The organism is Cellulomonas sp. P22, assembly GCF_044392165.1.
In genome coordinates this window covers 1-50,284 of record NZ_JBISBW010000017.1, presented here as the reverse complement: position 1 = coordinate 50,284, position 50,284 = coordinate 1, and the positions used below count along the sequence as shown (strand labels likewise).

At 71.4% G+C, this 50,284-nt stretch carries 41 protein-coding genes and 2 tRNA genes; 31 read left to right on the top strand and 12 right to left on the bottom strand.

Annotation, left to right across the window (positions count from 1 at the left end; genetic code table 11):
• The 7 genes from ACGIF2_RS16340 to ACGIF2_RS16310 all read left to right on the top strand — a co-directional run.
• Positions 1-2,383, top strand: a 2,383-nt coding sequence (locus ACGIF2_RS16340) for a DMSO/selenate family reductase complex A subunit (RefSeq protein ID WP_396048141.1), incomplete at its 5' end; no start/stop codon positions are given.
• Between the two features lie 2 nt (positions 2,384-2,385).
• On the top strand, positions 2,386-3,003 hold the full coding sequence (locus ACGIF2_RS16335) for a DMSO/selenate family reductase complex B subunit (RefSeq protein ID WP_396048139.1): 618 nt from the start codon (positions 2,386-2,388) through the stop codon (positions 3,001-3,003).
• Positions 3,004-3,005: 2 nt separating this feature from the next.
• On the top strand, positions 3,006-3,920 hold the full coding sequence (locus ACGIF2_RS16330) for a dimethyl sulfoxide reductase anchor subunit family protein (RefSeq protein ID WP_396048137.1): 915 nt from the start codon (positions 3,006-3,008) through the stop codon (positions 3,918-3,920).
• 82 nt (positions 3,921-4,002) lie between these two features.
• Positions 4,003-4,677: a molecular chaperone gene (locus ACGIF2_RS16325; protein ID WP_396048135.1), complete on the top strand. Its 675-nt coding sequence runs from the start codon at positions 4,003-4,005 to the stop codon at positions 4,675-4,677.
• A complete protein-coding gene (locus ACGIF2_RS16320; RefSeq protein WP_396048133.1) occupies positions 4,674-5,687 on the top strand; it encodes a 4Fe-4S dicluster domain-containing protein in 1,014 nt (337 codons plus the stop codon). The genes ACGIF2_RS16325 and ACGIF2_RS16320 overlap by 4 nt, the downstream gene beginning before the upstream one ends.
• The gene (locus ACGIF2_RS16315) at positions 5,684-7,030 is read left to right on the top strand and encodes an MFS transporter (protein WP_396048131.1); all 1,347 of its coding nucleotides are present in this window, start codon (positions 5,684-5,686) and stop codon (positions 7,028-7,030) included. The genes ACGIF2_RS16320 and ACGIF2_RS16315 overlap by 4 nt, the downstream gene beginning before the upstream one ends.
• Positions 7,031-7,094: 64 nt before the next feature.
• Positions 7,095-9,305 carry a SpoIIE family protein phosphatase gene (locus ACGIF2_RS16310; RefSeq protein WP_396048129.1) on the top strand — a complete coding sequence of 737 codons (2,211 nt, stop codon included), beginning with the start codon at positions 7,095-7,097 and terminating at the stop codon, positions 9,303-9,305.
• On the opposite strand, the gene ACGIF2_RS16305 is transcribed toward ACGIF2_RS16310, so the two are convergent.
• Positions 9,277-10,752, bottom strand: coding sequence for a CCA tRNA nucleotidyltransferase (locus ACGIF2_RS16305; protein ID WP_396048127.1), 1,476 nt, complete (start codon positions 10,750-10,752; stop codon positions 9,277-9,279). The genes ACGIF2_RS16310 and ACGIF2_RS16305 overlap by 29 nt on opposite strands.
• Positions 10,753-10,820: 68 nt before the next feature.
• Here ACGIF2_RS16305 and ACGIF2_RS16300 point away from each other — a divergent pair, with 68 nt between their 5' ends.
• The 8 genes from ACGIF2_RS16300 to ACGIF2_RS16265 all read left to right on the top strand — a co-directional run bounded on the left by ACGIF2_RS16300 (position 10,821) and on the right by ACGIF2_RS16265 (position 21,456).
• A complete protein-coding gene (locus tag ACGIF2_RS16300; protein ID WP_396048125.1) occupies positions 10,821-11,375 on the top strand; it encodes an NUDIX hydrolase in 555 nt (184 codons plus the stop codon).
• On the top strand, positions 11,372-13,663 hold the full coding sequence (locus ACGIF2_RS16295; protein WP_396048123.1) for a DUF6049 family protein: 2,292 nt from the start codon (positions 11,372-11,374) through the stop codon (positions 13,661-13,663). Before ACGIF2_RS16300 ends, ACGIF2_RS16295 begins: the two co-directional genes overlap by 4 nt.
• Complete coding sequence (murJ, locus tag ACGIF2_RS16290; protein WP_396048121.1) at positions 13,660-15,501, top strand: murein biosynthesis integral membrane protein MurJ; 1,842 nt, start codon at positions 13,660-13,662, stop codon at positions 15,499-15,501. Before ACGIF2_RS16295 ends, murJ begins: the two co-directional genes overlap by 4 nt.
• A 59-nt stretch (positions 15,502-15,560) precedes the next feature.
• Positions 15,561-17,543 carry a hypothetical protein gene (locus ACGIF2_RS16285; RefSeq protein WP_396048119.1) on the top strand — a complete coding sequence of 661 codons (1,983 nt, stop codon included), beginning with the start codon at positions 15,561-15,563 and terminating at the stop codon, positions 17,541-17,543.
• An 82-nt stretch (positions 17,544-17,625) separates the two neighbouring features.
• The gene (gene trxB / locus ACGIF2_RS16280; RefSeq protein ID WP_396048117.1) at positions 17,626-18,630 is read left to right on the top strand and encodes a thioredoxin-disulfide reductase; all 1,005 of its coding nucleotides are present in this window, start codon (positions 17,626-17,628) and stop codon (positions 18,628-18,630) included.
• Positions 18,627-18,971, top strand: coding sequence for a thioredoxin (trxA, locus tag ACGIF2_RS16275; protein ID WP_396048115.1), 345 nt, complete (start codon positions 18,627-18,629; stop codon positions 18,969-18,971). Before trxB ends, trxA begins: the two co-directional genes overlap by 4 nt.
• 106 nt (positions 18,972-19,077) lie before the next feature.
• The gene (locus ACGIF2_RS16270; RefSeq protein WP_396048113.1) at positions 19,078-20,424 is read left to right on the top strand and encodes a PLP-dependent aminotransferase family protein; all 1,347 of its coding nucleotides are present in this window, start codon (positions 19,078-19,080) and stop codon (positions 20,422-20,424) included.
• A gap of 72 nt (positions 20,425-20,496) precedes the next feature.
• Positions 20,497-21,456, top strand: a complete 960-nt coding sequence (locus tag ACGIF2_RS16265; RefSeq protein WP_396048111.1) for a D-alanine--D-alanine ligase — start codon at positions 20,497-20,499, stop codon at positions 21,454-21,456.
• A gap of 206 nt (positions 21,457-21,662) precedes the next feature.
• On the opposite strand, the gene ACGIF2_RS16260 is transcribed toward ACGIF2_RS16265, so the two are convergent.
• The 8 genes from ACGIF2_RS16260 to rpmH form a co-directional block, all read right to left on the bottom strand.
• Positions 21,663-22,919: a ParB/RepB/Spo0J family partition protein gene (locus tag ACGIF2_RS16260; protein WP_396048109.1), complete on the bottom strand. Its 1,257-nt coding sequence runs from the start codon at positions 22,917-22,919 to the stop codon at positions 21,663-21,665.
• Positions 22,916-23,950 carry a ParA family protein gene (locus ACGIF2_RS16255; RefSeq protein WP_396048107.1) on the bottom strand — a complete coding sequence of 345 codons (1,035 nt, stop codon included), beginning with the start codon at positions 23,948-23,950 and terminating at the stop codon, positions 22,916-22,918. Before ACGIF2_RS16255 ends, ACGIF2_RS16260 begins: the two co-directional genes overlap by 4 nt.
• 1,210 nt (positions 23,951-25,160) lie before the next feature.
• Positions 25,161-25,841: a 16S rRNA (guanine(527)-N(7))-methyltransferase RsmG gene (gene rsmG / locus ACGIF2_RS16250; protein ID WP_396048105.1), complete on the bottom strand. Its 681-nt coding sequence runs from the start codon at positions 25,839-25,841 to the stop codon at positions 25,161-25,163.
• A 716-nt stretch (positions 25,842-26,557) separates the two neighbouring features.
• Positions 26,558-27,076 carry a protein jag gene (locus tag ACGIF2_RS16245; RefSeq protein WP_396048103.1) on the bottom strand — a complete coding sequence of 173 codons (519 nt, stop codon included), beginning with the start codon at positions 27,074-27,076 and terminating at the stop codon, positions 26,558-26,560.
• A gap of 38 nt (positions 27,077-27,114) precedes the next feature.
• Positions 27,115-28,212 carry a membrane protein insertase YidC gene (gene yidC / locus ACGIF2_RS16240; protein ID WP_396048101.1) on the bottom strand — a complete coding sequence of 366 codons (1,098 nt, stop codon included), beginning with the start codon at positions 28,210-28,212 and terminating at the stop codon, positions 27,115-27,117.
• A 24-nt stretch (positions 28,213-28,236) separates the two neighbouring features.
• Entirely contained in the window at positions 28,237-28,548 is a 312-nt protein-coding gene (gene yidD / locus ACGIF2_RS16235) for a membrane protein insertion efficiency factor YidD (RefSeq protein WP_396048099.1), read from the bottom strand.
• 7 nt (positions 28,549-28,555) lie between these two features.
• Positions 28,556-28,918: a ribonuclease P protein component gene (rnpA, locus tag ACGIF2_RS16230; RefSeq protein WP_396048097.1), complete on the bottom strand. Its 363-nt coding sequence runs from the start codon at positions 28,916-28,918 to the stop codon at positions 28,556-28,558.
• Positions 28,919-28,926: 8 nt separating this feature from the next.
• Positions 28,927-29,064 carry a 50S ribosomal protein L34 gene (gene rpmH, locus ACGIF2_RS16225; protein ID WP_034225701.1) on the bottom strand — a complete coding sequence of 46 codons (138 nt, stop codon included), beginning with the start codon at positions 29,062-29,064 and terminating at the stop codon, positions 28,927-28,929.
• Between the two features lie 631 nt (positions 29,065-29,695).
• Between rpmH and dnaA the strand changes: the two genes are divergently transcribed.
• From dnaA to ACGIF2_RS16170, 11 genes are all read left to right on the top strand, one after another.
• Positions 29,696-31,081, top strand: coding sequence for a chromosomal replication initiator protein DnaA (gene dnaA, locus ACGIF2_RS16220; protein ID WP_396048095.1), 1,386 nt, complete (start codon positions 29,696-29,698; stop codon positions 31,079-31,081).
• A 574-nt stretch (positions 31,082-31,655) separates the two neighbouring features.
• On the top strand, positions 31,656-32,786 hold the full coding sequence (gene dnaN / locus ACGIF2_RS16215; RefSeq protein ID WP_396048093.1) for a DNA polymerase III subunit beta: 1,131 nt from the start codon (positions 31,656-31,658) through the stop codon (positions 32,784-32,786).
• 88 nt (positions 32,787-32,874) lie between these two features.
• On the top strand, positions 32,875-33,819 hold the full coding sequence (gnd, locus tag ACGIF2_RS16210; protein ID WP_396048091.1) for a phosphogluconate dehydrogenase (NAD(+)-dependent, decarboxylating): 945 nt from the start codon (positions 32,875-32,877) through the stop codon (positions 33,817-33,819).
• 9 nt (positions 33,820-33,828) lie between these two features.
• Positions 33,829-35,103: a DNA replication/repair protein RecF gene (recF, locus tag ACGIF2_RS16205; protein ID WP_396048089.1), complete on the top strand. Its 1,275-nt coding sequence runs from the start codon at positions 33,829-33,831 to the stop codon at positions 35,101-35,103.
• Entirely contained in the window at positions 35,093-35,707 is a 615-nt protein-coding gene (locus tag ACGIF2_RS16200) for a DUF721 domain-containing protein (RefSeq protein WP_396048087.1), read from the top strand. The genes recF and ACGIF2_RS16200 overlap by 11 nt, the downstream gene beginning before the upstream one ends.
• A 172-nt stretch (positions 35,708-35,879) precedes the next feature.
• A complete protein-coding gene (gene gyrB / locus ACGIF2_RS16195) occupies positions 35,880-37,901 on the top strand; it encodes a DNA topoisomerase (ATP-hydrolyzing) subunit B (protein WP_396048143.1) in 2,022 nt (673 codons plus the stop codon).
• 43 nt (positions 37,902-37,944) lie between these two features.
• On the top strand, positions 37,945-40,557 hold the full coding sequence (gene gyrA / locus ACGIF2_RS16190; RefSeq protein ID WP_396048085.1) for a DNA gyrase subunit A: 2,613 nt from the start codon (positions 37,945-37,947) through the stop codon (positions 40,555-40,557).
• A complete protein-coding gene (locus tag ACGIF2_RS16185; RefSeq protein WP_396048083.1) occupies positions 40,554-41,543 on the top strand; it encodes a DUF3566 domain-containing protein in 990 nt (329 codons plus the stop codon). The genes gyrA and ACGIF2_RS16185 overlap by 4 nt, the downstream gene beginning before the upstream one ends.
• A 76-nt stretch (positions 41,544-41,619) precedes the next feature.
• Positions 41,620-41,693 (top strand) — tRNA-Ile (locus ACGIF2_RS16180).
• Positions 41,694-41,716: 23 nt separating this feature from the next.
• Positions 41,717-41,836 carry a DLW-39 family protein gene (locus ACGIF2_RS16175; protein WP_396048081.1) on the top strand — a complete coding sequence of 40 codons (120 nt, stop codon included), beginning with the start codon at positions 41,717-41,719 and terminating at the stop codon, positions 41,834-41,836.
• Positions 41,837-41,878: 42 nt separating this feature from the next.
• Positions 41,879-41,954: transfer RNA gene (locus ACGIF2_RS16170), tRNA-Ala, on the top strand.
• Positions 41,955-42,118: 164 nt separating this feature from the next.
• Here ACGIF2_RS16170 and ACGIF2_RS16165 read toward each other — a convergent pair.
• Positions 42,119-44,563, bottom strand: coding sequence for a glycoside hydrolase family 9 protein (locus ACGIF2_RS16165; RefSeq protein WP_396048079.1), 2,445 nt, complete (start codon positions 44,561-44,563; stop codon positions 42,119-42,121).
• A 228-nt stretch (positions 44,564-44,791) separates the two neighbouring features.
• Positions 44,792-45,742, bottom strand: coding sequence for a hypothetical protein (locus ACGIF2_RS16160; protein ID WP_396048077.1), 951 nt, complete (start codon positions 45,740-45,742; stop codon positions 44,792-44,794).
• Between the two features lie 121 nt (positions 45,743-45,863).
• Between ACGIF2_RS16160 and ACGIF2_RS16155 the strand changes: the two genes are divergently transcribed.
• Positions 45,864-46,403, top strand: a complete 540-nt coding sequence (locus ACGIF2_RS16155; RefSeq protein ID WP_396048075.1) for a peptidylprolyl isomerase — start codon at positions 45,864-45,866, stop codon at positions 46,401-46,403.
• A gap of 20 nt (positions 46,404-46,423) precedes the next feature.
• Positions 46,424-47,266: a rhomboid family intramembrane serine protease gene (locus tag ACGIF2_RS16150; RefSeq protein WP_396048073.1), complete on the top strand. Its 843-nt coding sequence runs from the start codon at positions 46,424-46,426 to the stop codon at positions 47,264-47,266.
• Positions 47,267-47,524: 258 nt separating this feature from the next.
• Here the strand turns inward: ACGIF2_RS16150 and ACGIF2_RS16145 are convergent, their stop codons facing one another.
• The gene (locus tag ACGIF2_RS16145; protein WP_396048071.1) at positions 47,525-47,773 is read right to left on the bottom strand and encodes a cell division protein CrgA; all 249 of its coding nucleotides are present in this window, start codon (positions 47,771-47,773) and stop codon (positions 47,525-47,527) included.
• Between the two features lie 102 nt (positions 47,774-47,875).
• Here ACGIF2_RS16145 and ACGIF2_RS16140 point away from each other — a divergent pair, with 102 nt between their 5' ends.
• From ACGIF2_RS16140 to ACGIF2_RS16130, 3 genes are all read left to right on the top strand, one after another.
• Positions 47,876-48,691, top strand: a complete 816-nt coding sequence (locus tag ACGIF2_RS16140; RefSeq protein ID WP_396048069.1) for a DUF881 domain-containing protein — start codon at positions 47,876-47,878, stop codon at positions 48,689-48,691.
• On the top strand, positions 48,688-49,467 hold the full coding sequence (locus ACGIF2_RS16135; protein ID WP_396048067.1) for a class E sortase: 780 nt from the start codon (positions 48,688-48,690) through the stop codon (positions 49,465-49,467). Before ACGIF2_RS16140 ends, ACGIF2_RS16135 begins: the two co-directional genes overlap by 4 nt.
• A 159-nt stretch (positions 49,468-49,626) precedes the next feature.
• Positions 49,627-50,262, top strand: a complete 636-nt coding sequence (locus ACGIF2_RS16130) for an aminodeoxychorismate/anthranilate synthase component II (RefSeq protein WP_396048065.1) — start codon at positions 49,627-49,629, stop codon at positions 50,260-50,262.
• Positions 50,263-50,284 lie beyond the last annotated feature (22 nt).

Here is a 50,284-nt window from a genome sequence, read left to right as displayed (position 1 = left end):
CTCGTTCATGAAGTGGAGCGCTGCCGCCGGTGGCACCGCTGCCGCCGTGGGCGTCGGCGCCCACTACGGGCTGCTCCCCCTCGCCTCGGCCTCGGCCGAGCCCGCCGCGTCCTCGACCGAGGAGACGACGGTCTGGAACTCGTGCAACGTCAACTGCGGATCGCGCTGCCCGCTGCTCATGACCGTCGTCGACGGCCAGATCACCCGGATCGACCCGGACCCCACGGGTGACGACGAGCTCGGCACCCAACAGGTGCGTGCGTGCGTCCGTGGCCGTTCGATCCGCCAGCGCATCTACAACCCGGACCGCCTCAAGCACCCGATGAAGCGGGTCGGCAAGCGTGGTGCGGGCGAGTTCGAGAAGATCACCTGGGAAGAGGCTTTCGACACGATCGCCGACTCCCTGAAGAAGACCCTGGACGACTACGGCAACGAGGCCGTGTACGTCCACTACGGCTCGGGCACCACGGGCGCGAACGCCTCGGGCGGCACGTCGGTCACGCGACTGATGAACCTGCTCGGCGGCAGCCTCGGGTACTACGGCACGTACTCGACGTCGCAGATCAACGCCGCCACGCCGTACACCTACGGCGTCGAGCGCGAGACGAACAACTCGTTCAACGACGCGGTCAACACCAAGCTGCTCGTGCTGTGGGGCAACAACCCGCACGAGACCCGCATGAGCGGTGGTGGCGAGCTCTACATCGCGCAGCAGGCCAAGGAGATCGGCGGCGCCAGGGTCATCGTGATCGACCCGCGCCAGTCCGACACCGCCGTCACGATGGCCGACGAGTGGGTGCCGCTGCGTCCGGGTACCGACGGCGCTCTCGTGGCCGGCATGGCGCACGTCATGGTGTCCGAGGAGCTGCACGACCAGGCGTTCCTCGACACGTACTGCCTCGGCTTCGACGAGGAGCACCTGCCCGAGAGCGCGAAGCCGGGCAGCTCCTACAAGGCCTACCTGCTGGGAGACGGTCCCGACGGCGTCGCGAAGACGCCCGAGTGGGCCGCGCCGATCACCGGCGTCCCGGCGGCGGCGATCCGTCGACTTGCCCGCGAGATCGCCCAGGCCAAGCCGTGCGCGATCGTGCAGGGCTGGGGCCCGCAGCGTCACGCGAACGGCGAGGCGACCGTCCGGGCCATCTACGCGCTGGCGGCGATGACCGGCAACGTCGGCCTGTCCGGCGGCGGTCTCGGTGCCCGTGAAGGCAACTACGCGATGGCCACCGCGCGCTTCCCCGGCGGCACGAACCCGATCACCACGAAGATCTCCTGCTTCAAGTGGACCGACGCGATCGAGCGCGGCGCCGAGCTGACCAAGCTCGCCGACGGCGTGCGTGGCAAGGACAAGCTCGACGTCCCCATCAAGTTCCTCTGGAACCACGCGAGCAACACCCTGATCAACCAGCACTCGGACATCAACCGCACGGTCAAGCTGCTCGAGGACGACTCGCTGTGCGAGATGATCGTCGTGATCGACAACCAGCTGTGCGCGTCGGCCAAGTTCGCCGACATCCTGCTCCCCGACGTCTCGAACGCCGAGCTGACCGACCTCATCCCGAGCGGCTACTCGGGTGACATGGCGTACGCGATCCTCGCGCAGAAGGCCATCGAGCCTCTGTTCGAGTGCCGCTCGACGTACGACATGTGCACCGAGATCGCCGACCGCATGGGCATCAAGGCCGAGTTCACCGAGGGCAAGACGCTCGACGAGTGGGTCGAGCAGCTCGTGGCCGACAGCCAGAAGGCGGTCGAGGGCTTCCCGAGCTACGACGAGCTCGCCGAGATGGGGATCTGGCGAAAGTCCAACCCCGCAGGCTTCACGGTCGGGCTCAAGAAGTTCCGTGACGACCCGGTGGCGAACCCGCTGAAGACGCCGTCCGGGAAGATCGAGATCTACTCCGAGCGCCTGCAGGAGATCGCCGACACCTGGGAGGGCGTCGAGGGTGAGATCCCCGCGATCCCCGCCTACGTCCCGTCCTGGGAAGGTCACGACGACGAGCTGACGTCGACGTTCCCGCTGCAGATGATCGGCCACCACTACAAGTCGCGCACGCACTCGAGCTACGGGAATGTCGCGTGGCTCAAGGAGGCGCATCCGCAGGTGGTGTGGATCAACACCCTCGACGCGCAGGCCCGCGGCATCGAGAACGACGACGTCGTGCACGTCTTCAACGACCGCGGCCGGATCGAGCTGGTCGCGAAGGTCACGGCCCGTATCGCCCCCGGTGTCACGTCTGTCCCGCAGGGCGCCTGGTACACCCCGGACAAGGACGGTCTGGACAAGGGCGGGTGCACGAACACCCTGACCTCCTGGCGCCCCTCGCCCCTGGCCAAGGGCAACCCGCAGCACACCAACCTCGTGCAGATTGAGAAGGCCTGACCATGGCGAAGCAGCTGGGCTTCTATTTCGACCAGACCCTGTGCACCGGGTGCAAGGCCTGCCAGATCGCATGCAAGGACAAGAACGACCTGCCCGTGGGCGTGTCCTGGCGGCGCGTGGCCGAGTACTCCGGCGGCACCTGGACGCAGAAGGACGACACGTTCACCCCGAACGTGTTCACCTACTACACCTCCATCTCGTGCAACCACTGCGACGACCCCCAGTGCGTCAAGGTCTGCCCCACGACCGCCATGCACAAGGACGAGCACGGCATCGTGCTCGTCGACGCCGACAAGTGCGTGGGCTGCCGCTACTGCGAATGGGCCTGCCCCTACGGCGCACCCCAGTACGACGCCGACGCCGGCGTCATGACCAAGTGCAACCTGTGCATCGACCGCGTCAACGCCGGCGAGCAGCCCGCCTGCGTCGCCGCCTGCCCCTCCCGGGCCCTGGAGTTCGGCGAGATCGACGAGCTGCGCGCCAAGTACGGCGACAACGCCGCGATCGAACCCCTGCCCGACCCCGAGATGACCCGACCCAACCTCGTCATCACCCCCCACCGCGACAGCCAGCCCACCGGGCACGGCACCGGCACCGTGGGCAACCCCGAGGAGATCTGAGCATGAACACCCACGAGCTGCCCCTGGTGGCCTTCACGATCCTCGCCCAGATGTCCGTCGGATCCTTCGTCATCCTCGGCCTGGTCCAGCTCTCCCTGGTCCGCAAGCACGGCCAGGAAGCCGTCGACAAGCTCTCCACCCCGGCCCTCTACGCCATCGGCCCCGCGATCGTCCTCGGGCTCATCGCCTCGATGCTCCACCTCGGCAACCCGATCAACGCCCTGAACTCGATCAACCACCTCGGGTCCAGCTGGCTCAGCCGCGAGATCTTCTCCGGGTCCGCGTTCGCCGGACTCGGCGCCATCTTCGCCGTCGTCCAGTGGCGCCGCTGGCTCACCCCGCTGCTGCGCCAGATCCTCGCCGGGATCACCGCCCTGGTCGGCCTCGTCCTGGTCTGGTGCATGTCGATGGTCTACATGCTGCCCACCGTCCCGGCCTGGAACCACTGGGCCACCCCGGTCAGCTTCTTCACCACCACGTTCCTGCTCGGCGCGCTCGCCATCGGCGCCGCCTTCGTCATCGTCTACACCGTGCGCAAGCCCAACAACGACGAGACCGAAGCCACCACCGCACTCCTGCGCACCTCCCTGCGCCGGATCGCGGCCTCCTCCATCGTGCTGCTGGGCGTCGAGTTCGTCGTCCTGCCCACCTACTTCCTCGACCTCGCCAACGGCGGACCCCAGGCCCACGCCTCCGCCGCGATCCTCATGACCGGCGGCGGCGCCATCCTCCTGACCCGCCTCATCCTGGTCTTCCTCGGCGCCGGACTCCTCGGCTTCTTCCTCTACCGCTTCGCAGCCAAGGGCACCGAACGCCACCTCACCTACCTCGCCACCGGCGCCTTCGCCCTCGTCCTGATCGCCGAGACCATCGGACGCGTCATGTTCTACTCCTCCTTCGACCGCATCGGCCTCTGACCCACCGACCGGGCCGCGCGGGCAACGATCCCGTCCGCGCGGCCCACCTCCCCCCTCACCCACTTCTGCAAGGCGGCACGCCATGACCCCGACCTCCACCGGTGACCAGCTGATCGGCACCCGGCTCGACAGCTTCGCGGCGGCGTACGCCTTCCTCTCCCGGCTCCTCCTCGCCCCGGCCGACGCCGAGCTGTGCGCACGCGTCGCCGCCCCCGGGCTGCTCGACGAGTGGCCCCTCGAGCACGACGCGCCCACGGCGCATGGGCTGCAGCTGCTCGGACGCTCCGTCGGCGTGGTCGACGGCGTCGACGCCGAGGACCTCGCCACCGTCCAGCGCGACTACCAGGCCCTGTTCGTGGGCCCCGGCCACCTGCTCGCGGCACCGTACGAGTCGGTGCACCGCACCCAGGACCGGCTGCTCTTCGACGAGCCCACGCTGAAGGTGCGCGCGGCGTACCGGGCGTTCGGCCTCGAGGCCCCCCGGCTGCACCGCGAGCCCGACGACCACCTGGGCCTCGAGCTCCACTTCCTGAGCGTGCTGTGCGAACGCGCGCTCGACGCGCTGGCCCAGGGTGACGAGCCGCTGCTGGACTCGCTCTTCGCCGCCCACTCCGCCTTCCTCACGGACCATGTGCTCGCGTGGGCCCCCGAGGTGCTCGACCTGGTGACCGAGAACGCCACCACCGACTTCTACCGTGCCACCGCGGCGCTGACGCAGGGCGCGCTCGAGCAGGCGAAGGCGTGCTTCGTGGGATGAACGACCCCGTGGAACGCGCGTCCGACGAGATCGGGCCGCTGCTGCGGTGGGTGACCCGCCTGCCGGAGCCGGTCCACCTCGAGCTGGTCTGCGCCGAGCACACGGACGGCCCGCTGGCGCTGGAGCCCGACGTGGTGGCCGTGCGCCTCGGTGGGTGCCTCGGGGAACTGCCCGCGTCAGCGCTGCTCGAGCTCGTCGCGTCGGGCGTCCGCCAGGTCGTCCTGCGGGCCGACGCGTGTGACCGGCCCGCGACGGTCGAGGCGGTGGCGGCCCACGCGGACGACCTGCTGGCGGCCTGCGTGCGAACCGAACGCATGGTGGTGCGCGCCACGGCGCCCGACGAGCGCGCCCGTCCGGTGCTCGACGCCCGGTCGCTGCCGCTCGCCCGCCGGGCGCTGGTGTCGTTCTCGTCGGCCGCGGCGTCGTCGGGCACGTCGTCGGGCGCCGGGGCCCGCCGAGGGGAGACCGAGCGCGAGCGCATGCTCGACGTCCTCCGCGTCCTCTCCACGCCGCCGCCGCGCCCCGTGGCGGCGCCCGGCGCCCCGCGCCCGCCCCGACCCCCGCGCGACGCGCTGGACCGGCAGCTGGCCCCGAGCGCGATGCTGACCGCGACCGGCTGCACGGGCTGCGGCACGTGCGTGCGCACCTGCCCGGTCGACGCGCTGCGCCTCGCCGGGGTGCCGACGGACGACGGCCGGACGAGCCTGACGCTGCGCCACGTGCCGGCGGCGTGCACCGGCTGCGGGCTGTGCGTCGAGGCGTGCCCGCAGCACGCACTGGCCTCGGCGGGTCAGCACACGTGGGCAGACCTCCTCACCTACGTGCCCCGATTCCTGGCGACCGCTGTGCTGCGCGGGTGCTCCCGCTGCGGTGTGCTGCTGCCCCCCGACGAGTCGGTGTCGCTGTGCGAGGTGTGCGCGTTCCGGCGGGCCAACCCCTTCGGTGCGCGGCTCCCTCCGGGGATGACGGGGTCGGAGACGCTCCCCGGGGTCGATAGCCTGAGCGGATGACCGTGATCCGGGAGCTCCGGCAGCTGCTCCACCTGCCGGGCTTCCGTCGGCTCTTCGCCGTCCGGCTGACCAGCCAGGCCGGCGACGGGATGTTCCAGGTCGGCCTCGCGACGCTGTTCTTCTTCAGCCCCGAGCGCCAGTCGACCGCGGGCGACGTCGCCGTCGCGTTCGCTGTGCTGCTGCTGCCGTTCACCATCGTCGGGCCGTGGGCCGGGGTGCTGCTCGACCGGTGGCGCCGACGCCAGGTGCTCCTGGTCGGCAACCTGGTGCGCGCCGCGGTCGTCCTGGTGGTCGCCGCGGTGATGGCGGGCGCGGGGGTGGGCCCGGTCGTCTACGTGCTCGCGCTGGTCGCCCTGTCGGTCAACCGGTTCCTGCTGTCGGCGCTGTCGGCGTCGTTGCCGCGCGTCGTCGACGGTCCCCTGCTGATCACAGCGAACTCCCTGACGCCCACGCTCGGTGCCGGCGCGGCAGGCGTCGGGGGCGCGGTGGGCCTCGGGCTGGGTCTGCTGCTGCCCGACGGCCCGGCCGGCGACGTCACAGTCCTCGTGCTCGGTGCCGCCGTCTACGCGGGTGCGGCGCTGCTCGCGCTGCGCATCGGACGCGACGAGCTGGGCCCCGAGGTCGTCGCCGACACCTCGCAGGTGCTCGCCAAGGTCCGGTCGATCGCGCACGACCTCGCGGAGGGGGCCAGGTACCTGGTGCGGCGCCGCACGCCCGCGTACGCCCTCGGGCTCATGGCGGCCTCGCGCTTCCTGTACGGCGTCGCGTTCATCGCGAGCATCCTGATCAGCCGGAACCTGCTCGCCGAACCGCTCGACGCGGGTGCGGGGCTCCAGGTGTTCTCGCTGGTCCTGGGGGCGTCGGGGGTCGGGTTCGTGCTCGCTGCGGTGCTCACGCCGGTACTGAGCCCCCGCACGGGCCCGCACACGTGGATCGCGCTGTGCATGGGGCTGGCCGCCGCGACCCAGCTCGTGCTCGCGGTGAGCGTCGAACGGGTGGTGCTGCTCGGGTGCGCGGCCGCGCTCGGGCTCGCTGCGCAGGGCGCCAAGATCGCCGTGGACACGATCGTGCAGCGCGACACCGCGGACGAGTTCCGCGGCCGGGCGTTCGCGTTGTACGACGTGCTCTACAACGCCGCGTTCGTCGGTGCCGCGGCCCTCGCGGCCGTCGCGCTGCCCGACACCGGCTGGTCGCGCCCGGTCTTCGTGGCCCTCGCCGTCGGGTACGCGCTGGCCGCGCTGGTGTACCGGGTCGTCGTCGCACGGACCCTCGCGACCCGTGCCGTCCGGCCCACCGGGACCCTGCCCGCGAACCCGACCACGCGCGGCGCCGAGGGCGGCTGACCCCTCGCCGGACGAACCGCCCGCAGGGGCGCGCTCCCGGACATTCGTGCGTAGTCTCGCTGGGGTGAGCGATCTCTCCTCGGGCGTGCTGGGCGCGGGGATGCGTGGGGTCCCTGACCCCGACGAGGCCGCGCTGCTCCAGGTCGTGCACGGGCGTTCGACCGCGAGCCTGCTGGTCGATCTCGCGACCGGGACCGTGCTGTACGCGAACCCGTTCGCGCAGGTCCTCGCCCCGGGTCTGGCGACACCCGTGCCGCTCACCGCGTGGTCCCGCGGCGCGGGTCTGCGCACCGTGGAGGGGCTGCTGCTCGAGGACAGCCCGACCCCGCTGGTCCAGGTCGTCGACGGTGCGCCCCTGCACGGGGTCCAGGTCCGCTCTGCCAGCACCGACGTCCCGCTCGGCGCCGACCCGACGTCGCTGCTCGTCGTCGGGGTCCCGCTCGCCGACGCGCCCGGCGACCTCGCGGGCCGGGCCCTGATCCTGCTGCTCCCGGTGCACCAGGAGGCCACCGCACGGCTGCTGCGCGGCCTCGGTGGCGACCTGCACGCGCGGGCGGCCGTCGCGAGCGGGCTGTCCTTCACCATCTCCGACCCGAACCGGACCGACGACCCGTTGATCTGGGTCAACCCGGCGTTCGAGCGCCTCACGGGGTACGTCGCGGACGACGTGATCGGGCGCAACTGCCGCATGCTCCAGGGCGCCCGCACCGACCGCACGGTCGTCGGCCGGATCCGCACCGCCCTGGACGCGGGGCACACGGTCGCCGACACGATCCTCAACTACCGCAAGGACGGCACACCGTTCTGGAACCAGGTGGTGATCAGCCCGGTCTTCGACGCCGACGGCCACCTCACGCACCACGTGGGCATCCAGGCCGACGTCACCGCGCGGGTCGAGTCGGAGCGGGCACGGGACGCCGCGCTCGGCGTGGCCCAGGCCGCACGGGCCCGCTCGCACCTGCTCGCCCAGGTGAGCGAGGAGCTCGCGCGACGCCTCGACTACGACGACGCCCTGGTCGCCCTCGCCGAGATCGCCGTCTCCCGCCTCGCGACCTGGGGGTTCGTGGTCGTCACGAACGAGCGCGGACGGCTCGAGCGCATCCACGTCGCGGCACGGCACCCGGTGCGCGCCCAGGACGCGCAGGACCTCGAGCGTGGCGACCCGTCGTGGCTCATGCGTTCGACGGCGTTCGAGCTGGCCCGCACCGACGACAGCCGCTTCGACGCGCGGCCGTTCTCCGTGGACGTCGACGCCCTCGCCGCCACCGCGCCCGCCGCGCAGCTCGAGGTGCTGCGCCGGCTCGGGCTCGGCTCGGCCCTCGCGGTGCCGCTGCGCGCCCGCGACCACTTCCTCGGGGCGCTGTGCCTGCTCAACGACGACGTCGACGGGTTCACGGCCGAGGACGTCGTGACCGCGGGGCACCTGGGTCAACGGGCCGGGATGGCCCTCGACAACGTGCGCCTCTACCTGCGCGAACGCTCGGCCGCGCTCACGCTGCAGCACAGCCTGCTGCCTGACGTGCCGACCGTGCCCGGCCTCGACATCGCGGCCTCGTACCTGCCTGCGCTGCACCGCGCCGAGGTGGGCGGCGACTGGTTCGACGTGCTGCCGCTGCCCGACGGCGCGATCGGGCTCGCGGTCGGCGACGTCGTGGGCCACGACCTGCAGGCCGCCGCGTCGATGGGCCAGCTGCGTTCGGTGCTGCGCTCGCACGCGTGGAGCGGGGCGCGCGCCGGACGGGTCATCGCGCACCTCGACGAGCTCGTGCGGGGGCTGGGCATGGCCGACGTCGCGACGTGCGTCTACCTGCGCCTCGAGCTGCCCTCCGGGCCGCCGGGACCACGCGCCGACGGCGCCCGCCCTGCCGACCGGCTCACGTACTCACGTGCGGGTCACCCGCCGCCGCTCATCCGGCTCCCCGGCGGGGAGGTCCGTTCGCTCGACGGTGCGCTCACCACACCTGTGGGGGTCGTGAACCTGCGCTCGCCCGATCCGCAGGCCGAGGTCGAGCTGCCGTTCGGCGCGATCCTCGTGGTCTACACCGACGGGCTGCTCGAACGCCGGGACCGGTCGCTGCGGGACGGCATCGCCGAGCTCGAGTGCACGCTGCGCGCCCTGCCGGACGACGTGTCGGCGGCCGACGTGCGCGACCGGCTCGTGGCGCGCTTCGTGGGCTCCGAGCAGGAGGACGACGTGTGCGTGCTCGTCGTCCGCCGCCCCGCCGCACCCGCCGGCGCCCCCGACGTCAGCCCTGGCGGTCCTGCCACCACGTGAGCAGCGCGGCACGTGCCGCGTCCTCGCCGAGCGGCCCGCGCTCCATGCGCAGCTCGAGCAGGTACCGGTAGGCCTCGCCGACCTCGCGACCGGGCCCGATGCCGAGCGCGTCCATGATCTGCTGGCCGTCCAGGTCGGGGCGGATCGCCGCGAGCTCCTCCTGCTCGCGCAGCGCGGCGATGCGCAGCTCGAGGTCGTCGTAGGCGCCCGAGAGGCGGTCGGCCTTGCGCCGGTTGCGCGTGGTGCAGTCCGAGCGGGTGAGCCGGTGCAGCCGCTCGAGCAGCGGGCCCGCGTCGGTCACGTAGCGGCGCACGGCGGAGTCGGTCCAGGCGCCGTCGCCGTACCCGTGGAACCGCAGGTGCAGCTCGGTCAGCCGGGACACCGCCTGCACCGTCGCCTTGTCGAAGCGCAGCGCCTTGAGCCGGCGCGCCACGAGCTTCGCGCCGACCACCTCGTGGTGGTGGAAGCTCACGCCGCCACCCTCCTCGAACCGTCGCGTCGCGGGCTTGCCGATGTCGTGCAGCAGCGCGGCCAGGCGCAGCACCAGGTCGGGGCCGGGCACGGCACCGTCCGGGCCGGTCTCGAGCGCGATGGCCTGCTCGAGCACTGTGAGCGAGTGCTGGTAGACGTCCTTGTGCCGGTGGTGCTCGTCGATCTCGAGCCGCAGCGCGGGGAGCTCGGGCAGCACGTGGTCGGCGAGCCCGGTGTCCACGAGCGTCTCCAGCCCGGGGCGCGGCACCGGCGCGAGCAGCAGCTTCGTGAGCTCGTCACGCACCCGCTCGGCCGAGACGATGGTGATCCGCTCGGCCATCTCCCGGATCGCGTCGAGCGCCTCGGGGTCCACCGTGAAGCCGAGCTGGGCCGCGAAGCGCGCCGCGCGCATCATGCGCAGCGGGTCGTCGTCGAACGACTGCCGGGCCGCCACGGGGGTGCGCAGCCGCTGCGCCGCGAGGTCCGCGAGGCCGTCGAACGGGTCCACGAACGTGAGGTCGGGCAGCCGCACCGCCATCGAGTTGACCGTGAAGTCACGGCGCGACAGGTCGCCCTCGAGCGTGTCGCCGAACACGACCTCGGGCTTGCGCGACGTCGGGTCGTACGCGTCGGTGCGGTAGGTCGTGACCTCGACCACCACGTCCTCGCCACCGTGCCGGCGACCGTGCCGCCGTGCACCGATCGTCCCGAACGCCCGGCCGATGTCCCAGTGCGCGTCGCCCCACGCGGCGAGCAGCGCCTCGGTCTCGTCGGGGGTCGCCGACGTCGTGAAGTCGAGGTCGGCGCTGACCCGGCCGAGGAACGCGTCGCGCACCGGACCGCCGACGAGCGCGAGCTCGTGGCCCGCGGCTCGGAAGACCTCACCGAGCTCGATCGCGGCGGGGGCGAGGTCGGCGAGCGTGGTGAGGGCTCGCCGCTGCAGGGCGTGGAGGGCGGACTGGTCGGTGGGCGGCACGACATCCAAGCCTGCCAGACGCGGGCGGCGGTGGCTGACGGATGCGGAGGAGTCGTTACAGTGGCGACATGTCGAGCCCAGCGCATCCCGCGCGCCCGGGGGGCGTTCCTGCGCCGCCGGGGGGGCACGCGCTCCGGATCGACCCGGAGCAGGTGTCCGCGCGCGTGCCGCCGAACGCACTGCCGGTCGTGGACGAGACGTCCGCCGGCGGCCTCGTCGTGCTCACGGTCGACGGGGTGCACCACGCGGCAGTGATCGCGCGCCGCAACCGGGCCGGCCGGCTCGAGTGGTGCCTGCCCAAGGGGCACCTCGAGGGCGTCGAGACGCCCGAGGAGGCCGCTGTGCGCGAGATCGCCGAGGAGACGGGCATCACGGGCCGCATCGTCCGGCGCCTGGGCGTCATCGACTACTGGTTCACGGGTGACGACCGTCGCGTGCACAAGGTGGTGCACCACTTCCTGCTCGGTGCCGTGGGTGGCGAGCTGACCGTCGAGGGCGACCCGGACGGCGAGGCCGAGGACGTCGAGTGGGTCGCGATCGTCGACCTGCCCGCACGGCTCGCGTACCCGAACGAACGACGACTTGCCGAGGCCGCCCTCGCGGTGCTCGTCGGCGAGGCATGAACCGCTCCCCCCGCACCGGCCTGACGACCCACCGCGGACGTCGTGGTGCGCTCGGGCTCCTGGTCGGCCTGCTGACGCTGCTCGGGGTCCTGGGACCGGTGCTGCCGGGCGACGCCGGTGCGGCCGTCGCCGCACCCGCAGCCCCGACGACGTCGACCCTCCCCACCGACGTGTCGGTCACGTCCGTCTCGCCCCAGGTGCTCGCGCCGGACGTCGACCTCACCGTCACGGCCGTGGTCCGCAACACGAGCGACACCACGATCGAGAACCCGAACGCCGTGCTGCGGATCAGCCGTTACCGCCTGGCGAGCGCCGATCGGCTCGCCGCGTGGACCGAGGCCGACGCGACCGCCGACGCGGGGTCGAAGGCGCAGACCGTGGCGCTCGGGGCACCCCTCGAGCCGGGCGCGAGCGCCGAGGTCGTCCTGACCGTGCCGGCGGCCTCGGTCGGCCTGCTGCGCAGCGCCGACGCGTGGGGGCCCCGGGGGATCGCGGTCGAGCTCACCGACGGTTCACGCCGCGCCGGCATCGCGCGGACGTTCTTGCTGTGGGCCCCGTCGCAGGACGTCTCCCCGGTGGGTGTCGGCGTGCTCGTCCCGGTCGTCGGGCCCCACCTGACGATGCAGGACGCGGGGGCCTCGCCTGCTGATGGCACGACCGCCACGGCACCCCTCGACGGCTCGCAGGACGACCCCGCGGACGTGGCCGTCGACACGGGAGCGATCACCCAGATCACCGACCCGACGCTCGAGGCCCTGACGTCGACCGGCGGTCGCCTGCGGCTGCTGCTCGACGCGACGACACCCAGCTCCGCGGTGTCCTGGGCGGTCGACCCCTCGCTCGTCGAGCGGGCGGCGGCCGGCGGCCCGATGTCGACCGCCTGGCTCGAGGACCTCACGTCCGGGACCCAGGGGCGCGACGTGCTCGCGCTGCCGTGGGCCGATCCCGATCTCGCGGCCGTCGCGCACGGTCGGCGCCCCGACCTGCTCGACCTCGCGCTCAGCACCTCGACGGACGCGTCGGCGGAGGTTCTCGGCCCCGACCCGACCCAGCTCCTGTGGGCGGCCGACGACGTCCCGGACCAGGTCACCGCCGCGCTCGCTGCGGGCTCGGACGCCGCGGGCCTCGTCGTCGGCGCGGACGCACTGGCCCCCGAGGGGCGCACGGTGCCGTCGCCGGCCGCGCGGGCCAGCGTGACCACCGCGCAGGGACGGCTCGAGGCCCTGGTGCCCGACGCGACCCTCAGCGCGCTCCTCGCCGCTCCCACGACCGTCGAGCCGGGCGCCACAGCGGCGACCGTCGCCCAGCGGGTGCTGGCCGAGACGGCCGTCGCCGCCCGCACGCGCTCCGACCAGCAGATCCTCATCGCAGCCCCGCGCGACTGGGAGCCGGACGGCACGCTCGTCGCGGCCCAGCTGCAAGCCCTGTCCGACGCGCCGTGGGTCGACCTGACCTCCGTGTCGGACCTGCTCCGCACCCGTGCCGACACGACCGAGCGCGCGACGCTCCCCACCTCGTCCGCGAGCAGCACCGAGCTGTCGCCCGCGCACATCAACGCGCTCGCCGAGGCCCGCTCGCTCGTCGCCACGTTCGCCCAGGTGGTCCCCGACCCGCAGGCCCTCCTGGTGGGTCTGGACCGCGAGATCCTGGCCCCGATGTCCGTCGCGTGGCGGGGCGACCCCACGGGGCGCAAGGCCCTCGTCGACACCGTGCTCGACGGGGCGACCGAGCGGCGCAACGGCCTGTCCGTGCTGCTCAACGAGCAGGTCACGGTTGCCGCGAGCTCGAGCCAGATCCGCATGGTCGTGCGCAACACCCTCGACCAGGACGCCACCGTGCGGGTCGAGATGCGCCCCCGGCAGTCGTGCCTGCGCGCCGTGGACTCCCCCACGGTGACGGTGCCCGCGGACTCGGAGTCGACGGTCGTGGTCGACGTCCGCGCGACGTCGTCGTGCGACGTGACCGTCGAGGTGCTGCTCCTGGCCCAGGACGGCACCGTCGTCGCGGCCCCCGCGTCGTTCAGCGCCCGGGTGACCCCCACGATCGAGGACGTCGGCATGACGGTCGTGGGCATCCTGCTCACGATCGGGCTCGTCGCCGGCATCGTGCGCACGGTCCGTCGCGGGCAGACGGCTCACCGTGGCGCCCGGGTCGCGGCCCAGGTGCGGGCCGAGGAGGAAGCCGCCCGGGAGGCCGAGGCCGCGAGCGGACCACCACCCCAGGACCCGCAGCCCGGCCCGTCCAGCAGCGCTGACCCACGAAGCACCCCCCAGGAGGACATGCGGTGACCACCCCCTCAGGCCCCACCCCGCCAGCCCACGGCGAGGACCGGCCGACCGGGCAGGGGTCGGCCGCGGACCGCGCGCGGTCGGCGACGTGGCCCCCCGTGGTCGAGCCTCCCGTCGACGCCGAGGCCGAGGCGACGATCGGCCCGGACCTCGGGGGTGGCACCGGCGCGGTGCCGCCGCCCGCCCGCCCGAACGTGGTCGACGTCACCCCCGGTGACGCGACCGGCATGGGTCGTTCGACCGCGCTCATGGCCTCGGGCACGCTCGTCTCCCGCATCCTGGGCGTGGCCAGGGCGATCATGCTCGTCTGGGCCGTGGGCGTCACGGGAAACGCCGCCAACGCGTTCGACGCAGCGAACAAGCTGCCCAACATCCTGTACCTGCTGGTCGCGGGCGGCGTGCTCAACGCTGTGCTCGTGCCGCAGGTCGTGCGGGCCTACCGCCGTGCCGACGGCCAGCAGTACGTCGACCGGCTGCTCACTCTCGGCGCGATCATGCTGGTCGGGCTCACCCTCCTGCTCGCGACGGCCGCCCCGCTGCTCGTCGCGGCCTATACCGACTTCAGCGACCCGGCTGTCATGTCGCTCGCGGTGCTGTTCGCCTACTGGTGCATCCCCCAGCTGTTCTTCTACGGGCTGTACACGTTGCTCGGTCAGGTGCTCAACGCGCGCGGCAGCTTCGGCCCGTACATGTGGGCGCCGGTCGTCAACAACCTCGTGTCGATGGCCGGGCTGCTCGCGTTCGTCCTGGTCAACGGGACGTATGCCGAGCACCGCGCCCTGTCGGACGACCCGTCGACGTGGGGTGGCGGCCAGGTGGCGCTGCTCGCCGGCACCGCGACGCTCGGCGTCGTCGCGCAGGCCCTCGTGCTCCTCATCCCGCTGTACCGCAGCGGGTTCCGCTACCGCCCGCGCTGGGGGTTCCGCGGGGTCGGCCTGCGCTCGGCGGGCCGCGTCGCGGGCTGGACGTTCGCGGCCCTCGCCGTGGGTCAGCTCGGTGTCCTCGTCGTGAGCCGTGTGGCAACCCGTGCGGGTGGTCTCGACCCGACCAACGCGGGCAACGCGGTCTGGAGCAACGCGTTCCTCGTCTTCATGCTGCCGCACTCGCTCGTGACGGTCTCGCTCGCGACCGCGCTGTTCACGCGCCTCTCGGCGACCGCGGCGGCCGGTGACGTCAAGGGTGTCCGGGCCGACCTGTCGCTCGGGCTGCGCACCGTCGGCCTCTTCACGATTCTCGCGACAGCCGTGATCGCGGTGCTCGCCTACCCGCTGGGCCGGGTGCTCTACTTCACCGCCGACGAGGCCGCGTGGGACGCGCTCGCGCCCGTGATCGTCGCGATGGTGCTCGGGCTCGTCGCGTTCGGTGCGTGGTCGCTGTGCCAGCGAGTCTTCTACGCCTACGAGGACGCCCGCACGATGTTCCCCATCCAGGTCGCCATGGCGGTCCTCGTTGTCGGCGGCGCCTACGGGTCGACGCTCGTCCTCGAGCCGTCGCGCTGGGTCATGGGTGCCGGGCTCGCCCAGAGCGTGTCGTACGTGCTCGGGGCGCTCGTCGCCCTCGTGCTGCTGCGTCGGCGCCTGAACGGGGTCGACGGACGCCGTGTGACCTTCGTCCATCTCAAGGCCGTCGGGGCGGGGCTGCTCGGCGCCGGGGCGGGTCTGCTCGCACTGCGGCTGCTCGGCCCCGTGGACACCACGCTCGACGCCGTGATCTCGTGCGTCGTCGGCGGGCTCGCGATCACCGCCGTCTACGTGCTCGCGCTCAAGGTCCTGCGCGTGCGTGAGGTGGACTCGCTGGTGAACCTCGTCCTGCGGCGGGCGAGGGTGCGACGGGGCTGATCCGTTCCGCCTACCATGGGGCACCGGCACACTGCCGGATCGACATGCGGGAGGCCCGGGTGGAGGACGTCGTCGGACGTGGCACGGTGCTTGCGGGGCGGTACCGGGTGCTGCAACCGATGGGTTCGGACCTCGAGGGTGCGAGCGCGTGGAAGGCCACGGACCAGATCCTCGACCGGCCCGTCCACGTGCGGATCCTGTCGTCGGAGAACGCCCCCCAGGCGCTCGACGCCGCCCGCCGGGCCGCGCTGGTCTCGGACCCGCGCCTCGTGCGGATCCTCGACGTCGGCACCCACGAGGGCATCAGCTACGTCGTGACCGAGCAGGTCACCGGCCCGTCGCTCGGTGAGCTCGTCGCCCGCGGTCCCCTGACGGCGGACCAGGCCCGGTCGATCGTCGGTGAGGCTGCAGCCGCCCTCGAGGTCGCGCGCCGCCGCGGGGTCCACCACCTCGCCCTGCGCCCGTCGGTGCTGCATCTGACGCCCGAGGGTCGCCTCCTGATCAGCGGTCTCGCCCTCGACGGCGCCCTGCTGGGCCACGGGGTGGGCGACGCCGCCGCGACCACCCGCGCGGACGCCGTGGGCCTCGTTCGCCTGCTCTACACGGCCCTCACGGGTCGCTGGCCGGCCGGCGACACCGGGATCGTCGCCGCGCACCTCCAGGCCGCCCCCGAGGTCGACGGCGTCCCCACGCCCCCCGGTGACCTCGTGCCGGGCGTCCGGGCCGATCTCGACACGCTCTGCGCCGTGACCCTCGGCGCGCACGACGACGGCCCGCGCAGCCCCGCCGAGCTCATCCGTGAGCTCGAGCCGTGGGGTGAGATCCGCACCGTCGGGCTCCTCGACGCGACAGCAGCGCTCGACCGCACCCAGCTGCAGCAGCCCGTGCCCGACGCCCCGGCCGCGGACGACGACACCGCGCGGCTCCCGATGCCCGGCATCGTGCAGCGCCAGTCGGTGCGGTCCGCGTTCAACGACCAGCCCTCGGCCGGCACCGGGCGTCCCGGGACGCCTCCTCCTGCGACCCCGCGTGGTCGCGGGGCGTTCCCCCCGTCGGCGAACGGTGCCGCGGCGGGCGTCTGGCCTGCCGCGTCCGCGGCGTCCCCGGCAGCCGCGGCATCCCCGGCGGCCGCAGCGTCCTCGGCCGACACGACGCGGGTGCAGCGCCCGGCCGTCCAGCAGCCCGGTTCGGTCGCGCCGGGTTCGGTCCCGTCTGGCTCGTCCGCGCACGGCGCGGCGCCCGCGGGCCCCCCGACGACGGCGCAGGCCCCGCAGCACCCCACGGGCGGCGCCCAGGGGCAGCCCCCGCGCGTCCCGCCGCCCAGCGTGCCCACCTCGCCGTTCGACTTCGCGGGTGACGCGAACGACGACGAGACCGTCACGACGCGCCGATTCGACCCCACCAAGCTGGTGCTGCTCGTGGTCGCCGCGGCGCTGGTCATCGGCGTCATCTTCGCGCTGACGTCGCTGCTCAGTCCGCTCGGGGACGGGTCCGACGAACCGGCAGCGGCGCCTGAGCCGGCCACGTCGGCATCGGCGTCGGAGCAGCCCAGCGAGAGCCCGTCCGACCAGGCGTCTCCCTCGCCGTCGCCCTCGGCGTCCGCGCCCGTGGACACCGGTGAGGCCCCCGTGATCGCCTCGGCCACGACGTTCGACCCGTCGGGCGGCGACGGTGAGCACGAGGAGGCCGTCGGCAAGGCCATCGACGGTGACATGGCCACGTTCTGGCCCACCCGCTGGTACAACAACGCGACGTTCGGCGGCGCCAAGGACGGCCTCGGCTTCATCCTGAAGCTCGACGGACCTGCGACCGTGTCGTCGGTGAACCTGCAGATCAGCGGCACGCAGGGCGGGGGGAACGTCGAGGTCCGGTCGGGCAGCCCGACGGGTCCCGTGCTCGCGTCCGGTCCGATGTCGGCCGACACCGACCTCGAGCTGTCGACCCCGACCTCGACCGACACGGTCGTGCTCTGGTTCACCGAGCTCCCGCAGGACGCCAACGGCAAGTACTCGATCCAGCTGAACGAGGTCACGCTCTCCTGACCTGGCCAGGACCGCCGGAACAGAAGCGACCTACGATCAGTTCAACAGTGAGCATCCACCCGCGAACGGCAAGGAACTCCACGTGACCGAGCAGTCTCTCCCGCGCGACCTGATCATCGTCGGGTCCGGCCCCGCCGGCTACACGGCGGCCATCTACGCGGCCCGCGCCGGCCTGTCCCCTCTCGTGGTCGCCGGATCCGTCACCGCCGGCGGTGCGCTCATGAACACGACCGAGGTCGAGAACTTCCCGGGCTTCCCCGACGGGGTCCAGGGGCCCGAGCTCATGGAGGACATGCAGAAGCAGGCGGAGAAGTTCGGCGCCGAGATCCTCTGGGACGACGTCGTCAAGGTGGACCTCACCGGCGACGTGAAGACCGTCGAGCTCGGCAGCGGTGACGTCTTCCGCTCGCTCGCCGTGATCCTCGCGACCGGGTCCGCGTACCGCAAGCTCGGTCTGCCCGACGAGGCGCGCATGTCGGGCCGCGGCGTCTCGTGGTGCGCCACCTGCGACGGATTCTTCTTCCGCGACCAGGACATCATCGTGGTCGGCGGCGGCGACTCCGCGATCGAGGAGGCCACGTTCCTCACGCGCTTCGGCAAGACCGTGACGATCGTGCACCGCCGCGACGACCTGCGGGCGTCGAAGATCATGGCCGATCGCGCGCACGCCGACCCCAAGATCAGCTTCGCGTGGAACTCCGAGGTCGTCGCCATCCACGGGGACACCAAGGTCACCGGTGTGACGCTGCGTGACACCGTGACGGGCGAGGAGCGTGAGCACCCGGCGACCGGCGTGTTCGTGGCGATCGGGCACGTCCCGCGCTCGGAGCTCCTCGAGGGTCAGATCGACCTCGACGAGGCCGGCTACGTCCAGGTGGTCGGTCGCACCACGGCCACGAACCTGCCGGGCGTGTTCGCGTGTGGTGACCTCGTCGACCACACCTACCGCCAGGCCATCACGGCCGCCGGCTCGGGCTGCTCCGCCGCCCTGGACGCCCAGAACTACCTGGCGGCCCTGGCCGACGTCGACCCTGCCTCGCCGTCGGAGATCCCGGGCGCACTGGTCGAGGAGGAGAAGGCCGTATGAGCACCCTCAGCGAGGTCACCGACGCCACCTTCCAGAGCGAGGTCCTCGAGGCCGACCTGCCCGTGCTGGTCGACTTCTGGGCGCCGTGGTGCGGACCGTGCCGTCTGGTCGCCCCGGTGCTCGAGGAGCTGGCGGGCGACTACGCGGGCCGGGTGAAGATCGTCAAGCTCAACTCGGACGACAACCCGGGCGTCACCGCGCGGTACAGCGTCGTCTCGATCCCGACGCTCAACTTCTACGTCGGCGGCGAGCTCGTGCGCTCGGTCATCGGCGCCCGCCCCAAGCAGGCCCTCATCACCGAGGTGGACGGCGTGCTGGCCGAGGTGTCCACGACGTCCTGACCCCCGGCAGCGCCCCGCGGAGGTGCGGTGTGGGAGTCCGGTGCGGGTTCGCCCGCGCGTTGGTCCACGGTCCGTGCGCGCGGCGAGCGCGTGCGACACTCGGAGGATGAGCGACGAGACCCTGAACCCCGGCGGACGTGCGTCGGGCTCATCACCGACCCCGGCCGCCGGCACCAGGCTCGATCCCTGGCTGAGCTCGTACGCCGACCGGACGCACGGCATGCGCGCCTCCGAGATCCGCGCACTGTTCGCGGTGGCCAACCGGCCCGAGGTCGTCTCGCTCGCGGGCGGGATGCCGTACCTCGAGGGGCTTCCGCTCGACGTGCTGGGCGACCTCGCGAAGCGCGTCGTCGCCACCCGGGGCACCACCGCCCTGCAGTACGGGTCGGGACAGGGCGAGGAGGAGCTGCGCGAGCAGATCCTCGAGGTCATGCGGCTCGAGGGCATCCAGGCCCACCCCGACGACGTGGTCGTCACCACCGGCTCGCAACAAGCTCTCGACCTTGTGACACGGATCTTCATCGATCCCGGTGACGTCGTCGTGGCCGAGGCACCGAGCTACGTCGGTGCCCTGGGCGTCTTCCGGGCCTACCAGGCCGACGTCGTGCACGTCCCCCTCGACGCCGACGGGCTCATCCCCGCCGCGCTCGAGGAGACCCTCGCCTCGCTCGCGCGCGCGGGCCGGCGCGTCAAGCTGCTCTACACGGTCCCGAACTTCCACAACCCGGCGGGTGTGACGCTGTCCGCCGAGCGTCGCCCCCAGATCCTCGAGATCGCCCGGCGCTACGGGGTGCTCGTGCTCGAGGACAACCCCTACGGGCTCCTCGGCTTCGAGGGCGACCCCATCCCCGCGCTGCGGTCCGCCGACGACGAGGGCGTCGTCTACCTCGGGTCCTTCTCCAAGACGTTCGCCCCCGGCTACCGCGTCGGCTGGGCCGTCGCCCCCCATGCGGTCCGCGAGAAGCTGGTGCTCGCGAGCGAGTCCGCGATCCTCTGCCCCTCGAACGCCTCGCAGCTCGCGATCAGCGCCTATCTGGCCACGTGCGACTGGCGTGGTCAGATCAAGTCGTTCCGCGAGCTCTACCGCGAACGACGCGACGCGATGGTCGGTGCCCTCGCCGAGCACCTGCCCGACGCGACGTGGACCGTGCCCGACGGCGGCTTCTACACGTGGGTCGGCCTCCCCGAAGGGCTCGACGCCAAGGCGATGCTCCCGCGTGCCGTGACCGCCCGGGTGGCCTACGTGCCCGGAACCGCGTTCTACGCCGATGGGCAGGGCGCCGACCACATGCGGCTGTCCTTCTGCTTCCCCACGCCCGAGCGCATCCGCGAGGGCGTCCGTCGCCTCGCCGGTGTCGTGGCCGGTGAGAGCGAGCTCGTCTCGCTGTTCGGCACGACGACCGGTGTGCCCCGTCCACGTGACGTGCAGTCTCCGGGTCCCGACCTCGCCTGACCAGCGCTTCGTTCTCCCCCGCTCGTCCCCTCGAGCCTTCGCTCGACCTGCAGAACCCGGAGCGTCGCCCCCGTGACCGACACCATCGTCCCCACCTCCCCGCGCGTCGTCATCCTCGCCGGAGGGCTCTCGCACGAGCGCGACGTCTCGCTCCGCTCGGGGCGGCGGGTGGCCGACGCGCTCCGTGCCGCCGGCGCCGAGGTCACGGTCCATGACGTCGACGCCGATCTGGTCCCGGCGCTGACCCAGACCCACCCGGACGTCGTCTGGCCGCTGCTGCACGGCGCGAGCGGTGAGGACGGTTCGGTCCGCGACGTCCTCGAGCTGCTCGGCATGCGCACCCTCGGCACCGGTCCCCGGGCCAGTCGCGTCGCCTGGAGCAAGCCGATCGCCAAGACCGTCGTGGCGCTCGCCGGCATCGACACGCCCGAGTTCGTGACCCTGCCGCAGAGCCTGTTCCGCGAGCTCGGTGCGACGCGGGTGCTCGACGCGATCACCGAACGGCTCGGGCTCCCCCTCGTGGTCAAGCCCGCCAGCGGCGGGTCGGCGCTCGGGGTGAGCCTGGTGCGCGACGCCGCGGATCTGCCCCGCGCCATGGTCGACTGCTTCGCCTACGGCGACACCGCGCTGATCGAGCGTGCGGTGACGGGCACCGAGCTTGCCGTGAGCGTGATCGACACCGGCGACGGGCCCACCGCGCTGCCGGCCGTCGAGATCGTCACCGACGGACCCTACGACTACGACGCCCGCTACAACCCCGGGCGGACCGAGTACTTCAGCCCTGCTCGGCTGTCCCCCGAGGTCGCCGATCGCGTCGGGCAGGCGGCCGTCGCTGCCCACGTCGCTCTCGGGCTCGAGCACGTCTCGCGTACCGACCTCATCGTCGGCGACGACGGCACCGTGTGGTTCCTCGAGGTCAACGTGGCTCCCGGGATGACCGAGACCTCGCTGCTGCCACAGGCCGCCGAGGCCGCCGGCTTCGAGCTGAGTGCGCTCTACCTCGCTCTGGTCAGGGCCGCCGCCCGCGTCTGAGCGCGTGACCTTCGTCGCCCTACTGCTGGCACGAAAGCGCCTCTGACCTGCACCGATACCCCTGCACCGCGGCTCGCCTCGCCGCTGGACGTGAGCGGCGCGCCGCCCAGCGCCTGTTTCACGTGAAACAACGTGGCGCGCGGGGCCAGACGTGTCCGTACCCCGCGCGCCGGGCCACGGCGGGCGGGGTACGGACGTCCGGTCGATCAGTTGCGCAGGAAGCCGGGCTCCTCGGGGGTCAGGCTCTCGAGGATGCGGTTGAGATCCTGCACGGAGGCGAACTCCACGGTGAGTCGTCCACGGGACTTGCCCAGGTTGATCTTGACGCGCGTGTCCAGCCGGTCGGAGAGCCGTGCTGCCAGCTCGTCAAGCGCCTCGTTCCGCTCCCCTGCCCGCGGGCCGCGCCGCGCAACCGGTGCGGCGTCGCCGCCGAGCGAGACGATCTCCTCGACAGCACGCACCGAGAGACCTTCGGAGACGATGCGCTGCGCGAGTCGTTCGATCGCCGCGCCGTCCGTGAGACCGAGCAGCGCCCGCGCGTGCCCAGCCGAGAGCACCCCGGCCGCAACCCGGCGCTGCACCAGCGGGGGCAGACGCAGCAGTCGCAGCGTGTTCGAGATCTGCGGCCGCGAGCGGTGGATGCGCGCCGCCAGTTCCTCGTGCGTGCATCCGAAGTCGTCGAGCAGCTGACGGTACGCCGCGGCCTCTTCGAGCGGGTTCAGCTCGGCACGGTGCAGGTTCTCGAGCAGCGCGTCCCGCAGCAGGTCGCTGTCCTCGGTGTCGCGCACGATCGCAGGGATCGTCTCGAGCCCAGCCGCCTGGGTGGCGCGCCAGCGGCGCTCACCCATGATCAGCTCGTAGCCGTCCTCACCATCAGGGCGGACGACGATCGGCTGCAGCACGCCGATCTCGCGGATCGAGCCGATCAGCTCGTCGAGCGCGTCCTCCTCGAAGACGGTGCGCGGCTGGCGGGGGTTCGGTTTGATCGAGCCGACCGGCAGCTCGGCAAAGCGCGCGCCCGGAACGGGAAGAAGGCCACCGTCCTCCGTGGCGGCCCCCTCCCCCGCAGGAACATCTTCCCTGGTCAGAGCGTCGGAGCTTCCTTCGGTGACCGGGTGCTGACCATTCTGGGTGCCGTCGGTGACCTCTCGGGCACCGGCGTCGACCTCGACCTCGGTGACCGAGGCGGCGGCCGCGGCCGGGGCCTCGCCGCTCGCAAGGGCGTCGTCGGTCGGCGTCGGCTGAGCCGGGGCAGCAGTTGCTTCCGTCGTTTCACGTGAAACCAGAAGCTCTGCGGCCTCGGCGGCTGCAGCCGCTGCCGCCGCTGTGTCGCGGGCCTCCTTCACGTTGTCCGGGAAGAAGACATCCACCGGGCGCTGCGTGTCTGAGGACCGGTTGCCGTCGAGACCGGTCGGGATCAGGGCCCCCAGTCCACGCCCGAGACCGCGTCGCTTCTCGCTCACTGCTCCTCCTGATGCTGGGGGGCCTCGGCCGCGGCGAAGTCGCCGCGTCCGCCGTCGGACTGCGGAACACTCATGGCCACCGGACGAGGGCGGTCGCCGCTCGGGGTGGCGGCCGGTCCCCCGGCCACGTCGCGCGCGCCGCGCTCTGCGAGCTCGCGCGCGGCCTCGAGGTACGCCAGAGCGCCGGTCGAGCCCGGGTCGTACGTCATCACGGTCTGGCCGTAGCTCGGGGCCTCGGAGATCCGCACCGAGCGAGGAACCGTCGTGCGCAGCGTGGTCTCCGGGAAGTGGTCGCGCACCTCCTGCGCGACCTGCTGCGCGAGGTTCGTCCGCGCGTCGTACATCGTCAGCAGCAGCGTCGAGACATGGAGCAGGGGGTTCACGTGCGACTGGATCAGCTGGATCGTCTTGAGCAGCTGGCTCAGCCCCTCCAGCGCGTAGTACTCGCACTGGATCGGGATGAGCACCTCGCGGGCCACCGCGAAGGCGTTGACCGTGAGCAGCCCGAGGCTCGGGGGGCAGTCGACGAAGACGTAGTCGATCGGCTCCTGACCTGCGGCGATGCGTCCTGCCAGATAGGTGTCGAGCGCAGATCGCAGGCGGGTCTCGCGCGCGACCATCGACACCAGCTCGATCTCGGCACCGGAGAGGTCGATCGTCGCCGGGAGGCACCAGAGGTTCGGGACGTCCGGGCTCTCCTGCACCGCATCGGCGATCGCGGCGCCGTCGACGAGCACCTCGTAGATCGACGGCGTTCCCGCGCGGTGGTCGACACCGAGCGCCGTGGACGCGTTGCCCTGCGGGTCGTTGTCGAGCACCAGCACGTTGAGACCGGCCTGCGCCAGCGCCGCCGCCAGGTTGACTGTGGTCGTCGTCTTGCCGACGCCGCCCTTCTGGTTCGCGACGGTGATCACGCGCGTGCTCGCGGGGCGGGGGAACTTGCGTCCACGGAGCTCGATGCGACGGCGCGCATCCTCCTGGATCTGGGCCATCAGCGGTGTGTCCTCGTCTGCGTCCGGCAGGCTCTGCACGAGCGCCGCACGCCTCTCTTCGTCGGAGTCATGGTCGTGCTCGGCGCCCGTCCCGGGCTGTGGTCCTGCGCCGACGCCCGTGTTCGCGGCCGGCCCCCGCGGTCTGGTCGATGCGTATCGCTCGGCCGCCTCGGCGGCCTGCCGAGCAGCGCCCGCGACAAGCTGAGGGTGGTCCGTGGTGCTCTCATCGCCGCTCGCAGTGAGCTCATCGCCGCTCGCAGCCAGCTCGGTGTGGCTCGGGCCCCCCGCCGCCTGCTCCAGCCCGCTGTCGGTCCGCCCAGCGAAGGCAGCGTCCGTGCCCCGAACCGGGTGATCGATCGCCGACGATCCGGCAACTCCCACCGGCTCGTCGCTGTGATCACCGACGGTCACCTCTTGCTCCAGCCCCTCGGGCTGGCCGAGGTCGTCGCGCCGAACCGCCGGTGAGGCTCCCCCGCCCCACTCCAGGACAGAGCCCTGCTCCCAGCGCTCTGCTTCGCTGCGCGCTGGCACGTGCTCCGAGGTCCCGTTGATTTCACGTGAAACCGGTTGCTCGCCGAGCTCCGGGGTCGTCATCTCACGGGCCGGTTCCGGCATGCCCGGCCGTGTCGCATCGCCGTCCGCCGGCTCGGGCAACGGCACCGACCGTGCCCAGGCGTCGCGCTCCGGGTCGCCGCCCTCGCCCGGATCCGGCGCCACGTCGCCCGTCGGATCCGCGGGTCCCGGTGCGCGGACCGGCGCCCACATCTGGCCCCCGGGGAACCCGTGGGACGTCTGCGGTGCGACTCCCCCGGAACGCGCCGAGCTCGGGGCCCCCGCGGACCCTGGGGCGGCCGCCGGGCTGAGGGCACCGTCTTCCGTCGATCCGACAAGAGGCTCGGCAGACGCACCGTCGGCTGCACCTCGTCCGGTCGCGGTCGACGTGCTCCCGCCGGCAGCCGGCGTGGCATCCGGCCCAAGCGCCGTCACTCGGGGCTCGTACGCGTACCCGGTGCCTGTGGGTGTCACATCTGCCGTCCACACCGGCTCGTCTGCTGTGGTTCCACGCGAAACCGCTATGCCCCCGGGCGCTCCGATGGCGACTCCCGCCGGCAGTCCGGCTGTTTCACGTGAAACCGCAGGGACAGCGGAGATGGCGACCGTAGTGGTGTCGACGGAGCTCTGCCCGTCAGCACGAACGTCCGACGCTCGGTCGCTCGGGGTCGCGATCGGATCCTGGCGCCGCTTCTTCCTACCGAACACCGCGAACAACTTCCCGAACAACCCGCACCACCGTCGTCTTCTCGGCACCGTCGATCGTCGACGCGCTCACGATCTCCGCCGGCCCCCCACCGAGCTTCTTCGCCCACCGGGCCCCTGCCTCGACCTCGTCCTGCGCCCGCGCGCCCTTGAGTGCGACGAGGACGCCGTCCTTGTCGAGCAGCGGCAGCGCCCAGCGGTACAGACGGTCGAGGGGTGCGACGGCCCGTGCGGTCACGGCATCCGCGCGCAGGTCACCGTGCAGATCCTCGGCCCTCCCCCTGATGACGACGGCGTTCGCGAGACCGAGGGTCTCGACCACCTCGTTGAGCCAGTCGATGCGACGCTCCATCGGTTCGAGCAGCACCACCTCGGCGTCGGGACGCATCGCCGCGACCACCACCCCAGGAAGGCCCGCACCGGAACCGATGTCGACGATGCTCCCCGTGCTCGGTAGAAAGGGAACCACCGCTGCCGAGTTGAGCAGATGGCGTTCCCACAGGCGGGAGACCTCGCGCGGCCCGACGAGCCCGCGAAGAACGCCTTCTTCGACGAGCAGGCGATGGAATCCTTCGACGGCTTCCCAGGCCCCGCCGAAGAATTCCGGGAGGCGCACATCGCCGTCCCATGGGTCGACTGCGTCGACGTCGGTACTGGATTCGTCGCTCGACACCTCTGGCCCCTTCCCGTGCAACCCGCGATGAGTCGGGGCAACAGCTCTCGTGTGTGTCTGATGGCTCGCCTCGGCGGCTGACGCGCGGCCGTCGTGGCTCCTGCGCGGCCGGCCGCGACCACGCCCAGAGGGCGACGATCGCGTGGCGACGACGAACGGCCCCTACCGTACCGCGCAGCGCCGCCGATCGGCTGCCTGCCACTCCGATGACGACGTCGTTCGGCCACTGGTCACGGCTGCTCGTGCTGCGCGGCCCTGCGCTGATCACCGTTGCCGATCCGGGCCCGCGACCCGCCCCCACGGACCGGAGCCCCACGGTCGACGCGGGACCAACCATCCGACCGAGGGCTCCCGGCTCACAACCCACACGGCGAGGACGCCCACGCCGACGCCATGTTTCACGTGAAACCAGCACGTCCGGCATCGAGACCTGGTCGGCGGCCGTCCCGTCCAAGGGCGCGTTCTCACCGGGTGCGCGACCCGCGGGCATGCCCACGCCGATGCATGAGCATGCGCACACCACCCCCCGAGCGTGGCCGGCGCGCGCACTCGGCAACCGCGCACGCGCGCCCCTGGGAACCCTGGGGGCGCCCCTCGCGCGAGCGAGTCCCGCCCATCTGCCCGGGTGAGCGTCCTGTTTCACGTGAAACAACGACGGCCGACCCCTCGCGAGGTCGGCCGTCGTCAGAGCAGGTGCGTCGCGGAACGACGCATGACTATGCGGAGCGGATCACCACGTGCCGTGCCGGCTCGACGCCGTCCGAGTCGCTGACGAGCCCGGCGGCGGCCACGGCGTCATGCACCACCTTGCGCTCGAACGGGTTCATCGCGTCGAGCGCGACGTCGTTGCCGGACTCCTTGACGCGACCGATGGCCTCGTTCGCGATCTCGATGAGCTCCGCGCGCCGCGCAGCGCGGTAGCCCGCGATGTCGAGCATGAGCCGGCTCCGCTCGCCCGTCTTCGCCTGGACCGCGAGACGCGTCAGCTCCTGGAGAGCGTCGAGCACCTCGCCGTCACGGCCGACGAGTCGGCGGAGGGCACGCTCGGAACCGTCCTCGCCGATGATCTCGACGGCGGCGCGACCGTGGTCGACGTCGATGTCGATGTCGCCGTCGAGGTCGGCGATGTCGAGCAGCTCCTCGAGGTAGTCCGCTGCGATCTCGCCCTCCTCCTCGAGGCGCGTGGTCGTGGTGGTGCCCTCAGCGGGCGCTGGAGTGATTTCGGGTGACGTCATCGGGGCTCCTCGTGAGTCGGCTCAGTGCCGGGTGAGCGTTACTTCGTGGGCTTCTTCTTGGCCGGCGGCTTCGGCCTGCTGGCCGACGGCCCGGCCGGAGGAGCGGTCTTGGGCGAGCTGGAGGTGCCCGTCGTCTTGGGAGCCGACCCGCTGTCGGTGGACGTCGTCACCGGCTTGGCACGGTCCTTGCGCTTGGGCTGCTGGCGCTGCCCGCGCGGCTTCTCCTCGATGGCGGCCGGCTTCTCCTCCTCGATCGTGATGCCCTTCGCGGCGGCCTTCCTGGCCTTGCGCTCCTTGAAGGCGAGCTCGGCCTGCGAGCCGGGGGCCGGCATGCGACGGATCGTGTAGAACTGCTGGCCCATCGACCACAGGTTCGTGGTGGTCCAGTAGATGAGCACGCCGATCGGGAAGTTGACGCCGGAGAACGCGAAGATCAGTGGCATCGCGTACATCAGCATCTTCTGCTGCTGCGCCATCGGACCCTCGAGGGCCGACGGGGGCATGTTCTTCATCGTCAGCTGACGCTGCGTGAGGAACTGGGTCAGGCACATCGCCACGATGAGGACGACGGAGACGACCTTGGTGTTGCTGATGGCGTCTGCCTGGAGGAAGGAGCCCGAGAGCGGTGCACCGAAGATCGTGGCGTGCTCGATCTGGTCGGCGATCTGCGCCGTGAGCGGCCCGATGTGCAGCTTCGGGTTCTCTGCGTTCGGGTACACGCCCTCGGACAGCTTCGGCAGCGAGTACAGGACGCGGAACAGCGCGAAGAAGATCGGGGACTGCAGCAGGATCGGCAGGCACGAGGAGAACGGGTTGGTCCCGTGCTTCTTGTACAGCGCCATCGTCTCGCGGCTCATGGCCTCGCGGGACGCGGGGTCGGTCTTCCCCTTGTACTTCTTCTGGATGGCCTGCATCTCGGGTGCGAGCATCTGCATGCCCCGCGAGGCTCTGATCTGCTTGAAGAACAGCGGGATCAGCAGGATGCGGATGACGATCACCAGGCCGACGATCGCGAGCGTCCACGACAGCCCGCCCGCTTCCTCAAGACCCAGCCAGGTCAGGAGTTCATGGAACCGCACCATGATCCAAGCGACCACGACCATGATGGGCCATAGCAGTCCGTCGAACCACGACATGTGGCAGAGCTCCTCGGTGGGGGGTTATGACGTGGTCGAGACCACGTGCGTCAGGCGATGCCTGTGATGAGGACGAACCGGCGGGACGTCGTCGACGCCGCCGGCATTCCAGGGGTTGCATCGCAGGAGTCGGCGGGCCGCGAGCCACGTGCCGCGAACCGCGCCGTGCCGGGTCACCGCGATGACCGCGTACTGCGAGCAGGAAGGGTAGAACCGACAGCTGGGTCCCGTCATCGGTGAGATGACCAGCTGGTAGCCACGCAGCACACCGAGCAGCAGGACGCTGGGCAGCCGGGCCGCCAGGCGCGCTGCGGCAACGATCTTCTCGCGTGCCATGGGTCGATCACTCCCCCGCGCGGCGACGAGCACGCCGCTGCGCCACGTCGATCGCTGAGTCGAGGTCGGAACCGAGCTGGGCGTACTCGCGGGTCGCGGCGGGCGCCAGGGCACGCACCACGACGGCGGAGTCCGCGGGCAGGACGTCGAGCCGTTCGCGGACCAGCGCGCGCAACCGTCGCTTGACGGTGTTGCGTGTGACCGCGTTGCCCACACCCTTGGACACGACGAAACCGACCACCGGACCAGGTCCGGGGTCGGTCTTCGTCACGAGGTGGACGACCAACGACTCACGTCCCCCGCGCGCACCACGTCGCACCGCCTGCTCGAACTCCGCAGGCCGGCGCATCCGGTGCGCAGCAGGCAGCACCGCAAAGATCAGGCCGAGAGCTCCGTGCGACCCTTGCGCCGGCGGGCGGCGAGGATCGCACGGCCGGCACGAGTGCGCATGCGCAGACGGAAGCCGTGGGTCTTGGCGCGACGCCGGTTGTTCGGCTGGAAGGTGCGCTTGCTCACGAGGATCTCCAAGTACTTCGGGGCATCGGTCTCGCGCGGACTCGCACGCGACCAGGTAGGGGTGCCGAGCTCGACTGCTCCGTGTGCGACGCACAGTGTGCGTCTGGCGTCAAGGCACGCCAGCAGGAGCCATCAGGAAGGCTGGTCAACACTACGCCGCGCGACGACGAAGGGTCAAATCCGGCGGCCACCCCCGCCGGAGCGCGGAGCACCACCCTTTCCACCCGTCGGCCGTCCGCGACGCTCTCCCGCCTGCCCGATGCGCTGACGTGCTTCGACCACCGACACGCTACGGGTGCGTCGTGCGCACCGCGATTCGTCCGTCCGGCGGACTGCCCCCGGGGGCTGGGCGCCACTACAGTCGGCGCGTCGCACAAGGTTGTGGACAACGGTCCGACAGAAGGACCCGTCTGCGGTGCGGCTGCTCGTCCCGGCGCGAGGCGGGGGGCGGGCTGATCGGCGGTGATCCGTCACACACAGGTTGTGGATAACTATGTGGATGAACCGCCGGCGTGCAACACTCGACCCCGAGCCAGGACCGCACGAACGAGGGTAGAACGTGTCACCACAGGATGAGCAGCTGGCCCTTGTCTGGGCACACGCCCTCTCCGAGCTGGACAGCAGCCCCGACATGACCCCGCGTCAGCTGGCGTTCGTCAAGCTCGCCCAGCCGCTCGGGCTGGTCGACGGCACGATGCTGCTCGCAGTGGGGAACGACCTGACCAAGGAGTACCTCGAGACGCGGGTGCGCACCGAGGTCATCGAGGCGCTGTCGTCCGCGCTCGGCCGCGAGGCCCGCTTCGCGATCACAGTCGATGCCGAGCTCGCACCGGCGGACAACGCCGGTCCCGCCGTCGCCCCCCTGCGCACCACGACCCCGGACCCGTTGACGTCCAACCCCCCGGACTTCTCGCTGTCCGCGCCCTCGCAGGAGCCCGAGCCGGTGCGGATGAGCACGGCACGGCGCACCCCGCCGACCGAGCCCGCACGGCTCAACCCGAAGTACCTGTTCGAGACGTTCGTCATCGGCTCGTCCAACCGCTTCGCCCACGCCGCCGCGGTCGCGGTCGCGGAGGCTCCTGCCAAGGCCTACAACCCGCTGTTCATCTACGGCGACTCGGGCCTCGGCAAGACGCACCTGCTCCACGCGATCGGCCACTACGCGCAGAACCTCTATCCGAGCGTGCGCGTGCGCTACGTGAACTCCGAGGAGTTCACCAACGACTTCATCAACTCGATCGGTGAGGGCAAGGCGGGCGCCTTCCAGCGGCGCTACCGCGAGGTGGACGTCCTCCTCATCGACGACATCCAGTTCTTGCAGGGCAAAGAGCAGACGATGGAGGAGTTCTTCCACACCTTCAACACTCTGCACAACGCCAGCAAGCAGATCGTGCTCACCTCGGACCTGCCGCCCAAGCAGCTCAACGGTTTCGAGGACCGCATGCGGTCCCGCTTCGAGTGGGGCCTCATCACCGACGTCCAGCCGCCGGACCTCGAGACCCGCATCGCGATCCTGCGCAAGAAGGCCGGCAACGAACGGCTGCAGGCCCCGCACGACGTGCTCGAGTACATCGCGTCCAAGATCTCGAGCAACATCCGTGAGCTCGAGGGCGCCCTCATCCGCGTCACGGCCTTCGCGAGCCTCAACCGCCAGCAGGTCGACCTGTCGCTCGCGGAGATCGTCCTCAAGGACCTCATCACCGACGACCAGACCGCGGAGATCACGGCCACGGCGGTGATCGGTCAGACGGCCGCGTACTTCGGGCTGTCGATCGACGACCTCTGCGGGTCCTCCCGCTCGCGGGTGCTCGTCACGGCGCGCCAGATCGCGATGTACCTGTGCCGCGAGCTGACCGACCTGTCCCTGCCCAAGATCGGGCAGGCCTTCGGTGGTCGCGACCACACCACGGTGATGCACGCGAACCGGAAGATCCGCGAGCTCATGGCCGAGCGCCGCTCGATCTACAACCAGGTCACCGAGCTCACCAACCGGATCAAGCAGCAGAACCGGGGCTGAGGGAGCACCACCCTCCCCCCTCCCGACCGCGCCGACTGACCGCTCGGTCGGTGTTCGTCGCACCCTCGCGACGCGTCCTCTTCCTGACATCTCCTGACTTGTCGTGCCCGCCACCCTTATCCGTAGGACGAATTCACACCTGTGCACAGACCTGTGGATGACGGTGGACGGAGCCCCCAGACATGTGGACAGAACATGGCTTCCCGGTGGACAGAGAACGGCGCGTTCAGGTCCGTCCACAGATCGCGTCGTCGTCCACCGATCCGACCCACATCTCGTGCACACCCCGGCGCACGGTCTGACCTGCGACAACGACGGTCGTCCACACAGTGCACAGACCCGATGATGACGACGAGCTCTACCTAGGAGGGGAATCCACACACCGTCATGAGGGGGCCGAGGACGACCGGGGCCGCTGCGGAGGACACGACCGCAGAGCGGTACCGACGGACACCTGTCTCGCGTAGTGTTGCCCTCCGACCAGGGCTCGACGTGTGCGCCCCGGCCCGCTGAGCGGTCCGGAGAGCGACGGCACGACGCCCAGGTCACTGATCCAGGACCGAGAGGGTGGGGCATGAAGTTCCGCGTCGACCGTGACGTACTCGCCGACGCCGTCACGTGGACGGCACGCAGCCTTCCCACGCGACCGCCCGTGCCGGTCCTGGCAGGAGTCCGCATCGAGGCCGACCTGAGCGGCACGATCCAGCTCTCGAGCTTCGACTACGAGGTCTCGGCCCGTTCCGAGATCCCCGCAGACGTGAGCGAGCCGGGTGTCGTCCTCGTCTCGGGCCGTCTGCTGGCCGAGATCTCGCGTGCCCTCCCGGCCAAGCCGGTCGACGTCGTGCTCGAGGGCACCAAGGTCACCGTCACGTGCGGCGCGAGCCGGTTCACGCTGCTGACGATGCCCGTGGACGACTACCCCGCGCTCCCGGTCATGCCCGACGTCTCGGGCACCGTCGACGGCGACGAGCTGAGCCACGCCGTCGCGCAGGTGACGGTCGCCGCGAGCCGTGACGACACGTTGCCGCTGCTCACAGGCGTGCGCATGGAGATCGAGGGCGAGAAGATCACACTCCTCGCAACAGACCGCTACCGGCTCGCGCTGCGTCAGCTGACGTGGACGCCGACCTCCCCCGACCTGTCGACCACGGCACTGGTCCGGGCGCGCACGCTGTCCGACGCAGCGAAGTCGCTCGGCTCGTCCTCGACGGTGAGCGTCGCGCTGTCCACGGGCCAGGGCATCGACCTCATCGGCTTCGAGGCGAACGGCCGGCACACCACGTCGCTGCTCGTCGACGGCGACTACCCGCCGGTGCGGCGGCTGTTCCCGGACGAGACCCCGATCCACGCTGTGGTGCTCACGCAGTCGCTGTCCGACGCGGCCAAGCGTGTCGCGCTCGTGGCGGAGCGGAACACCCCGATCCGGCTGTCGTTCAGCGAGGGTCAGGTCGTGCTCGACGCCGGTCAGGGCGACGACGCGCAGGCCTCCGAGGCGCTCGAGGCGACGCTCGTGGGCGAGGACATCTCGGTCGCGTTCAACCCGCAGTTCCTGCTCGACGGGCTCGGTGCGCTGACGACGCCGTTCGTGCGGCTGTCGTTCACGCACCCGAACAAGCCGGTCGAGTTCACGGGCCAGGAGTCGCTCGAGGGCGACGACCTGCAGGAGTACCGGTACCTGCTGGTGCCGATCCGCTTCGCCAGCTGACCGTTCTCGCGGGCGCTGGCCTGCGGCAGGGCACCGACGGCGCGAGACTGTCGCCAGCGGTGCAGCTCGACGAACGAGAGGCGAAGTCATGCACATCGGCCTGGTGGGACTCGGCAAGATGGGCGCCAACATGCGCGAGCGCATCCGCGCCGCCGGCATCGAGGTGACGGGTTTCGACCCCCGGCCCGAGGTCTCGGACGTCGCGACGATCGCCGACCTCGTGGCGGTGCTGCCCGCGGGTGAGCGCATCGTGTGGGTCATGGTGCCCGCCGGTGAGGTCACGAAGGACGTGGTCACCACGCTCGCGGAGCTGCTGGCGCCCGGTGACCTGGTCATCGACGGCGGCAACTCCTACTTCGCGGACGACGCGGTGCACGGCGCCCAGCTCGCGGAGCACGGCGTGGGCTACCTGGACGTGGGCGTCTCGGGCGGCATCTGGGGTCTAGCGAACGGCTACGGCCTCATGGTGGGCGGCGCGCAGGCGGACGTCGAGCGCGCCCTGCCGATCTTCGACGCGCTGCGCCCCGAGGGTCCGCGCGACGAGGGTTTCGTGCACGCGGGCCCGATCGGTGCAGGCCACTACGCGAAGATGGTCCACAACGGGATCGAGTACGGGCTGATGCAGGCCTACGCCGAGGGCTACGAGCTGCTCGAGGCCAAGGACCTGATCACCGACGTCCCGGGCACGATGAAGGCGTGGTCCCGCGGCACCGTGGTGCGGTCGTGGCTGCTGGATCTGCTGGTCAAGGCTCTCGAGCACGACGACGACCTGTCGGAGATCGAGGACTGGGTCGACGACTCGGGCGAGGGGCGATGGACCGTCGACGAGGCGATCGAGCTCGCGGTCCCGCTGCCGGTCATCTCGGCCGCGCTGTTCGCGCGGTTCTCCTCGCGGCAGGGTGCCTCGCCGGCGATGAAGGCCGTCGCGGCGCTGCGCCAGCAGTTCGGTGGGCACGCCGTGCGCCCGGCGGGCGTCGTGGGTGGCACGGAATCCGGGCGGCCTACAGCTCCCCCTCCCCTCTCCCCTTCCTGAACAGCGCAGATGTACGTCTCTCACCTCTCACTGACCGACTTCCGCTCCTACTCCCACGTCGAGCTGCCGCTCGAGCCCGGAGTCACGGCGCTCGTGGGCCCCAACGGCCAGGGCAAGACGAACCTGGTCGAGGCGATCGGCTACGTCGCGACGCTCGGCAGCCACCGGGTGCCCTCCGACCAGGCGCTGGTCCGGGCCGGCACCGACCGGGCCGTGGTCCGCGCGAAGGTCGTGCGCGAGCGGGCGGGCAGCGCCGAGCGCACGCACCTCATCGAGATCGAGATCACCCCGGGGCGGGCCAACCGGGCGCGGGTCAACGGTGGTTCGCCCGGTAGGGCCCGTGACGTGCTGGGCCTGCTGCGCACGGTCCTGTTCGCCCCGGAGGACCTGGCGCTGGTCAAGGGTGACCCGGACGGGCGCCGCCGGTTCCTCGACGAGCTCGCGGTGCTGGTCACGCCTCGTCTCGCGGGGGTCCTGACCGACTACGACCGGGTGCTGCGGCAGCGCAGCGCCCTGCTCAAGTCCGCGGGGGCGGCGATGCGGGGCACGCGCGGTGCTGTGGACCTGCGCACCCTGGACGTGTGGGACGCGAAGCTCGCGCAGGTCGGGGCCGAGCTGATGGTCGCGCGGCGGACGATCGTCGCGGCGCTGGCCCCGCACGTCTCCCGGGCGTACGAGCAGGTCAGCGCGGGGCAGGGTGAGGCGGTGGTCACCTACAAGGCCTCGCTCGACGCCGCGATGGAGGGCGCCGACGGGCCCGGTGCCGGGATGGGCGGGATCGACGGGCCCAGCGGGTCGGCCCCGGTCCAGGTGGTCGAGGCGCAGCTGCTCGAGGCGATGGGCCGGTTGCGGACCAAGGAGATCGAGCGGGGGGTCTGCCTGGTCGGCCCGCACCGTGACGACCTGACGCTCACCCTCGGGGGGCTGCCCGCGAAGGGCTACGCGAGCCACGGCGAGTCGTGGTCGTTCGCGCTCGCGCTGCGGCTCGCGTCGTACACGCTGCTCACCCGCGGTCCTGATGCCGACACGCCGGGCGCGGGCGACGGAGCGGGTGCCGCAGCGAGCGACCTGTGGATGGCCGACTGGGGCGAGGACGGTGAACCCGTGCTGGTGCTCGACGACGTGTTCGCCGAGCTCGACGTCCGGCGCAGGGACCGGTTGGCCGAGCTCGTGGCGCCGGCACGCCAGGTGCTCATCACCGCGGCCGTCCCGGGCGACGTGCCCGAGCAGCTCGCCGGTTCGCGGGTCGACGTCATGGGAGGTGAGGCCACGCGTGTCCTCTGACGCCACGAACGCCACGAACGCCGCCGACGCCACCGCTGCGGACGACGCCCCGGACTCCCGGACGGCCGGCGCGCAGGCGGCGGTCGACGGCGTCCCCGTGGGCGAGGTCGTGGACCTGACGCCGCCCGCGCAGGTGGCCCGCGCGGCGCTCGCCCGGGCCAAGGAGGCAGCGCGTGCGAGAGGCATCCGTCCAGGTCAGCCCGCTCGTCGGACGCCGCTGGACCTCCCCCGCGGGACGCCAGGGCCGGGCGGCCGCGATCCGCAGATGATCGGGGCGACCCTGCCCGGCCTGGTGCGCAACCAGGGGTGGGTGCAGAGCCTGTCGGTCGGTGGGCTGATGGGACGCTGGCGCGAGATCGTGGGAGACGTCGCGGACCACTGCGTGCCGGAGACGTTCGAGGACGGGATCCTCACCGTGCGGGCGGACTCGACCGCGTACGCCACGAACGTGCGGCTGTACGTGTCGTCGATGATGCGCCAGATCTCCGAGGTGGTCGGTGAGGACGTGGTGCGCGAGGTGCGGGTGCTGGGTCCGGCGGGTCCGGGGTTCAAGCGCGGGCCGCGATCGGTGCCGGGCCGAGGTCCGCGCGACACCTGGGGCTGAGGTCCCGCGGGTCATGGAGGGGGTTCGGAACCGTTGTCCAGGTAGACTGTGAGGGTCATTCTTGGCGCGTCTGCGCCCAGAACTCCAGCGTCATGGGGTGATCCGCTCTCCGGGATCGCTCCGTTCGCGTGTGAGACCTTGAGGAGCACCGCAACCAGTGGCTGACCAGAGCCTGACCGACGGACCTGCGACGACCGACGGCACCCCCCCAGCATCTTCCAACGGCGGCTACGACGCCAGCGCGATCACGGTCCTCGAAGGGCTCGAGGCGGTTCGCAAGCGCCCCGGCATGTACATCGGGTCGACCGGTGAGCGTGGGCTGCACCACCTCGTCTACGAGGTCGTCGACAACTCGGTCGACGAGGCGCTGGCAGGGTACTGCGACCACATCGAGGTGACCCTGCTCGCCGACGGCGGCGTGCGGGTCGTCGACAACGGTCGTGGCATCCCGGTCGACATCGTGAAGTCCGAGGGCAAGCCGGCCGTCGAGGTCGTGCTCACCGTGCTGCACGCAGGCGGGAAGTTCGGCGGCGCGGGGTACGCGGTGTCGGGTGGTCTGCACGGCGTCGGCGTCTCGGTCGTGAACGCGCTCTCCGAGCGGCTCGCGGTCGAGGTCCGCAAGGACAACGTCTACCGCCAGGAGTACATGCGCGGCGCGCCCCAGGCCCCGCTCGCCAAGGGTGAGCTGGTCGAGGAGACGGGCACCACCGTCACGTTCTGGGCCGACGACCAGATCTTCGAGACCACGACGTACGACTTCGAGACGCTGCGCTCGCGCTTCCAGCAGATGGCCTTCCTCAACAAGGGCCTGCAGATCAGCCTCACGGACGAGCGCCCCGAGCACATCGGCACCGACGACGAGGTGGCCGAGCAGGAGGCCGCACCGCAGGCCCGCACCGTCACGTACAAGTACGACGGCGGTCTGGTCGACTACGTCCGGCACCTCAACTCGGCCAAGAAGGTCGAGCTCGTCAACCCCGAGATCATCGACTTCGAGTCGGAGGACACCGAGCGGCGCATCTCGGTCGAGATCGCGCTGCAGTGGACCACCTCCTACTCCGAGTCGGTGCACACGTACGCCAACACGATCTCGACGACCGAGGGCGGCACGCACGAAGAGGGCTTCCGGGCCGCGATGACGTCGCTGATCAACCGCTACGCGCGCGAGAAGGGCATCCTCAAGGAGAAGGACGAGAACCTCACCGGGGACGACATCCGCGAGGGTCTCACCGCTGTCATCTCGATCAAGCTCGGCGAGCCGCAGTTCGAGGGCCAGACGAAGACCAAGCTCGGGAACACCGAGGCCAAGACGTTCGTGCAGCGCGTGGTCAACGAGCAGCTGGGCGACTGGCTCGACTCGCACCCGAACGAGGCGCGCGACGTGATCCGCAAGTCGATCCAGGCCGCGGCGGCGCGCATGGCGGCCCGCAAGGCCCGCGAGGCCACCCGCCGCAAGGGGCTGCTCGAGTCGGGCGGCATGCCCGGCAAGCTCAAGGACTGCCAGTCCAACCGGGCCGAGGAGTGCGAGGTCTACATCGTCGAGGGTGACTCGGCAGGTGGCTCCGCGGTCCGTGGGCGCAACCCGCGCACCCAGGCGATCCTGCCCATCCGAGGCAAGATCCTCAACGTCGAGCGGGCCCGCCTGGACCGCGCCCTGGGCAACCAGGAGGTGCAGGCGCTGATCACGGCGTTCGGCACCGGCATCGGCGAGGACTTCGACCTCACGAAGCTGCGGTACCACAAGATCGTCATCATGGCCGATGCCGACGTCGACGGTCAGCACATCCGCACGCTGCTGCTCACGCTGCTCTTCCGGTACATGCCGGGCCTGATCAAGGGCGGCTACGTCTACCTGGCCCAGCCGCCGCTGTACCGCATCAAGTGGTCGAACGCGGCGCACGACTACGTCTACAGCGACAAGGAGCGGGACGCCGTCCTGCTCGACGGCCAGGCGCACGGCAAGCGGATCCCGAAGGACAACGCGATCCAGCGCTACAAGGGTCTCGGCGAGATGGACTACACCGAGCTCTGGGACACCACGATGGACCCCGAGCACCGCACGCTGCTCCAGGTGACGCTCGACGAGGCCGCGGCCGCCGACGAGACGTTCTCCGTGCTCATGGGCGAGGACGTGGAGTCGCGCCGCTCGTTCATCCAGCGCAACGCGAAGGACGTGCGCTTCCTCGACATCTGAGGAACGCGCACCTCCGCCCCCACGCGAGACCAAGGACTGATCTGTGACTGAGAACCACACCGACATCGAGCACGGCAACATCGAGCAGGTGGACCTGCAGCTCGAGATGCAGCGGTCCTTCCTGGACTACGCGATGTCCGTCATCGTGACGCGTGCCCTGCCCGACGTGCGCGACGGCCTCAAGCCCGTGCACCGCCGCGTGCTGTACGCGATGTACGACGGCGGCTACCGGCCCGACCGCCAGTTCTCGAAGTGCACGCGTGTGGTCGGCGACGTCATGGGCAAGTTCCACCCGCACGGCGACACGTCGATCTACGACGCGCTCGTGCGCCTGGTGCAGGACTGGTCGCTGCGGTACCCGCTCGTCTCTGGCCAGGGCAACTTCGGATCCCCCGGCGACGACCCGGCCGCAGCCCCCCGGTACACCGAGTGCCGCATGGCCCCGCTCGCCATGGAGATGGTCCGGGACATCGACGAGGACACGGTCGACTTCCAGGACAACTACGACGGCCGCACCCAGGAGCCGTCGGTGCTGCCCGCGCGGTACCCGAACCTGCTGGTCAACGGTTCGGCCGGCATCGCCGTCGGCATGGCGACGAACATCCCCTCGCACAACCTGCGTGAGGTCGCCGAGGGCGTCCAGTGGCACCTGGACCACCCCGAGGCCACCAAGGAGGAGCTCCTCGAGGCGCTGCTCACGATCATCAAGGGCCCGGACTTCCCCACGGGCGCGACGATCCTGGGCCACAAGGGCATCGAGGAGGCGTACCGCACGGGTCGCGGCTCCATCACGATGCGCGCGGTCGTCGAGGTCGAGGAGATCCAGGGCCGGATCTGCCTCGTCGTGACCGAGCTGCCGTACCAGGTGAACCCCGACACGCTGGCGCGCAAGATCGCCGACCTGGTCAAGGAGAACCGCGTCACCGGCATCGCGGACATCCGCGACGAGACGTCGGGCCGCACCGGCCAGCGCCTCGTGATCGTGCTCAAGCGCGACGCCGTCGCGAAGGTCGTGCTGAACAACCTCTACAAGCACACCCAGCTGCAGGAGACGTTCGGCGCGAACATGCTCGCGCTGGTCGACGCGGTCCCCCGCACGCTGAGCATCGACGCGTTCATCCGCCACTGGGTGACGCACCAGCTCGAGGTCGTCGTGCGCCGCACCAGCTACCGGCTGCGCAAGGCCGAGGAGCAGATGCACATCTACCGCGGCTACCTCAAGGCGCTCGACGCGCTCGACGAGGTCATCGCGCTGATCCGCCGCTCCCCCGACGCCGAGCAGGCGAGCGCCGGCCTGCAGGAGCTGCTGGGGATCGACGACGTGCAGGCCGCCGCGATCCTCGCGATGCAGCTGCGCCGGCTCGCCGCCCTCGAGCGCCAGAAGATCATCGAGGCGCACGACAAGCTCGCGGCGGAGATCACCGGCTACCGCACGATCCTGGCCGACGAGCAGCTGCAGCGCACGATCGTCAGCGAGGAGCTCGCCGAGGTCGTCGACCGCTACGGCGACGAGCGACGCACCAAGATCCTGCCGTTCAACGGCGAGGTCTCGATCGAGGACCTGATCGCCGAGGAGGAGATGGTCGTCACCATCACCCGTGGCGGCTACGTCAAGCGCACACGCTCGGACAACTACCGCGCGCAGCGCCGCGGCGGCAAGGGTGTGCGCGGCGCGCAGCTGCGCGAGGACGACATCGTCGACCACTTCTTCGTGACGACCACGCACCACTGGCTGCTGTTCTTCACGAACCTGGGCCGGGTGTACCGCGCCAAGGCGTACGAGCTGCCCGAGGGCGGCCGGGACGCCAAGGGGCAGCACGTCGCCAACCTGCTGGCCTTCCAGCCGGGCGAGCGCATCGCGCAGGTGCTCGACATCCGCGACTACGAAGCGGCCGAGTACCTGGTCCTGGCCACCAAGCGCGGCCTGGTGAAGAAGACCCGGCTCTCCGAGTACGACTCGCACCGCAGCGGCGGCGTCATCGCCATCAACCTGCGTGAGGACGACGAGGGCAACCCCGACGAGCTCGTCTCGGCGCGCATCGTCGACGCCGAGAACGACCTCATGCTCGTCTCGCGCAAGGGCCAGTCGATCCGCTTCACGGCCACCGACGAGGCGATGCGCCCGATGGGTCGCGCGACGTCGGGCGTCACCGGCATGAAGTTCCGCGAGGACGACGAGCTGCTCGCGATGGACGTCGTGCGTGAGGACGCCTACCTGTTCACGGTGACCGAGGGCGGCATCGCCAAGCGCACGGCGCTCACGACCGACAACTACCGGGTTCAGGGACGCGGTGGGCTGGGCATCAAGGTCGCGAACCTGCCCGAGGCGAACGGCGACCTGGTCGGCGCGCTGGTCGTGGACCCGGACGACGAGGTCCTCGTGATCATGGAGCGCGGCAAGATCGTGCGGTCCGCGGTGGCCGAGGTCAACGCGACCGGGCGCACCACCCAGGGCGTCATCTTCGCCAAGCCCGACAACGGTGACCGGATCATCGCAGTTGCTCGCAACATCGAACGGCACCTGGGTGAGGATGCAGGTAGCGTGGGCGACGAGAACGGGTCACCGGAGGTCCAGGAAGACGCCTCGGAGGCCCCCGCGCAGGGCGAGTCGGCGGAGCCGGCCGTCGCTGAGTCATCCGCGCTGGAGGACGAATGAGCAGCGATACCAATCCGCCGTCGATCCCGCCACGCAAGCGGCCGGTGACGCCGGCGAGCCGCCCCCCGGCGAAGGCTTCGGGCGGCGCCGGTGCGTCGGGCGGTGCCGGGAACGCGGGTCGCGGCGAGGCGTCCAAGCCGCCCCGGACGTCGGCGGCGGCCAAGCCCGCGACCGGCAAGCCCGCCGTCCCCGCTCCCGGGGTCTCCCCGCGACCTGCCGTCGACGCCGAGGTGAACGGTGCCCCCGGTGCCGCATACGCGCCCACGGCGACGCGTGAGCCCGTGGGCGCGACGGCGTCCGCCGACGGTGACCACCTCTCCGCCGCGACGGCCACGACCGGTGTGCCGCACTCGCCCGGCGAGAGCGAAGAAGAACCCCCGTCGCCGTTGCAGGTCGCGGTCGACTCCGTGACCGCGACGCTCAAGAAGGCGGCGGCCGCGACCAGCGCCGCCCTCTCGTCGGCCAAGCGCCCCCGCACCGAGGACACCACCATGAGCAGCTCACCTTCGAGCGCCGCGACGGACAACTCCGACACGGGCGCCTACGCGACGTCCGACCCGACGCCGCGCGTGACGCCCACCCGGCCCGGCCCGGGGCGTCCCACCACGATCCCCGCGCCCGGTGCACCCCGCCGCGTGCGGCTCGCGGTCTCGCGCGTCGACCCGTGGTCCGTCATGAAGCTGTCGTTCCTGCTGTCGGTCGCGATCGGCATCATGCTCGTCGTCGCGGCAGCCGTCGTCTGGCTGACCCTCGACAGCCTGCACGTGTTCTCGCAGATCGACACCCTCGTCAAGGAGGTGCTCGGCACCGAGAACCAGGTCGACTTCCTCCAGTACGTCGAGTTCGGGCGCATCATCTCCGCCGCGACCCTCGTGGCGGTGGTCGACGTGTTCCTGCTGACGGCCCTGTCGACCATCGGTGCTTTCCTCTACAACATCACCGCAGCACTCGTGGGCGGCGTGCACCTGACCCTGACCGACGAGTGAGTGACGCGCGTTTGGGCGGCACGCCTCGGCTGGGGTAGTCTCCTACGGCGCGGTCATCTCCGGATGTGCAGTGCACGGGCCTATAGCTCAGGCGGTTAGAGCGCTTCCCTGATAAGGAAGAGGTCACAGGTTCAAGTCCTGTTAGGCCCACTCCCGACAACTGCGAGGGACCCATGAAGAAGGTACTGCTCCTGCTGGCGGTTGCCGGCGCTGGGTACGTCGTGTGGCAGCGTTACGCGCAGGACCGCGAAGACCGCGACCTGTGGGCCGAGGTCACCGACACCTTCGAGTGAGCCTCGCACGGTCGGTCGGGCGGCGCTGGTCGTCCACCGCGCGGGGCCATGGCGCAATTGGTAGCGCACCTGCTTTGCAAGCAGGGGGTTAGGGGTTCGAGTCCCCTTGGCTCCACCATCAACACCGCGATGAGCTGCAAAAACGCCCTGTCCGAACGATTCGGACGGGGCGTTCGTGGTTGTCGGCGGCGACCCGGTGTGCCCTGTGCAGGTCAGCGCGAGAGCCCCGCCGCGCCGGCGCTCAGGGCGTCGACGCGACGGGGCTCTCGCGCTGTGCTGCTGTCAGCTGCTGGTGCAGGTCGTGCCGTTGAGCGTGAACGACGTCGGGCGTGCGTTGGTGCCCGTGTGGTTGGCGTTGAAGCCGATCTCGGTGCTGGCCCCCGCCGCGAGCGAGCCGTTCCACCCGGCGTTCGTCGCGGTCACCTGGGTGCCGGTCTGGGACCAGGTGGCGCTCCACCCCTGGGTCAGCTGCTGACCTGACGGGAAGCTGAAGACCAGCTTCCACGAGGTCAGCGGAGTGGTGCCCGAGTTGGTCACCCGGACCGAGCCGGTGAAGCCCGTCGACCAGTCGTTGGTCGTGTACCTGACGGTGCAGGCCGCCGCGGCGGTCGGCGTGGGCGTCGGGGTCACGCTGGGCGTGGGCGTGGGCGTCGGCGTCACGCTGGGTGTCGGCGTCACCGTGGGCGTCACGGTCGGCGTGGGCGTCGGGGTCGGGGTCACGGTGGGCGTGGGGGTGGGCGTCGGGTCGACCGTGCCCGAGGGCTCGGTCCCCCAGATGAGCTTCCCGCCGTCGTACAGCGTGATCGCCGAGGTCCGGGCCAGCGCGGTCGAGTTCAGACCCGCGAACGACGGGTCGTTCGTCGGGCTCCAGCCGCTGCCGCCGGTGACGCGGAACTGGATCTCCCGGCGGTGCGCGGACTGACCGCCCGGGTAGATGTTCTGCCCGACGCAGCTGATCTCGGCGTAGTAGAGCGTGCCGCCGGCCGAGACGGGCTTCGCGGTCTGCGGGCCGCACTCGCTGTAGTTCGCCGAGACGGTCAGGTTGGCGGCCGACTCCCCCGCGTCGAGCCGGAACCAGTAGCGCAACGTGCCGTTCTTGAGCGCTCGCGCCGGGAAGGCGGACTGGTTGCGGATCATGGCCTTGATCTCGGTGAACCCGCTGCTCGAGGCCTGGTTGAGCATCGCCTCGACGAAGATCTCGGGACCGTCGGGCTGCTCGGCCACGGGGAACGTGGCGAGCGGTGTGCCGCCGTACTCCTCGACGAGACGCGCGAGGGCGCTCGTGAAGCCGGCGTTGTAATCGGTGGCGACCTCGTTGGACACGTAGTCGCTGCGCGAGTCGGTGTAGGCGTCGTTCGGCGAGCTCGGACCTCCCACGAGCGCCCCGTACAGCACGTGTCGGGTCTTCTCGGGTGACGTCATCGAGTCGAGCCACGAGCCGTGCGCGGTGCGGTGGTGCGGGTTCTGCGGCGGGTTGGTGCCGAAGCCGATGACGTAGCTCGAGTTGCGTGGGTTGTCGCCGAGCGCGTAGTTGATCTGACGGACCCCGAAGTCGTGGTACCTGGCCTTGCGGGTCGCGTCGGTCAGCCAGTCGGAGTAGACGAGGGCGACGAAGGCCGTGTTCGCCGAGTAGCGGAGCGAGCCCCAGGTGTCGAGCACGGCCTGGCCGCCCGGCGAGTACGGCACCCGGGAGCCGTTGACGCCGACGGTCCAGTAGTCGAGCCAGCGGTTCGCGTCGTCGACGTACTTCTGCTTGCCGGTCTCCATCGCGAGCAGCGGGTAGGTCGCGTAGGTCTTGTCGTCCCAGGCCACCGTCCACTTGTACGAGTGGGTGGAGGTCTGGTTCTCGACCGAGAGCTTGTCGTACTCGGACTCCGCCTTGGCCAGGTAAGCCGCGTCGCCCGTGGCCTTGTACAGCCAGTAGGCGCCCCACACGAGCTCGTCCTGGTACCCCGACCAGGACTTGTAGTACGAAGCCGCCGCCGTCACGCAGTCGGAGTACTTCCCGCGGTACGTGTCGGCGAACGTGTAGAGCTGCTTGGCGTGCGTCAGGAGCTTGGCGGAGTACGCGGGGTCGTCGGTCTTGAACACGATCGAGGCGGTCGCCAGCGACGCGGCGGTCTCCCCCGCGACGTCGCTGCCCGGGCACGACGCGTCGACCTTGTACGACGGTCGTGCCATCGGCATCACCTCGGCCGAGCCCCACCACTTGTGGTCGGCCTCGCCGTCACCCACCTGCACGTAGAGCACGTTGGGCGACGGGTGCGCCTTGATGAAGTAGTCGTTGACCCAGCGGAGGTTGTTCTTCAGCGCAGCCATCTGGCCCGAACCCGTGTAGCCGGCCGGGCTCTCGATCGCGCCCCACGCGAGCATGGTCGACGTGAACGCCATGGGCAGCCCGAACTTCACGTGGTCGCCCGCGTCGTACCAGCCGCCGGACAGGTCGAGGCCGGCGTCGGCGCCGTCCGTCAGGGCCGAGTCGGCCCGCCACGACACGCGGTTGGTGCTCGGCAGGTCACCCGACCGCTGGGCCTCGTAGAAGAACAGCGACTTCTGCAGCGCCTCGCCGTAGTTGAAGGCCGGTGCGGCCGAGGCCGGCAGGGCGGCGACCCCGGCGGCGAGGGCGCCGGCGGCCAGGGTGAGGGCTGTCGCGCCGGCGACGAGGCCGCGGCGAGGTCGTCGGGTGGAGGACGCGGCGTCGGGCGCCGGCGAGTGGTGACGTGGCACAGAGGACTCCTTCGTGGCGCGGGAGACGCGAGGCGCGACGGTGCGCTCGCCCGGTCCGCCCAGGACCGGCCGCCTCGCGCATCGTCCAGACCGGCCGTCGCGCAGGTCAACGCCCGAAACGTTTAGGCGGCGATCGGCGACCGCTGCTGTGCCGGTGCTCCCGTGCGGACGGCCCGGCCCGATCATCGGGCCGGGCCGTCGCCGGGTCGAACGTGCGGTGCCGCCGCGTCAGGAGTCGGCGGGCTTGTCCTCAGAGCTGTTCGCGTCAGGGGCCTCGTCCAGGACCGGGGCCTCTGCCTCGGTCACGCCCGCGTCGGTCACGCCCCCGTCGGGCGTCTTCGGCACCGATCGGCGGGTCGCGGCCTTCCTGGTGGCCTCGCGAGCCTCGGCGACACGGTCCTGCAGGTCGTCGGCCGCTGCGCTCACCTTGTCGGCGGCCTTGCGGGTCGCCTCCCGGCTCTTCGCGACCGTCACACCGGCAGCCTCACCGACGGCCTCGGCGGCCCCGCCGACCGCGTCGTTGATGTCCTCGCGGGCCTCGTGCGCGCGCTCCCGCAGCGCCTCGGTGCCCGACAGCGGCTCCGACGTCGGCTCCCACGGCTCGGCCCACGGATCGGTCGTGACCCGCGTGCGGTTCCACGCCGCGAACGCGGCACCCGCGCCGGCGATCGCGGCGAGCAGCAGGAAGACCTTGCGGCCGGTGTGCTTCTTGCCGGCAGCCTTGCCCGCGGCGTCCGACACGGCTTCCGCGGCGGCGACCGACCGCTTGGCAGCCAGGTCGCTGGCCTGCTCGACCGCTACCCCTGCGCGGACCGCGGCCTCGTTCACGGCGGCCACGACGCGCGGCAGGATCTCGTCGACGAGCCTGTCGTGCGCGGTGTCGATCGCCGGGGCGGCCTTGTCCGCGGCCGCCTCGACGCGGGGGGCTGCAGCCTTCACGCCCTCCTTGTACAGGTGCTCCAGGTGCGGCCTCAGCCACTCGAGCGCGGCCTCCACCTTGGGCGCCGTCCAGTCCTTGGCCTGGGCCGCGGCGTCGATGGCCTGGGCGGCGAGCACGGTGGCGCGCTCCGCGGCCTGGCTGCTCGCGTCCGCGAGCGTCGCGCTCACGTCGGCGGCCTGGTCCTTGAGTCGATCGGTGTCAACCGAGTCCAAGCTCGGGCGACGGATGCTGAAGGTCATGTCCACTCCCCAACGGTCAACGGCATGTCGACTACTGCTGGCCCCACACTCTGCCACCAGGGGCCCCGCGCCGCAGGCCCGACATCCGGTCCAACCCGTTCGGACGTGGAACAATGTCGGCATGTTCGCGACGCTGCACACGACCGCCGGTGACATCCGGATCGAGCTCTTCCCGAACCACGCCCCCAAGACGGTGGAGAACTTCACCGGGCTGGCCACGGGGACCAAGGCGTGGAAGGACCCCAAGACGGGTGCCGAGCGCACCGACCCGCTGTACGACGGCGTGATCTTCCACCGGGTCATCCCCGGTTTCATGATCCAGGGCGGCGACCCGCTGGGGACCGGCACGGGCGGCCCGGGCTACAACTTCGACGACGAGATCCACCCCGAGCTCGGCTTCACCGAGCCCTACCTGCTCGCCATGGCCAACGCGGGCCTGCGCCGTGACCCGATCACGGGCAAGCCGGCCGGCACCAACGGCTCGCAGTTCTTCATCTCGGTCGCGCCCACCACGTGGCTGACCGGCAAGCACACCATCTTCGGCAAGGTCGTCGACGACGAGAGCCGTGCTGTCGTCGACGCGATCGCCGCGACCCCCACCCGCCCCGGCGACCGTCCCGTCGAGGACGTCGTCATCTCCTCGATCACCGTCGAGGACTGAGCTGACCTGAGCTTCCCCGCATGAGCACCGGAACCCCCCCGCCGGTCGACCTGCCGGTCTGCCCGCGGCACCCCGACCGCGTCTCGTACGTCCGCTGCCAACGCTGCGGGCGTCCGACGTGCCCGGAGTGCCAGCGGCAGGCGGCGGTGGGGATCCAGTGCGTCGACTGCGTCGCTGAGGCGGCCCGCACCCAGCGCGAACCACGGACCGCGCTGGGTGCGCCCGTCAGCACCGGGCGACCCGTCGTGACGATCACGATCATCGCTCTGTGCGTCGTGAGCTTCCTGCTCCAGCTAATCGTCGCGGGCTGGACCGGACTTTGGGTGTTCAAGCCGTTCCTCGGCGAGAGCGAGCCGTGGCGCTTCCTCACCTCGGCGTTCCTGCACTCCTCGAGCATCGTCCACATCCTGTTCAACATGGTCGCCCTGTGGATGGTCGGGCCCTACCTCGAGGCCGTGCTGGGCCGTGCGCGCTTCGCCGCGCTGTACGTGCTGAGCGCGATCGGCGGCTCGGTCGGGGTGCTGCTCCTGGCCTCACCCGACGCGCTGAGCTGGTACCAGGGCGTCGTCGGCGCCTCGGGTGCCGTGTTCGGGCTGTTCGGAGCTGTGCTCGTGGTGCTGCGCCGGCTCGGGCGGGACGCCCGCAGCATCCTGGTGATCATCGCGCTGAACATCGTGATCGGCTTCGTGGTGCCGCAGATCGCGTGGCAGGCGCACCTCGGCGGGCTCGCCGTCGGCGCGCTGCTGGGAGCGGCGTACGCCTACGCGCCGGTCGCCCACCGACGAGCCGTCGGGATCGGTGCGACGACGCTGATGGCCGTCGTGCTGATGCTGGTCACGGCGCTGCGCTACCTGGCGGTCTGAGGACGGCCCTGGCCGCCCGGTGGCGCGGAGCCCTCGGGCCCGGCCGCGCACGTCGCTTCCTGACGAACGTTTCCGGGCCGTCGAGCGGGTCCCCAGAGTTACTCACACCTGTGGAACTACAACCGTGTAGTTATCCACAGGGATGTCCACCGCTGGGGACAGACGGGCATCTGCGCAGGTCACAGCGCTGACGTTCGTCAACACCCGGTCCGGGCCTGTGTGCGACGATGTGGGCCGCCGCACACCGGCCACGTCCCGTCAGTGCCAGCGGGTCGTCAGGCCGAAGCCCGCGATGACCAGCGCGAAGCCGATCGCCAGGTTCCACTGGTCGATGCCCGGCACCGGGTACTTCGAACCGGAGATGTACGTGACGACGATCCACACGAGCCCGAGCAGCATGAGCCCGAGCATCGTCGGGACGAGCCACCGCGGGTTCGTCTTCGGACCCGAGGCCTTGGTGGGCGGCGGGACGTAAGCGGGCTTCTTCCGCGACCTGGACTCGGGCACGTCGGCAGCTCCTGTCACATGAGGGAGTGGGCCGGCCGTCTGACACCGACGCACAAGGATGTGGCCTAGCGTAGTGGCGAGACCTGCGGGAGAGGAGCACGGGTGCCGGACCACTCATCGCGTCCTGCCCGCAAGGCGGCACGCGGGACGATCTCGGTCGCCGTCGTGCTGGCCCTGTCGGGCACGTTGTTCGCCGCGAACGCCCGGCTCGCCCACCGCACCGAGGAGCGCCAGCCCCAGGACCTGGTCGACCTGGCGCGCGTCGAGGACGCCCGCGTGGAGCGGCTCCTCGAGTCCGCCTCCGCGCTGCGGGCCGACGTCGACGGGCTGCTCGAAGAGCAGACCCGGATCTCGGGCCTGCAGCTGCCGACCCCCACCGCAGCCGAGCAGGTCAGCGGCGCGAAGGTGCCCGTCACGGGCAGCGGCATCACTGTGCGGCTCGACGACGCGTCTACCCAGCCCGCGGGCGTCCAGCCCGACGACCTCGTGATCCACCAGCAGGACATCGAAGCCGTCATGCACGCGCTCTGGGCGGGTGGCGCCGAGGCGATGACCGTCATGGACCAGCGGGTCGTGATGACCACCTCGGTGCTGTGCATCGGCGCCGTCCTGTACCTGCACGGACTGCGCTTCTCGCCGCCGTACACGATCCGGGCGATCGGCGACCCGGCCAAGCTCGAGGCGGCGCTCGACCGCAGCGAGCCGCTCCGGGTGTACCAGCAGTACGTCGACGCGTACGGGCTCGGGTGGTCGGTGACCACCCAGGGGACGCTCACGCTGCCGGCCTACGAGGGACCCGGCGACCTGAGCTTCGCCTCGGTTCCCGACGGCACCGAGGTCATGCCCGGGATCGTCGCCGGCGCGCGCCACGCGACCTCGCGCTCGGCCCGCCCCTCCCCGGCCGACGACGACGCATGAGCTCGACGCAGACCGCGCAGCCGCGGCACGGCAGATCCGGACGAGCCCCCCGCACCACGAACCTGCTGGTCGGGGCCGTGGGCGTGCTCGGCGAGCTGATGATCACGCTCGGGGTGCTGATCTTCGCGTTCCTGGTCTGGCAGCTGTGGTGGACAGACGTGCAGGGCAACCGCGCGCAGGCCGAGGTCGTCAGCGGGCTCACGTGGCAGACCCCGCCGACCGTGCCCGACGGGTCGACGACGGGCCCGGTCATCGCCGCACCGCGCCGGGACGCACCGCCGGTCGACGCCGAGCCGGAGCACGCCACCACGTTCGCCACCCTGCAGGTTCCGCGCTGGGACGGCGAGCCCGAGCGCCCCGTCAGCCAGGGCGTCGAACGCTCGACCGTGCTCGACGTGCTCGGCATCGGGCACTATCCCGCGACCGCGATGCCGGGCGGGATCGGGAACTTCGCCCTCGCGGGGCACCGCACCACCTACGCCAAGCCGTTCCACCGGATCGCGGAGCTGCAGGAGGGCGACCCGATCGTCATCCGTACCGAGAGCACCTGGTACGTGTACCGCGTCACGTCGACGTCGATCGTCAGCCCGAGCGACGTCGACGTGATCGCGCCCGTGCCCGGCGACCCCACGGCCGAGCCCACCGAGCGGTTGATCACCCTCACGTCGTGCCACCCGATGTTCTCCGCGCGCGAGCGGATCATCGTGCACGGCACCCTCGACTACTGGGCTCCCGTCGCGGACGGCATCCCGGCCGAGCTCGCCGGAGGCGCATGATGTACGGGTGGTTGTGGCGTCACCTTCCCGGTCCGCGCCCGGTGCGCGCCGTGATCCTCGCGCTGGCCGCCGCGGCCGTGCTCGTGGTGTGTTTCCTGTGGGTGTTCCCGGCCGTCGCGCCGTACATGCCCTTCAACGACACGACAGTGGGGGAGTGACGTGACCCGGATCCTGGTGGTCGACAACTACGACTCGTTCGTCTACACGATCGTCGGCTACCTGAACCAGCTCGGTGCCGAGACGGTCGTGGTCCGCAACGACGCCGTCCCGCCCGTGGACGAGCGCGGCGACTTCGACGGCGTGCTCATCTCGCCCGGGCCCGGCACGCCCTCAGAGGCCGGTGCGAGCATGCAGGTCATCCGCGACTGCGCCGCGTCGGGCACCCCGATGCTGGGCGTGTGCCTGGGCCACCAGGCCCTCGGTGAGGTCTTCGGGGGCACGGTCACGCACGCGCCCGAGCTCATGCACGGCAAGACGAGCCGCGTCGAGCACGCGGGCGCCGGCGTGCTCGCAGGGCTGCCGTCGCCGTTCACAGCGACCCGCTACCACTCGCTCGCGGTCGTCGCCGGCACCGTCGGCGACGAGCTCGAGGTGACCGCCACGGTGCCCTCCGCGCACGGTCCGATCATCATGGGCCTGCAGCACCGGACCCTTCCGCTGCACGGCGTGCAGTTCCACCCGGAGTCGGTGCTCACCGAGGGCGGCCACCGCCTGCTGGCCAACTGGCTCGAGCTGTGCGGCGCCCCCGACGCCGTCACCCGCTCAGCCGGCCTCCACCCCCTCGTCCGCACCTGACCCACCCACCCCCCTTTCCGCG

Excerpts from the sequence above, each read along its gene's own strand:
- ACGIF2_RS16335 (WP_396048139.1), top strand. The coding sequence starts at position 2,386 with ATGGCGAAGCAGCTGGGCTTCTATTTCGACCAGACCCTGTGCACCGGG.
- ACGIF2_RS16330 (WP_396048137.1), top strand. The coding sequence starts at position 3,006 with ATGAACACCCACGAGCTGCCCCTGGTGGCCTTCACGATCCTCGCCCAG.
- ACGIF2_RS16325 (WP_396048135.1), top strand. The coding sequence starts at position 4,003 with ATGACCCCGACCTCCACCGGTGACCAGCTGATCGGCACCCGGCTCGAC.
- ACGIF2_RS16320 (WP_396048133.1), top strand. The coding sequence starts at position 4,674 with ATGAACGACCCCGTGGAACGCGCGTCCGACGAGATCGGGCCGCTGCTG.
- ACGIF2_RS16315 (WP_396048131.1), top strand. The coding sequence starts at position 5,684 with ATGACCGTGATCCGGGAGCTCCGGCAGCTGCTCCACCTGCCGGGCTTC.
- ACGIF2_RS16300 (WP_396048125.1), top strand. The coding sequence starts at position 10,821 with ATGTCGAGCCCAGCGCATCCCGCGCGCCCGGGGGGCGTTCCTGCGCCG.
- ACGIF2_RS16295 (WP_396048123.1), top strand. The coding sequence starts at position 11,372 with ATGAACCGCTCCCCCCGCACCGGCCTGACGACCCACCGCGGACGTCGT.
- trxA (WP_396048115.1), top strand. The coding sequence starts at position 18,627 with ATGAGCACCCTCAGCGAGGTCACCGACGCCACCTTCCAGAGCGAGGTC.
- ACGIF2_RS16270 (WP_396048113.1), top strand. The coding sequence starts at position 19,078 with ATGAGCGACGAGACCCTGAACCCCGGCGGACGTGCGTCGGGCTCATCA.
- ACGIF2_RS16245 (WP_396048103.1), bottom strand. The coding sequence starts at position 27,076 with ATGACGTCACCCGAAATCACTCCAGCGCCCGCTGAGGGCACCACCACG.
- yidC (WP_396048101.1), bottom strand. The coding sequence starts at position 28,212 with ATGTCGTGGTTCGACGGACTGCTATGGCCCATCATGGTCGTGGTCGCT.
- yidD (WP_396048099.1), bottom strand. The coding sequence starts at position 28,548 with ATGGCACGCGAGAAGATCGTTGCCGCAGCGCGCCTGGCGGCCCGGCTG.
- dnaA (WP_396048095.1), top strand. The coding sequence starts at position 29,696 with ATGACCCCGCGTCAGCTGGCGTTCGTCAAGCTCGCCCAGCCGCTCGGG.
- dnaN (WP_396048093.1), top strand. The coding sequence starts at position 31,656 with ATGAAGTTCCGCGTCGACCGTGACGTACTCGCCGACGCCGTCACGTGG.
- gnd (WP_396048091.1), top strand. The coding sequence starts at position 32,875 with ATGCACATCGGCCTGGTGGGACTCGGCAAGATGGGCGCCAACATGCGC.
- recF (WP_396048089.1), top strand. The coding sequence starts at position 33,829 with ATGTACGTCTCTCACCTCTCACTGACCGACTTCCGCTCCTACTCCCAC.
- ACGIF2_RS16185 (WP_396048083.1), top strand. The coding sequence starts at position 40,554 with ATGAGCAGCGATACCAATCCGCCGTCGATCCCGCCACGCAAGCGGCCG.
- ACGIF2_RS16175 (WP_396048081.1), top strand. The coding sequence starts at position 41,717 with ATGAAGAAGGTACTGCTCCTGCTGGCGGTTGCCGGCGCTGGGTACGTC.
- ACGIF2_RS16160 (WP_396048077.1), bottom strand. The coding sequence starts at position 45,742 with ATGACCTTCAGCATCCGTCGCCCGAGCTTGGACTCGGTTGACACCGAT.
- ACGIF2_RS16155 (WP_396048075.1), top strand. The coding sequence starts at position 45,864 with ATGTTCGCGACGCTGCACACGACCGCCGGTGACATCCGGATCGAGCTC.
- ACGIF2_RS16150 (WP_396048073.1), top strand. The coding sequence starts at position 46,424 with ATGAGCACCGGAACCCCCCCGCCGGTCGACCTGCCGGTCTGCCCGCGG.
- ACGIF2_RS16135 (WP_396048067.1), top strand. The coding sequence starts at position 48,688 with ATGAGCTCGACGCAGACCGCGCAGCCGCGGCACGGCAGATCCGGACGA.